This window comes from Paenimyroides baculatum (assembly GCF_008629655.1).
Taxonomy (GTDB): Bacteria; Bacteroidota; Bacteroidia; order Flavobacteriales; family Flavobacteriaceae; genus Flavobacterium; species Flavobacterium baculatum.
In genome coordinates, this window is the sequence record NZ_VWSG01000016.1 from 1 (window position 1) to 57,204 (window position 57,204).

Annotated in this window: 58 protein-coding genes; 36 read left to right on the forward strand and 22 right to left on the reverse strand. The window is 34.6% G+C overall.

The window, feature by feature from the left end:
* The 4 genes from F0460_RS14845 to F0460_RS14860 all read left to right on the forward strand — a co-directional run.
* On the forward strand, nt 1-297 hold a 297-nt coding region (locus tag F0460_RS14845; protein WP_150014628.1), incomplete at its 5' end, for a tetratricopeptide repeat protein.
* A gap of 1,495 nt (nt 298-1,792) precedes the next feature.
* On the forward strand, nt 1,793-2,350 hold the full coding sequence (locus F0460_RS14850) for an NADPH-dependent FMN reductase (protein ID WP_150014630.1): 558 nt from the start codon (nt 1,793-1,795) through the stop codon (nt 2,348-2,350).
* A 144-nt stretch (nt 2,351-2,494) separates the two neighbouring features.
* Nucleotides 2,495-3,022, forward strand: a complete 528-nt coding sequence (locus F0460_RS14855) for a DUF4269 domain-containing protein (protein WP_150014631.1) — start codon at nt 2,495-2,497, stop codon at nt 3,020-3,022.
* A 74-nt stretch (nt 3,023-3,096) separates the two neighbouring features.
* A complete protein-coding gene (locus F0460_RS14860) occupies nt 3,097-4,590 on the forward strand; it encodes an NAD(P)H-hydrate dehydratase (RefSeq protein ID WP_150014633.1) in 1,494 nt (497 codons plus the stop codon).
* Nucleotides 4,591-4,642: 52 nt separating this feature from the next.
* Here the strand turns inward: F0460_RS14860 and F0460_RS14865 are convergent, their stop codons facing one another.
* The 4 genes from F0460_RS14865 to F0460_RS14880 all read right to left on the reverse strand — a co-directional run bounded on the left by F0460_RS14865 (nt 4,643) and on the right by F0460_RS14880 (nt 9,001).
* On the reverse strand, nt 4,643-5,596 hold the full coding sequence (locus F0460_RS14865) for a YihY/virulence factor BrkB family protein (RefSeq protein WP_150014635.1): 954 nt from the start codon (nt 5,594-5,596) through the stop codon (nt 4,643-4,645).
* A gap of 797 nt (nt 5,597-6,393) precedes the next feature.
* Complete coding sequence (locus F0460_RS14870) at nt 6,394-7,158, reverse strand: methyltransferase domain-containing protein (RefSeq protein WP_150014637.1); 765 nt, start codon at nt 7,156-7,158, stop codon at nt 6,394-6,396.
* A gap of 11 nt (nt 7,159-7,169) precedes the next feature.
* Nucleotides 7,170-7,985 carry a helix-turn-helix domain-containing protein gene (locus F0460_RS14875; RefSeq protein WP_150014639.1) on the reverse strand — a complete coding sequence of 272 codons (816 nt, stop codon included), beginning with the start codon at nt 7,983-7,985 and terminating at the stop codon, nt 7,170-7,172.
* Nucleotides 7,986-8,005: 20 nt separating this feature from the next.
* Nucleotides 8,006-9,001 (reverse strand): SDR family NAD(P)-dependent oxidoreductase, encoded by a 996-nt coding sequence (locus F0460_RS14880; protein WP_150014641.1) that lies wholly within the window; start codon nt 8,999-9,001, stop codon nt 8,006-8,008.
* Between the two features lie 305 nt (nt 9,002-9,306).
* Between F0460_RS14880 and xseA the strand changes: the two genes are divergently transcribed.
* From xseA to F0460_RS14895, 3 genes are all read left to right on the forward strand, one after another.
* Nucleotides 9,307-10,782 carry an exodeoxyribonuclease VII large subunit gene (xseA, locus tag F0460_RS14885; protein WP_150014643.1) on the forward strand — a complete coding sequence of 492 codons (1,476 nt, stop codon included), beginning with the start codon at nt 9,307-9,309 and terminating at the stop codon, nt 10,780-10,782.
* Complete coding sequence (gene xseB, locus F0460_RS14890; protein WP_150014645.1) at nt 10,743-10,937, forward strand: exodeoxyribonuclease VII small subunit; 195 nt, start codon at nt 10,743-10,745, stop codon at nt 10,935-10,937. The genes xseA and xseB overlap by 40 nt, the downstream gene beginning before the upstream one ends.
* A 162-nt stretch (nt 10,938-11,099) precedes the next feature.
* Entirely contained in the window at nt 11,100-12,227 is a 1,128-nt protein-coding gene (locus F0460_RS14895; RefSeq protein ID WP_150014647.1) for a DUF6438 domain-containing protein, read from the forward strand.
* A 320-nt stretch (nt 12,228-12,547) separates the two neighbouring features.
* On the opposite strand, the gene F0460_RS14900 is transcribed toward F0460_RS14895, so the two are convergent.
* From F0460_RS14900 to dinB, 3 genes are all read right to left on the reverse strand, one after another.
* Nucleotides 12,548-13,087, reverse strand: coding sequence for an alpha-ketoglutarate-dependent dioxygenase AlkB family protein (locus F0460_RS14900; protein WP_317132156.1), 540 nt, complete (start codon nt 13,085-13,087; stop codon nt 12,548-12,550).
* Between the two features lie 88 nt (nt 13,088-13,175).
* The gene (locus F0460_RS14905) at nt 13,176-16,268 is read right to left on the reverse strand and encodes a DNA polymerase III subunit alpha (protein ID WP_150014651.1); all 3,093 of its coding nucleotides are present in this window, start codon (nt 16,266-16,268) and stop codon (nt 13,176-13,178) included.
* A 2-nt stretch (nt 16,269-16,270) separates the two neighbouring features.
* Nucleotides 16,271-17,431, reverse strand: coding sequence for a DNA polymerase IV (gene dinB, locus F0460_RS14910; protein ID WP_150014653.1), 1,161 nt, complete (start codon nt 17,429-17,431; stop codon nt 16,271-16,273).
* Between the two features lie 99 nt (nt 17,432-17,530).
* Here dinB and F0460_RS14915 point away from each other — a divergent pair, with 99 nt between their 5' ends.
* The gene (locus F0460_RS14915) at nt 17,531-18,274 is read left to right on the forward strand and encodes an XRE family transcriptional regulator (protein ID WP_397361898.1); all 744 of its coding nucleotides are present in this window, start codon (nt 17,531-17,533) and stop codon (nt 18,272-18,274) included.
* 249 nt (nt 18,275-18,523) lie between these two features.
* On the opposite strand, the gene F0460_RS14925 is transcribed toward F0460_RS14915, so the two are convergent.
* Nucleotides 18,524-19,123 carry a P-loop NTPase family protein gene (locus F0460_RS14925; RefSeq protein ID WP_150014659.1) on the reverse strand — a complete coding sequence of 200 codons (600 nt, stop codon included), beginning with the start codon at nt 19,121-19,123 and terminating at the stop codon, nt 18,524-18,526.
* 963 nt (nt 19,124-20,086) lie between these two features.
* On the opposite strand from F0460_RS14925, the gene F0460_RS14930 reads away from it, so the two are divergent.
* From F0460_RS14930 to F0460_RS14950, 5 genes are all read left to right on the forward strand, one after another.
* Complete coding sequence (locus F0460_RS14930; protein ID WP_150014661.1) at nt 20,087-20,842, forward strand: hypothetical protein; 756 nt, start codon at nt 20,087-20,089, stop codon at nt 20,840-20,842.
* Nucleotide 20,843: 1 nt separating this feature from the next.
* Complete coding sequence (locus F0460_RS14935; RefSeq protein ID WP_150014663.1) at nt 20,844-21,257, forward strand: DUF5675 family protein; 414 nt, start codon at nt 20,844-20,846, stop codon at nt 21,255-21,257.
* On the forward strand, nt 21,244-21,489 hold the full coding sequence (locus F0460_RS14940; protein WP_150014665.1) for a hypothetical protein: 246 nt from the start codon (nt 21,244-21,246) through the stop codon (nt 21,487-21,489). Before F0460_RS14935 ends, F0460_RS14940 begins: the two co-directional genes overlap by 14 nt.
* Nucleotides 21,482-21,661 (forward strand): hypothetical protein, encoded by a 180-nt coding sequence (locus F0460_RS14945; protein ID WP_150014667.1) that lies wholly within the window; start codon nt 21,482-21,484, stop codon nt 21,659-21,661. Before F0460_RS14940 ends, F0460_RS14945 begins: the two co-directional genes overlap by 8 nt.
* Before the next feature lie 307 nt (nt 21,662-21,968).
* The gene (locus F0460_RS14950; RefSeq protein ID WP_150014669.1) at nt 21,969-22,526 is read left to right on the forward strand and encodes an NADPH-dependent FMN reductase; all 558 of its coding nucleotides are present in this window, start codon (nt 21,969-21,971) and stop codon (nt 22,524-22,526) included.
* 246 nt (nt 22,527-22,772) lie between these two features.
* Here F0460_RS14950 and F0460_RS14955 read toward each other — a convergent pair whose 3' ends face one another.
* Nucleotides 22,773-23,120 (reverse strand): nuclear transport factor 2 family protein, encoded by a 348-nt coding sequence (locus tag F0460_RS14955; protein WP_150014671.1) that lies wholly within the window; start codon nt 23,118-23,120, stop codon nt 22,773-22,775.
* A 304-nt stretch (nt 23,121-23,424) separates the two neighbouring features.
* On the opposite strand from F0460_RS14955, the gene F0460_RS14960 reads away from it, so the two are divergent.
* The 3 genes from F0460_RS14960 (at nt 23,425) to F0460_RS14970 (ending at nt 26,181) form a co-directional block, all read left to right on the forward strand.
* Entirely contained in the window at nt 23,425-23,787 is a 363-nt protein-coding gene (locus F0460_RS14960) for a winged helix-turn-helix transcriptional regulator (protein WP_150014673.1), read from the forward strand.
* Between the two features lie 140 nt (nt 23,788-23,927).
* On the forward strand, nt 23,928-25,037 hold the full coding sequence (locus tag F0460_RS14965) for a hypothetical protein (protein ID WP_150014675.1): 1,110 nt from the start codon (nt 23,928-23,930) through the stop codon (nt 25,035-25,037).
* Between the two features lie 397 nt (nt 25,038-25,434).
* Nucleotides 25,435-26,181 (forward strand): hypothetical protein, encoded by a 747-nt coding sequence (locus tag F0460_RS14970; RefSeq protein WP_150014677.1) that lies wholly within the window; start codon nt 25,435-25,437, stop codon nt 26,179-26,181.
* Between the two features lie 566 nt (nt 26,182-26,747).
* Here the strand turns inward: F0460_RS14970 and F0460_RS14975 are convergent.
* Nucleotides 26,748-27,203: a hypothetical protein gene (locus F0460_RS14975; RefSeq protein WP_150014679.1), complete on the reverse strand. Its 456-nt coding sequence runs from the start codon at nt 27,201-27,203 to the stop codon at nt 26,748-26,750.
* Between the two features lie 286 nt (nt 27,204-27,489).
* On the opposite strand from F0460_RS14975, the gene F0460_RS14980 reads away from it, so the two are divergent.
* The 5 genes from F0460_RS14980 (at nt 27,490) to F0460_RS15000 (ending at nt 30,267) form a co-directional block, all read left to right on the forward strand.
* Nucleotides 27,490-27,891 (forward strand): hypothetical protein, encoded by a 402-nt coding sequence (locus tag F0460_RS14980; RefSeq protein ID WP_150014681.1) that lies wholly within the window; start codon nt 27,490-27,492, stop codon nt 27,889-27,891.
* 191 nt (nt 27,892-28,082) lie between these two features.
* A complete protein-coding gene (locus tag F0460_RS14985; protein WP_190304167.1) occupies nt 28,083-28,652 on the forward strand; it encodes a hypothetical protein in 570 nt (189 codons plus the stop codon).
* Nucleotides 28,653-28,808: 156 nt separating this feature from the next.
* Nucleotides 28,809-29,318 (forward strand): hypothetical protein, encoded by a 510-nt coding sequence (locus tag F0460_RS14990; RefSeq protein ID WP_150014685.1) that lies wholly within the window; start codon nt 28,809-28,811, stop codon nt 29,316-29,318.
* Nucleotides 29,319-29,338: 20 nt separating this feature from the next.
* Nucleotides 29,339-29,815, forward strand: coding sequence for a hypothetical protein (locus F0460_RS14995; RefSeq protein WP_150014687.1), 477 nt, complete (start codon nt 29,339-29,341; stop codon nt 29,813-29,815).
* A gap of 29 nt (nt 29,816-29,844) precedes the next feature.
* Nucleotides 29,845-30,267, forward strand: a complete 423-nt coding sequence (locus F0460_RS15000; protein WP_150014689.1) for a hypothetical protein — start codon at nt 29,845-29,847, stop codon at nt 30,265-30,267.
* Between the two features lie 307 nt (nt 30,268-30,574).
* Here F0460_RS15000 and F0460_RS15005 read toward each other — a convergent pair whose 3' ends face one another.
* Nucleotides 30,575-30,967, reverse strand: coding sequence for a hypothetical protein (locus tag F0460_RS15005; protein ID WP_190304168.1), 393 nt, complete (start codon nt 30,965-30,967; stop codon nt 30,575-30,577).
* Nucleotides 30,968-31,234: 267 nt separating this feature from the next.
* Here F0460_RS15005 and F0460_RS15010 point away from each other — a divergent pair, with 267 nt between their 5' ends.
* Complete coding sequence (locus F0460_RS15010) at nt 31,235-31,432, forward strand: T9SS type A sorting domain-containing protein (RefSeq protein WP_150014693.1); 198 nt, start codon at nt 31,235-31,237, stop codon at nt 31,430-31,432.
* A 665-nt stretch (nt 31,433-32,097) separates the two neighbouring features.
* On the opposite strand, the gene F0460_RS15015 is transcribed toward F0460_RS15010, so the two are convergent.
* Nucleotides 32,098-32,286, reverse strand: coding sequence for a hypothetical protein (locus F0460_RS15015; RefSeq protein ID WP_150014695.1), 189 nt, complete (start codon nt 32,284-32,286; stop codon nt 32,098-32,100).
* Between the two features lie 796 nt (nt 32,287-33,082).
* Between F0460_RS15015 and F0460_RS15025 the strand changes: the two genes are divergently transcribed.
* Nucleotides 33,083-33,697, forward strand: a complete 615-nt coding sequence (locus F0460_RS15025) for a hypothetical protein (protein ID WP_150014737.1) — start codon at nt 33,083-33,085, stop codon at nt 33,695-33,697.
* A gap of 124 nt (nt 33,698-33,821) precedes the next feature.
* Here the strand turns inward: F0460_RS15025 and F0460_RS15030 are convergent, their stop codons facing one another.
* Nucleotides 33,822-34,574: an SDR family NAD(P)-dependent oxidoreductase gene (locus tag F0460_RS15030; protein WP_150014697.1), complete on the reverse strand. Its 753-nt coding sequence runs from the start codon at nt 34,572-34,574 to the stop codon at nt 33,822-33,824.
* A 184-nt stretch (nt 34,575-34,758) separates the two neighbouring features.
* Here F0460_RS15030 and F0460_RS15035 point away from each other — a divergent pair, with 184 nt between their 5' ends.
* Both F0460_RS15035 and F0460_RS15040 read left to right on the forward strand, forming a co-directional pair.
* A complete protein-coding gene (locus tag F0460_RS15035) occupies nt 34,759-35,736 on the forward strand; it encodes a 2-hydroxyacid dehydrogenase (RefSeq protein ID WP_150014699.1) in 978 nt (325 codons plus the stop codon).
* Between the two features lie 52 nt (nt 35,737-35,788).
* A complete protein-coding gene (locus tag F0460_RS15040; RefSeq protein WP_150014701.1) occupies nt 35,789-36,310 on the forward strand; it encodes a hypothetical protein in 522 nt (173 codons plus the stop codon).
* 615 nt (nt 36,311-36,925) lie between these two features.
* On the opposite strand, the gene F0460_RS15045 is transcribed toward F0460_RS15040, so the two are convergent.
* Nucleotides 36,926-37,294, reverse strand: a complete 369-nt coding sequence (locus F0460_RS15045) for a MerR family transcriptional regulator (protein ID WP_150014703.1) — start codon at nt 37,292-37,294, stop codon at nt 36,926-36,928.
* 108 nt (nt 37,295-37,402) lie between these two features.
* Between F0460_RS15045 and F0460_RS15050 the strand changes: the two genes are divergently transcribed.
* The 5 genes from F0460_RS15050 (at nt 37,403) to F0460_RS15070 (ending at nt 41,833) form a co-directional block, all read left to right on the forward strand.
* Entirely contained in the window at nt 37,403-38,383 is a 981-nt protein-coding gene (locus F0460_RS15050) for an alpha/beta fold hydrolase (protein WP_223810830.1), read from the forward strand.
* Between the two features lie 439 nt (nt 38,384-38,822).
* Nucleotides 38,823-39,266, forward strand: a complete 444-nt coding sequence (locus tag F0460_RS15055) for a hypothetical protein (RefSeq protein ID WP_150014705.1) — start codon at nt 38,823-38,825, stop codon at nt 39,264-39,266.
* A gap of 101 nt (nt 39,267-39,367) precedes the next feature.
* On the forward strand, nt 39,368-39,928 hold the full coding sequence (locus F0460_RS15060; protein WP_150014707.1) for a hypothetical protein: 561 nt from the start codon (nt 39,368-39,370) through the stop codon (nt 39,926-39,928).
* 331 nt (nt 39,929-40,259) lie between these two features.
* Nucleotides 40,260-40,949, forward strand: coding sequence for a MarR family winged helix-turn-helix transcriptional regulator (locus tag F0460_RS15065; RefSeq protein ID WP_150014709.1), 690 nt, complete (start codon nt 40,260-40,262; stop codon nt 40,947-40,949).
* A 230-nt stretch (nt 40,950-41,179) separates the two neighbouring features.
* Entirely contained in the window at nt 41,180-41,833 is a 654-nt protein-coding gene (locus F0460_RS15070) for a hypothetical protein (protein ID WP_150014711.1), read from the forward strand.
* Nucleotides 41,834-41,912: 79 nt separating this feature from the next.
* On the opposite strand, the gene egtB is transcribed toward F0460_RS15070, so the two are convergent.
* Together egtB and F0460_RS15080 are read right to left on the reverse strand one after the other, a co-directional pair.
* Nucleotides 41,913-43,103: an ergothioneine biosynthesis protein EgtB gene (gene egtB / locus F0460_RS15075; protein ID WP_223810831.1), complete on the reverse strand. Its 1,191-nt coding sequence runs from the start codon at nt 43,101-43,103 to the stop codon at nt 41,913-41,915.
* An 11-nt stretch (nt 43,104-43,114) separates the two neighbouring features.
* A complete protein-coding gene (locus tag F0460_RS15080; protein ID WP_150014715.1) occupies nt 43,115-44,086 on the reverse strand; it encodes an L-histidine N(alpha)-methyltransferase in 972 nt (323 codons plus the stop codon).
* A gap of 605 nt (nt 44,087-44,691) precedes the next feature.
* Between F0460_RS15080 and F0460_RS15085 the strand changes: the two genes are divergently transcribed.
* The gene (locus F0460_RS15085) at nt 44,692-44,883 is read left to right on the forward strand and encodes a cold-shock protein (RefSeq protein ID WP_150014717.1); all 192 of its coding nucleotides are present in this window, start codon (nt 44,692-44,694) and stop codon (nt 44,881-44,883) included.
* Between the two features lie 170 nt (nt 44,884-45,053).
* Here F0460_RS15085 and F0460_RS15090 read toward each other — a convergent pair whose 3' ends face one another.
* Nucleotides 45,054-45,791: a nucleotide excision repair endonuclease gene (locus F0460_RS15090; RefSeq protein WP_262714211.1), complete on the reverse strand. Its 738-nt coding sequence runs from the start codon at nt 45,789-45,791 to the stop codon at nt 45,054-45,056.
* A 429-nt stretch (nt 45,792-46,220) separates the two neighbouring features.
* Here F0460_RS15090 and F0460_RS16235 point away from each other — a divergent pair, with 429 nt between their 5' ends.
* From F0460_RS16235 to F0460_RS15110, 5 genes are all read left to right on the forward strand, one after another.
* Complete coding sequence (locus F0460_RS16235; RefSeq protein WP_190304169.1) at nt 46,221-46,388, forward strand: hypothetical protein; 168 nt, start codon at nt 46,221-46,223, stop codon at nt 46,386-46,388.
* 112 nt (nt 46,389-46,500) lie between these two features.
* On the forward strand, nt 46,501-48,078 hold the full coding sequence (locus F0460_RS15095) for a Na+/H+ antiporter (RefSeq protein WP_150014721.1): 1,578 nt from the start codon (nt 46,501-46,503) through the stop codon (nt 48,076-48,078).
* 448 nt (nt 48,079-48,526) lie between these two features.
* Nucleotides 48,527-49,057, forward strand: a complete 531-nt coding sequence (locus F0460_RS16240; protein ID WP_190304170.1) for a hypothetical protein — start codon at nt 48,527-48,529, stop codon at nt 49,055-49,057.
* A 421-nt stretch (nt 49,058-49,478) separates the two neighbouring features.
* Nucleotides 49,479-50,534: a ligand-binding sensor domain-containing protein gene (locus F0460_RS15105; RefSeq protein WP_150014725.1), complete on the forward strand. Its 1,056-nt coding sequence runs from the start codon at nt 49,479-49,481 to the stop codon at nt 50,532-50,534.
* Nucleotides 50,534-51,610, forward strand: a complete 1,077-nt coding sequence (locus tag F0460_RS15110) for a ligand-binding sensor domain-containing protein (protein WP_150014727.1) — start codon at nt 50,534-50,536, stop codon at nt 51,608-51,610. Before F0460_RS15105 ends, F0460_RS15110 begins: the two co-directional genes overlap by 1 nt.
* Nucleotides 51,611-51,781: 171 nt before the next feature.
* Here F0460_RS15110 and F0460_RS15115 read toward each other — a convergent pair whose 3' ends face one another.
* The 5 genes from F0460_RS15115 to F0460_RS15135 all read right to left on the reverse strand — a co-directional run.
* A complete protein-coding gene (locus tag F0460_RS15115; RefSeq protein ID WP_150014729.1) occupies nt 51,782-52,918 on the reverse strand; it encodes a DUF4932 domain-containing protein in 1,137 nt (378 codons plus the stop codon).
* Nucleotides 52,919-53,165: 247 nt separating this feature from the next.
* On the reverse strand, nt 53,166-54,584 hold the full coding sequence (locus F0460_RS15120) for a serine hydrolase domain-containing protein (protein WP_150014731.1): 1,419 nt from the start codon (nt 54,582-54,584) through the stop codon (nt 53,166-53,168).
* A gap of 67 nt (nt 54,585-54,651) precedes the next feature.
* The gene (locus F0460_RS15125) at nt 54,652-55,977 is read right to left on the reverse strand and encodes a M56 family metallopeptidase (protein WP_150014733.1); all 1,326 of its coding nucleotides are present in this window, start codon (nt 55,975-55,977) and stop codon (nt 54,652-54,654) included.
* The gene (locus tag F0460_RS15130) at nt 55,977-56,342 is read right to left on the reverse strand and encodes a BlaI/MecI/CopY family transcriptional regulator (RefSeq protein WP_150014741.1); all 366 of its coding nucleotides are present in this window, start codon (nt 56,340-56,342) and stop codon (nt 55,977-55,979) included. Before F0460_RS15130 ends, F0460_RS15125 begins: the two co-directional genes overlap by 1 nt.
* 292 nt (nt 56,343-56,634) lie before the next feature.
* Nucleotides 56,635-57,204 (reverse strand): anti-sigma factor (locus F0460_RS15135; protein ID WP_150014735.1); only part of this gene is annotated, 570 nt, incomplete at its 5' end.

The window sequence follows — 57,204 nt, forward strand, 5'->3', positions numbered from 1 at the left end:
AATGACATTGTGAAATTATACGAAATGATGCAAAAAGTTTCGCAATCGCCTATTGTAAAAATGAACTATTGTTTTTGTTTGAGCAAGATTGGTAAAACGGAAAAAGCTTTGGAAATTCTTTCACAAATAGAAAAAGAACTACCGAACGAGCACATGTATTTATCTTTAGTAAGAGCTAGAATTCTCAAAGAAATCAATCCAAAAGAATCCGATGATTTATTCATTCTGGTTATGAATAAGATGAAACAAAAAATTAGAAAAAAGTACTTAATAGAAAACGAACTAATTCGATTATAAAATGAAAATAATATTGAAATTTTAAGTTATCACGTTTATTGCCTTTACTATCTAAATGTGAAATACCAAACAAAGTGAAAGCAGGGAAAGAAAGAATAAAAAATCAGAAAATTTTGATTGGTTTGAAGGTTTGACTTGAAAAGGTGATCTTTCATTGTTCTGTTTGCGGGATGTTTTGCTTAACAGCTGTTGTTTTGAAATATTAGAATAACAGATTAAGAACACCCTTTTATTGTTGGTGTGCGTTTAAAATACATTATGCCTTATTTGTTGGACATAGGAAATAAATAAAGCCAAAGACAATACTAAATATAATAAGCAATTACGTATGTAAACTTATTTTTAATTTCTAATCTACTTTTAATGTTGATAAATCATTTTTATTACTATTTTTGAAACACATAATTATCAACTTAATCTATTTATTAATGATATTATGTCTTTATAAGGAGCGAAGGGATTGTTAATGCAATCCTTTTTTTATTTTGAAAAAAATTATATATTTGAATGATGACAGAATTAATGTAATTGTTACTTAGTGAAATACCTGTGAGAAATTGCAGGTATTTTTTTAATTCCTTCCAATGTCATCAAAGTTTATTTTACGTTTAAAGAGGTGACTTTGTAACCTCTTTTTTATATATTATTTAATTAAGAAAAACAAAGGCTTGAACAGGTACTAAATTTATTTAGCTTATTCTTTTTATTTGTAAAAGATTCTATAAATTTAAAATTCATAAGTGTTTTTTTGGTTATGGAAAAGCATCTGTCTTTATTGGCAGGTGCTTTTCTTTTTTTGTTAAACACGTTAGTCTTCTATCCGGTATCAGAGAAATTTTTTATAAACTGCTTTTTTAGTGGGTCACATTTATTACTCACTACAACAGTTATACAACCGACCGGAACCTGCAATAAAAAATAAAACCGCCCTAATTAAGGAGGTTTATTTTTAGATTTAGGATATAGCCAAAAGAAGATTAATTTTTTTAACGATAGCAATCATTTCCAAAGATTCCTTGTTATGTTTTCTAAACTTATTTAAATTTTGATCCACTTTTTCGAGCAGGCATTGCCTAATAAGTATCATTTCTTCATATTTAAACATATTGGTGAGATATTTGATTTTACATTTTTGTAAAAGTATAATTTATTAATTTATCAACTTTGATACTATTACAAATTAAATTGATAAAAAAAGCAACTAATAAAATGAAAACCACAAAACACCTACAAAAACATGATGGTATTACACATGTTCCAAAAAAAAAATTGAACTACTTGATTTTTATACTAGCTAGCTAGTATATAAATAACGTGTATTTCACTTAATCATTTATTGATTTGGTACATATTCATTAGCATTTTATAGCAGAAAATTGAAAAAAATAAGATTAAAAATTGTATTTTTAGATAAGAATATGTTTTAGCACTGAATACATATTGGAGAAACAGCCAATTTACTAATTAAAATATTTGTTAACTTAAACCATAAATTATGCAGAAGAAATCGATAGGTATTATTGTAGGTTCCATTAGAAAAGATGCCTACACAAAGAAAATAGCAGATTTTTTAATATCGAAAACACCAGAAGGCCATACCCTTGAAACTATCAACATTGCAGATCTGCCATTATATAATCAAGATTATGATGAAACCGATGAACCTGAAAACTATTCAATTTTCAGAAAAAAAGTAAAAGCTAAAGACGGTATTATATTTATAACCCCGGAGCATAACAGATCTGTTCCAGCGGCATTGAAAAATGCACTGGACGTAGGTTCAAGACCTTATGGTAAAAATGTGTGGGATGGTAAACCTTGTTTTGTGATATCATCATCGGTTAGCGGTATAAGCGGTTTTGGAGCCAACCACCACTTGAGACAATCACTTACCTTTCTTAACATGCCTGCGCTGCAGCAACCAGAAATTTATCTGCCGAACGTTCAGGATTATTTTAACGACAAAGGAGAACTTATCAAAGAAGATACTGCTTCTTTTCTAACAGAGTCTTTAAAAACCTATCTGGATTTTGCTTCAAAGTTCATAAAATAACTCCCTAATAACTAGTAACAAGCCTTGTACTTACTGTTTAAAGCTGCAGAGACAATGTATGATTATTGTCTTTTTTAGTTTACTGTTAAAATTATTAATTTTAAAGAATTACAAAGCCAACTATATACAACATCAACTTTTATTATGGATTTTGAGAATATAGCCTATCTGAAATATGGTACCTACAGACAAAGGCAGGCATACACTACATTGAATGACTATAAGATATTATTAAAACTAAAAAAATTTGACCCAATACTGGTAGGTACAATACCACTTACAATTGATGTAGCCAATAGTGATTTGGATATTATATGCTTTTTTACCAGCAGTAAAGAATTTGTTGAAACAGTTGAAAACAATTTTGGCGGTGAACATAACTTTACAATAAGAGAAGTGATTATTAACGGTAATTTTTGTATTGTAGCCAACTTCTCAACGCAAGATTTTGAAATAGAACTATTCGGACAAAACATTCCAACAAAACAACAATTAGCATACAGGCACCTTGTGATTGAATATGACTTACTACAGCAATATGGAGAGAAATTGAGACAACGCATTATCAACTTGAAAAATCAGGGATTTAAAACGGAAGCTGCGTTTGCTTTGGAACTTAACCTTACAGGCGATCCTTATACATCGTTATTGGAACTTGAAAGGAATGAATAGAGACTGGGCATGGAGATGATAATAAGACTAAACTTCTAGCTCTACAATAAGGAGCTTTTAATTAACCTAATAATATGCTGAAGCTAATAACTGACAAAGAAATGCGTGAAGCTGATGTTTACACCTGCGCACATTCGGGAATTTCATCTACCGAGCTTATGGAACAGGCTGCCACAGCGTTTACTAAAATTTTTGTAACCGACATTAGCCCTATACGGCATATTACGGTAATTGCAGGAACGGGAAATAACGGCGGTGACGGCTTAGCAATTGCGCGTTTACTGCGTATAAAAGGCTACCCGAATATTCAGGTAATCTGTCTGGATGACTTTGCAAACGCGTCTGAAGATTTCACCATAAACAAAGAAAGACTTCATTCCCTAAAAATACCGTTTGAAACTGCCCGTACTCCGGAACAACTACCACAGCATTTTGATGTGGTGATTGATGCCGTTTTAGGATCAGGATTAAACAGAGAGTTGAGCTCGTTTTTAAAAAGCAGTTTTGCGCATATCAACAAAAACTCTCAATACACCGTATCTGTCGATATTCCGTCGGGCTGTTCTGCAGACAGGTTTACTTTTGAAAATTACGAAGGAATCAGGGCAGATCTGACCATTTGTTTTCAACGCCCGAAGCTTTTATTTACGCTTCCGGAATCATCTGTGGTGACTAAAGCATTTAAATTTACGGAAATAGGACTTGATGAAACCTATTTAACAACTATACCCACAGACTATTACTGGACAGATGAAACTGCGGTGCAAAAACTGCTACATAAGCGGAAAGCATTCACCCATAAAGGTACATACGGTCATGCGCTGGTTGTTTCGGGAAATACACAAACCAAAGGTGCCAGCCTGCTAACGGCTAAAGCAGCTTTATTTTCGGGTGCAGGACTGGTAACACTGCTTAGTGAAGCAGACTATTTTCCGTACATAAACATCTACCAACCCGAACTGATGACCGCCGATAAAGACGATTTGAAAATTTTAGATTACGCAAAGTACCAATGTATTGCCACAGGTCCGGGAATGGGTACCGATAACGACCAACGAAAGCAACTTTTGTTTTTACTGCAACAAAAGCAACCAATGGTTTTAGATGCAGATGCACTGAACCTGTTAACAACCGATCTGTTGAAACAGTATATTAAACAACCTGTGATACTGACACCTCACGTAAAGGAATTTGACCGTCTTTTTGGTAAACACACAAACTGGTACGACCGTATACAGACAGCCAAAGCCAAAGCGAAGGAGCTGCATTGCGTTATTGTTTTAAAAAACCAGTATACCTACATTTTTAACGAAGAAGGAAAGGTGTTTATAAACGCTACAGGGAATCCTGCAATGGCACAAGGAGGCATGGGCGACGTGCTGACGGGTTGCATTACCGGTTTTTTAGCAAGAGGATACTGCGCTTTTTACGCAGCTGTAGTTGGCTGTTTTGTTCACGGAAAAGCAGGAGACGAACTCGCTGAAAGCTATGAAGTGACTCCGGCATCTGTAGTTGCAGAACAGATACCATTAACAGTACGCAGGCTGTTATCCGGTGGTAAAGACTAACGTCTGCGTTATATTATTCTATAGCAATTATCTGTCATTGATGATATGTACACTACAGTTCTTTTTCCTGATCAACATCTTTCAAAACTGAAGCATTGTCACTTTCAACTTCCTTTTCTTCGACATACACGGCATGGTCTGAAGGTTTTATGTTTTCACCCTTTGCGGCAGCATATACTTTGGTGAACGAGGTACTTATATACAAGATTGCAGCAGAATAATATACCCATATCAGGATAATTATAAGGGAACCTGCTGCTCCGTAGGGCGAGCCTACATCTTCCTTATCAATATAAATACCGATGACGTACCTGCCCAGCATAAATAGTGCTGCAGTAAAGAGCGCACCTGCCCTAACATCTCGCCATTTAATTTTAGCATCGGGCAAGACCTTATAAATTACACCAAACAACAATGCCAGCACAAGAAAGTTTACCAATGCCGTAAGTGCCGTTAACAGAACTACCGAGAAATCGGGCAGCCAACCTTTCAGAATATAATCAAATGCAGACACAGCACCGTTTACTACCAGTGCAACAATGAGTAAAAATCCGAGTCCGATTATGATAGATCCAGACAGCAGACGGTCTTTAACCAATTTAAGCCAACCCTTCTCGGGTTTTGCCTTAACGCTCCATATTTTATTTACCGAATCCTGAATATCTCCAAAAACTGTAGTAGCACCAATGATCAAACTCACGGCACCAATGACTAAAGATAATGTAGTACTGCCCGAAAGCTCCATATTTTTAATAATCTGTTGTATCTGTGCTGCCGCTTCATTGCCTACGAGTCCGTTTAATTCCGCGAATACACTTCCTTCAATTGCTTCCCTTCCAAAAAAAGCACCTGCAAGGGAGATAACCAGCAACAACAAAGGTGCCATTGAAAACAAGGTGTAATACGCGAGGGACGCACTAAGCTTTAAACCTTTGTTATCCATAAAGGTGCTTACGGTTTCTTTTAGAATTCCAAATGCCGTTTTAAGAAAAGTCTTTTTTTCCATGTTTCTCTTTTTTGTTATACATTAAACAGCAAAAAATAATCCAAGCGTCAACATACCTCCTACTAATTCAATTATTCCGTGCAAAAATCTACAACGTCGTAAATACGAACTGCAAATCAGTTCTTTGAAAAGTAAAAATCACTTCATAATATGGTTTAATCCAAACAACGTATACCTCTAAAATGTGAAAAATTTCACAAAACGTAGAACAATTAAACAGTTTAAAAAAGTCGTAATCTTACTGGTCTTTACCTAAATATGTATTAATATGTATTATCAAACAATGCTACCGGTATCTCCATAAAAAAAATATGATTTACGATATATCGGCACGACTATTGGGGTTATATCATTAGTTTTGAAGAACAGAATTTTACACACTCATTGCTTTGGTAGGTTAATGAGTGTGTTTTTTATTCAGTTTATAAAATTACCTATTGAGTAAAAATAATCTGCAAGCAGTGTGACTGTAAAAATAAACACCCAGCTTATAGAAAAGCTGGGTGTTCAGTGAGATATTAGTTAAACCTGCACTTGCATGTACAAATTTATTTTTCCTACGATTTTTAAAATCTTTAAGTTTTCTTCGCTATGACTGCGAAATCTTTTAAAATCTTCATTCAATTTTTGTAGCAAACCCTACCTTATCAGCATTAAATCTGTTTCGGTAAACATTGTTTGTATAATTTTTTATAAATATACGCATTTTAATTTGAATTATTTTATATTTTTTTAACTAAATATATTGATTTTATTTAACAATTTTTGATATTTACATTGAAACTACAGTTGCTATCTTACATTTTACCATAAAGTAACAAGCGTTTGAAAGAATAAATCGCAGGAAATTTTGAGAATGTTTTTTCTATTCTTTTTTTGTATTCACCAATGAAAATTTCGGATTGTTCTTCTGATAGTCTATCCATGTACGGAATTAGTGCAGAACCAGAAATAAAATCAAATAATTTCTCGGCATCATCTGCAATGATCGGATATACTTTTTGAATAATCTGAATATCCTTTAGACCACCATCAAACATAATTTGCGCATACTCGTCAATACTTAACATCGTAGGTACTCTTTTCCAACCGTTGAGGAAATCACTGTATGGTTTTTCCTGAACGAGTTCAAGAAGTATTATATTGAGAACATTGTAGGCCTGCATGGGCATTTGAATTGCAAATTGTCCGTTTTCAGTAAGATGTGAAATTAACTTTGGAAACAACTCCTCATGATTGTCTGACCATTGAAGCGCCGCATTGCTAAAAATGAGATCAAATTTTTGATTGGCATAAAAGAATTCTTCTACAGACGCCAACTGGAAACTCAGCTTTTCAGTTTGAAATCCTTCGCTTTTAGCAAGCATTTCCGCAGAAGAATCAATCCCGATAAAATTTGTTTTATCAAACTTTTGTGAAAGAATATGGGTTTGTTCACCTGTTCCGCAGCCTATATCAATTGCAGTTTTAATATTTTGTGGAGAAATAAATTCCGTCAAATCAAAAAACGGCTGGTAGCGGATGTTTTTAAACTGGTTGTATGTTTCAGGGTTCCAAGGCATGGTATACGATTTTATTCTGTGTAATTATTTAACAATTTGGTTGGTGCACAGCCATACTGCTTTTTGAACGCAAATGAAAAATGCGAAAGGTTTTCGAAACCAATTTCATAGTAAAAATCAACAGGTTTTTTATTTTTTTCAACCAATTCATAATGCGCTAATTCCAAGCGTTTTTTTATCAACCATCGTTGCGGTGTTGAATGAAATGTTTTCTGAAAATCACGTTTGAAAGTAGTAAGACTGCGTCCTGTAAGGTATCCGAATTTTTCCAATGACATATTGAACATGAAATTTTTTTCCATAAAAGTTTTCAGATCGATTTTTCCCGGTTCTTCAAAATTATTCAAAACAACATCGATATTTCTGTCAATGGTTCGCAAAATAGTGATTGCCTCATTGATCTTTAGCGAGGCAATATTTTCAGGAAAACTATTTTGGATTTCGAAGTAAGGAATCAGTGAATTAAGGCAGCTTTCCAATAAAGGATGTTTGTGGAAACGGATGATCTTCTCTAGTTTAATTTCTGTTCTTACAGATCGATTGTCATAAAATTCTTTCAATCGTTTTGTTGAAAGATGCATTGCAACCGCTTTATGCGGCAATCCATTTTTTGGGTAATTGACGATTGTTGCCAATTGGTTTCTTGGAATCAAAAATATACTGCCCGCGACGAAAACAAAACTTTCATCGGCCTGAATGATTTTGGTTTCACCCGAAATCAGCCAGACTAACAAATGATCTTGAAATGCCGCTTCTGTTTTGAACAACTTTCCTTCGTAACAAGAAAGTTTAAGTTCGGGACTGATATAGTTGACCTGATAATCCATGTATTACAAATATACAAATATCAGCTCAATTCAAATTTAATGCCCGTCATTTCTTCACTCAGGTTCCACAAACGCTGCGCATTATGTTCATCTAAGGAATAAGATTTTACACCACCAATTAATTTATTATCAGGGCTTAAAAGTGCCACGTCTACATTTTCACAATACACGCCTCCCAGATCATTCAGTAAAGGACTTGTGGCACACCAAACCGTTGTTGCAGCACCTTGAGGGATGGTTTTTAAAGAAGCCTGCACTTCAGGCAATAAATTTCCTTCAGAATCTACATAACCTAATTTTTGAAACAGATCTAATGGTGCTTCTCTTGACAATTCGGTTTCTCCGACAGCTCCGGGACATAAAGCATAGCTTCTAACATTGTGTTGTTTTGCACGAGTATCAAACTCAAGCGAAAAAAGATTGACTGCAGTTTTTGATTGTCCATAGCCGAGCAATGTTTCATATTCGCGATGAACAAAATTCGGATCCTCAAAATTAAAATCCGAAAACTGGTGACCGCCGGAAGAAACATTTACAACCCTTGCGCCGTTTGCTTTTTTCAAAGCAGTCCACAATCTTGCAGTGAGCTGAAAATGTGCCAAATAGTTAACTGCCAATTGCGATTCAAATCCCCGATTGTCTCTACGAAGCGGAACCCACATAATGCCTGCGTTATTGATAAGCAAATGAAGCGGACTGCCTGAAGCCAGAAATTTTTCCGCAAAAGCATCTATTGAATCGGGATTTGCCAAATCCATTTCTTCGAATTGTACATTAGCGATTCTGGCAAGATTTCTTTTTGCTTTTTCAATGTCGCGAGCCGGAACGACGATCTTTGCGCCTGCATTGGACAGGGTCTTAACCGTTTCCAAACCAATTCCTGTATTCCCTCCGGTAACAATTACTATTTTTCCCGAAAGATCAATTCCCTTTATTACTTCTTCGGTTGTTGATTTTGAATTAAAACCCGATTTAATTGGATTTTGTAATTTACCTAGATAATTGTTTTGTTTCATTTTATTTAATTTTAATTGTTTGATAAAACAAAATTAACGGATCACAGAAAGAACAATTTTGTTGAAACGTCCGAACATGCTTTGTTGAAAAGTTCATACCGCTCTTGATTTGTGTAGATTTTTATATTCTGTTTTAATAGGGAATTGGTGGAATTGGGAAATTTTGTAACGAGGTAACGAGCTTGTACGTTTTATCAGCAACCACTTTTTTTTTATGTAATGCCCGATAAAAAACATTAACAGAAAAAAATTTTGATTTTATAACCTTCCTTTTTTTATCTTTATTGAACAATTAAAGACAAACTGTGATTTCAGAAAAAGCCTATTCCCTATCGGTTATCATGAACCGCATCAAGCAACTGTTTGACGAGTGTATGAACGAGGTATATTTTTGGATGAAGGCAGAACTGATGCATGTAAAAAGCGACCGCAAAGGGCACTACTATCTGGATTTGGTAGAAACAAAAGACGGAACCATTCTTGCCAAAAGTACCGCCCAGATATGGAACTATACTGTAACTTACCTGAAGGAAGAACTGGGAAGGGATTTTGAACACATCATTAAGCCGGGGAGCGAAATTATGTGCTACTGCAAAGCCGTTTTTCATACCGTTTACGGGTTATCGTTCGTTATTACGAAAGTGGACGTAACCTACAACCTTGGCGCATTGGAACGCAAAAAGAAGGCCGTACTGGAACAACTGCTGAAGGAAGGAATTTTAGAAAAAAACAAAGAACACAAACTGCCAAAAGTGATTCAGCGAATTGCACTTGTAGCATCGCCCAACACATCGGGTTACGAAGATTTTCTGAACCAGCTGAACAAAAATTCCTATGGATATGCTTACCAAATAGAAAATTTTCCTGCAAAGGTACAGGGAGATACCGCTGCAAAAGAAATAGCCGAGCAGCTTGGGAAAATACCCTACGGGAATTTTGATGCAGTAGTACTGCTGCGCGGAGGCGGATCGAAATTTGACCTGGAGGCATTTAACGATTACGAACTGGCAAAAGCAATAGGCAGCTGCCCTCTACCCGTTATTACCGGTATTGGTCATGAAACCGATACCAGCATTGCAGACCTTACAGCACATACCTCACTGAAAACACCCAGTGCCGCAGGTGCGTTTATAGTAGAACGTACTGTTGAATTTGAAAACAACATACAGCTTTTGTATATAGGCATAAGGCAAACCTACGAGCGAAAACTGCAGCAGCTGAATAAAGATATGAAACACCATATTACTGAATTTGCTTCATTGAGTATAGCCCTGACCCGAATGGAGCGAGGAAACCTACACACGCTTACCAACCGTATACTTACTATGGTAAACGAAGAACAGGTACAGGCACATTCACTGTTGGACAAAGCTTTACAACAGCTGAGCCTGCTGCCAAAAAAACAGACACAGCAAGCCTTACAGATAAGGAATGAACAAGCGGAACAACTACAGTTATACAGCAGCTATATAGTGCGCGAAGCCAGAACACCGTTAAAGCAAAAGACGGAGCAACTGCACTACCTTACAAAAATGAAACTTAGACAGGCAAATAGCAAACTTGACAATTGGGAACATTATTCGAACCTTTACCATCCTGAAGCACTATTAAAAAAAGGCTACGGACTTGTAAGGAAAGAAGAGGTAATTGTAAAACATACCACTATGCTTGAAAAAGGAGATTTTATAGAAATTGAACTTTACGACCGAATAGTTAACGCTAAAATAGAAGATACACCCACATGGAAGGACTTACATACGAAAAAGCAGAACAAGAATTAGAACAGATTCTTGATGATTTAAGAAACGACCGCATTGGTATAGACGCACTGGCTGAAAAGGTAGAACGTGCATCGAAACTGATCGTTTTCTGCAAAGAGAAACTTGCTTCTACGGAAAAGAAAGTGGAAGAAATAATAAAGACACTTGGGTTGTAACACAAAATTTGGAACTACAACTTACAGTGTGAGAAACTGCTTGAATATTCCTGGCCATTTATTTGTGCCAGACAAAAATCTTATAAATGTGATTCTGGTTTTTATTTGCTATTTTATATAAGTTTTTATTAAAAAACAGTATTTTTAAATTAAAACTACTTTATGAACAACCGTATTGTTTACTTACTTTTCTGCGTAATAATTTTATACTCGTGTACTTCCAACAAGTATGAAACGAAAGACATTACAGGACAATGGAAATTTATAAAACATGAAAGTAACCAGCCACAATTGGATGAAAGTGATCCTGAATATATTCCAGATTCTGGTTTTGAAGATTATTTTGTTCCCGGTTTTCACTTTATCAATGAAAAAGATGTTTCTTATAAAATAGGGTTTTACAGAACCAACGGAAAAGGTAGAAAAGACTATTTAGGTACCCGAACAACCTACAGAATTATTGGTGACAGCTTAAAGATGTACCACAAGGCAGATGGTAAATGGAATGCTTATAAAATACTTTCATTAACGAAAGACACTCTAAAACTTGTTGCAGGTAACGGCTACGACACATACGCTAAATTAACTTACCAGACGGATGCTATAGAGCATTACGATAAGATCATCATGTCCAGTTCGGGATGTTATGGAAGCTGCCCTATTCTTAGTATAAGTATTGACAATGCAGGCACAATGCTTTTTTCGGGCATTGAATATACCGATAAGACTGGTTTGTATAAAGCACAAGTAAGCTTACAAGAATTTAAAAACTTTGAAGAAAATTTTAAACAAAGCGCTATTAAAGATTTAAAAAATCATTATGCTGCATCATGGACGGATGACCAAACTATATCGGTAACCTTTGTGCGAAATGATACTATTGTAAAATCTGTTTCTGATTATGGCAGACATGCGCCTACTGAATTTATCTGGGCTTATAACGATTTAAGTTATTTATATCTGCGTAAGAAACTGGAAAAGATTAATGCAAGCATACCTTTTTATTTTTTTGGCGATATATATTTTGCAGATAAAAAACACTATTACCCTATGTATGAATCTGAGGTGTTTTTTCTGTTTCAGGAACTAATGATGAAAGCTACCGTTTCTGATCAGAAATTTAAACCTCTTTATTTTACTACTGATTATTTTTGGGAGGAAGGAGAAAAAATGTACACTGATGGTCGTTTTTACCAAATAAAACTAGAAAACGAAACCGTATTATATGATTTAGGGTATAATTTTATTACCAGAAATAATATTGAACAACGCAAGATATTGAAAGAATAAAGAAGCCTTTCAGCGCCAAAGGTTAAGAGCGTACTACAGACATTACTATTTTCATGAACATTTAGTTTATTTACATGATGAAATTTAGAACGATGCGAATGAGATTCTTCACTTCGTTCTGAATGACAGGATGATTAAGAATTTAGAACTATAGCTTAATGGAAGACAGATGTATTTTGAATTTAGGATGAGATTCTGAAACAAGTTCAGAATGACAAAATACTTTACAAATCTTTTGAAAATCATTGATTAATTAAACGAACATTTTGAGGAAAAGCCGAGTAATATGCATTGGTATGTTGTTGTAAAGAACTTGCTTTTTACCTGATGACCCTGCGAAAGGTAAGATTGATTCTGGGCAGTACCTCTTTAGCGGTTTTAGGAACTGCGTGTTCCCAGAAACTATTGGTTTTGCCCGCCATAGTAAGGAACGAACCGTGATACAGCGGTATTTCGAGTTGTGGAACATCTTTCCGAAATTTATGCCTTAAGCGGAACATGCGTGTTTCACCAAAAGTCACAGATGCAATAATTGGATTGATACCCGATTTATCGATCTTGTCGCTATGCCACGAAACACCGTCGTTGCCGTTGCGGTACAGGTTTAAAAGTACCGCATTGAACTTAAGACCGATTTGTGTTTCTACCCGTTGGCGTATTTTATTTAGGTCGGCAGTAAATTCGGGTGCATTTCCCGAGGGAATACCGTCCTTTTTATCCTGATGCCAGGAGATCATGCGGGGTGCGGTTACAATTTTATCGTACATGGGCATTTCATATTCACGCCATTGGGTTTCTGTCAGCAACTTATCGTAAAAATCGTCGGATTCTTCTTTACTGAAGAAATTATCAATGAGCATTATATCTGCATCGGGCAGATCGAACTCCCGGGTGCCACGGGTGCCGGTTGCAAACAGGTCGGTATCGTTAAAAAGCTTCATATATTGTTTATTCTTTGTTTTTCATTATATCTTTTATGTTGTACTGTTCGTTGATCTTACGTCTTGGCAGCCCTATTTCATGTTCCTGCGGGTACGGTTTGCGCTGCGTCATGGAAACGTCTTCCTTTATCTGTTGGTGAACATTGTATGCTTTATCGGTATCATGGGCATAGCGCGGATCGGGGATGAACGGCATTTTTGCCATTTTAAGTATTGTTATTGTAGGGAAATGATAATCGACCTCTACCCTGCCCAATAACAAATAACAACCGCCACCTTGAAAGGGATACTGCTGCAGACAATCAGGGAAATGGGCGGTATCGAAATAGTTTCCTTCCACATCGATCCAGGTACCAAAAAACATAGCTCCTTTCTTGGTGGGTACATGTTTGCGCGAAATAAGGTATGCAAGCATTTTTACTTCTTTTTTGTGGTGGTTTGTAAGCTCTTTAGCCATAACCTCACCCCTGTGTTTTGTCTGCAACAGATCGAAAGGTGTGCAGGATACCGTAAAACCTATCAATTCTATTTCATCAAAAGCATCTTCAAACCGAGATCGGGATAACTCAGGAAGTTTAAACTCTTTTACAGGTTCCTGCAACAGGGTAAGGTTACGGTTTTCGGATTTAAAGTTCACTAACAGCAAGCGTGCCTGTACCAACAGCTCGTTCTTATTTTTTCCGGTAAAACGAAAAGCGCCTATGTATATTAACAACTGCACCCCTTCTATACCAATAGGTATGCGGCGAATGAAATCTTCCAGAGAACTATAATCACCATTGCGCTTACGTTCTTCGGGTATGTGTTCGCCCAACTTACTTTCGAGTCCCTGCAGGTGCATAAAACCCAGATACACATCTGTTCCATAGAGCGTGGTTTGGTATTCGCTGTTATTGACACAGGGGTTTAAAATTGTGGCACCCGACATACGTGCTTCGTGCACGTAGACTTCGGTACGGTAAAAGCCCCCCATGTTGTTGATGACCGCCACCATGAATTCTACCGGATAATATACCTTGAGGTACAGGCTTTGGTAACTTTCTACGGCATAAGAAGCAGAATGCGCCTTACAGAACGAATAACCTGCAAAAGATTCGATCTGGCGGTAGACTTCGCGGCTTAACGATTCGCTATGACCTTTTGCTGTACATGAAGCAAAGAAATTATCTTTTACCTTTTGCAGTGCCGCCAGCGAACGCCCCTTACCGCTCATTGCCCGCCGGAGGATATCGCCGTCTGCTGCTTCAAGTCCGCCAAAATGCATGGCGATCTTGATGACGTCTTCCTGATACACCATGATGCCGTAGGTATCGCCCAGATGTTCTTCAAACACCTCATGGAAATACTCGAACTGATCGGGATAATTGTGCCGGAAGATGTATTCTTTCATCATCCCCGACTGCGCCACGCCCGGACGGATGATGGACGATGCCGCCACCAACGTTTTATAATTGTCGCACTTAAGCCTTCTAAGTAACCCCCGCATGGCAGGAGATTCGATGTAAAAACAGCCGATTGTTTGTCCGCGGCTCAGGAATTCATTACACTGTTGTTCGTTTTTAGAGATGGACGTATCCCGAATGTCTACACTTACACCCCTGTTTTGTTCGATCAGCTTTACGGCATCGTTGATGCTTCCGATGCCCCGCTGGCTCAGAATATCGAACTTTTCGAAGCCGATGTCTTCGGCAATGTGCATATCGAACTGGACGATTGGGAAGCCTTTGGGCGGCATTTCGAGTGCGGTATAGTTGGTAATTGGTTCTTCGGAAATAATGATGCCGCAGGAATGCATGCTGCGCTGGTTGGGATACTTCTCCAACATTTTTCCGTATTTGTGCACCAGTTTCACCACCGAATTATCATCGTGCCGTTCCATTGGATTTTTTGCCAGCGCATCGAGCTCGTCTTTCGGGAGTCCGAACACCTTGCCCAGTTCACGGAAAATAGAACGGTATTTGAATTCTACATTGGTGCCGCAAAAAGCTACATGGTCTTTGCCGTACCTTTTGAAAATATATTCTAAAATGGTATTGCGGTCCTGCCAGCTCCAATCGATATCGAAATCGGGCGGTGTTTTGCGATTCAGGTTCAGGAACCGTTCAAAATACAGATCCAGTTCTATAGGACAGATGTCTGTAATGCCCAGACAATAAGCAATGATGCTGTTGGCGCCGCTGCCCCTGCCGATGTGCATAAGACCCAAACTGCTGCTGTACCGGACAATGTCCCAGGTTATAAGGAAATATCCGCTGAACTCCAGTTCGTCTATTACTTTTAGTTCTTTCTGCACCCGTTGGAAAGCTACCTCATCATTTTCTGCATATCTTTTTTTGAGTCCGCTCATTGCCAGTTGCGTTAAAAGCTGAATATCACTTTCCCGACTGCCTGTAAAGTGTTTTTTGTTTTTTGGAGCCTTATAGTTATATTCAAAATGACAATCTTCTAATATTTTCTCCGTATTAGCTATAATTTCGGGATGATCTTTATACAGCCTTAACAGATCATCAACCGGCTGCATTGTTTCGTTCAGGGTACAAAAATCCTCTTCGGACAGCTTTGATAAAATGACATTCTGATCAATTGCCCGAAGGATGCGGTGCAGGTTGTGCTGTTTTTTTCCGGAGAAGGTTACCGGGCTCCAGATCACCATTTTTGTACGATCTTTCTGCCATTCTTGCTGAAAGAGAAAATTCAATTGTTCGGTTTTAACCCCAATAAACTCATTCTGACGGAGTGTTTGCGGACGGTTTGAAAAAGGATAAATAATGTATACGTTTTCAAATTCCGGTGCTTTTAAAGGCAATTCAGCCCCATCGCAGTTATGTGCGGTAAGCAGCCTGCACATTTCACCAATACCTGCACGGTTTTTTGCCAGCCCTATATAGAGCAAGCGATTGTGTGATCGGAATTCCATTCCAACAACAGGCTTTATAGATGCCTGTTTACATGCTTTGGCAAAATCGTAAATACCCGTTACCGTATTGATATCGGTAAGCGCAAGCACCTTTACATTACAGGTTTGTGCCTGTGAAACAAGATCGTTTACCGAAAGGGTACCATATCTGAGGCTGTGATAGGAATGACAGTTTATATACATGGTTACTTTTCTTGTTTAGCCGTAAAATTAAAACCGGCGGCACGCCCCACCTTATCGTACCCGAAACGGTTCTTGATACGGTCCATTGCCTGGTATAGGACAGTCATTTCCTGGGTATCTTCAAACAAATTGATCTGCAGGCTTCCGCGTACCAGCCCCGTAAAGCGAATACCGATGAGGCGTATGCGCATGCGGCGGCTGTAGAGCCTGTCAAACAATTCACGAACCGTTTTGGTAAGGATGTTGTCGGCAGAAGTATATGCGATCTTTGCCTGTTTTGTTTCGGTATCGAAATTGGCATAACGGATTTTTACCACCACGGTTGAAACCAGCCACTGTTCGCAGCGCAGCTGGTACGCCAGTTTTTCTACCATTCCGCTGATGAACGCGTGAAGCATGTACAGATCTATGGTATCCTGGTCAAATGTATGTTCTGTAGAGACCGACTTGCGTTCGGTATACGGTTCTACCTGCGAGAAATCGATACCGTTTGCCTTTTTCCACAGATCGATGCCGTTTTTACCGATCATCTGCTGTAGTACCTCCACAGGCATTTCAGCTAATGTATGAATTTGGCGCACGCCGATGCGAGAAAGCAGCTGGAAGGTGGCATCGCCCAGCATGGGTATTTTTTTTATGGACAGCGGATTGAGGAACGGACGTACGCCATTTGAAGCAATTTCAATTCTCCCCGCAGGTTTGGATTCGCCCGTACCTATTTTTGCCACCGTTTTGTTTACCGACAGGGCAAAAGAAACCGGCAGCCCCGTGTGGCGGGTGACCGACTGCATGAGTTCCTGCGTCCATTGATAAGCTCCGAAGAACTTATCGATTCCCGTAATGTCTAAATAATGTTCGTCGATACTTGCCTTTTCAACCACGGGTGCTTTTTCTTCAATGATTTCGGTAACGGTACGTGACAGCAGCGAATATTTTTCCATATCGCCTTTGATCACCTTTGCTTCGGGACACAGGCGCAGTGCCATTTTAAGCGGCATTGCAGAACGTACGCCAAAATACCGGGCTTCGTACGAACACGATGCCACAACGCCCCTGTCGCCCCCGCCGATAATGACCGGAATATTATGTAAACTACTGTTTCCCAATCGTTCACACGATACAAAAAACGTATCCATATCCATATGTACAATTGCCCGTTCCATTTTACGTGTATTTTATCCAAGCAAAATTAGTACGTTATGTATCATAATTAATTATATTTGTTGCTAAAAATTATAGCAATGTCTATTTTATCAGAAAATATGCGGTACCTGAGAAGTCAGACAGGGACCTCACAGCAAAAGACCGCAGACGCCCTTGTGATTACCCGCGGCAGGTATGCTAAGTATGAAGACGGGGCATCGGAACCACCCGTGGAACTGCTTATTAAGATATCGAGGTATTTTCATGTGAGTATTGATCTGATGGTTTCTGCCGACCTGCGTAAAATATCTTTAAAGGAACTGATGGAGCTGCCCGACAACCGGATACTGCTGCCTGTTAAGACTGATGAAACAGGTGAAAAAAGGATTGAGATTATTCCCCACAAAGCATCTATGGGGTACTTGGAAGGCTACAGCGATCCCGAATATATTGAAAACCTGCAGAATATTTCACTGCCGTTTTTGGGGTCGGGAACCTACCGTGCCTTTCCTGTTGAAGGAGATTCGATGCCGCCGCAAAAGGACGGATCGTTAATTATTGGAAAGTATCTTGAAAAAGCTACCGATCTGAAAAAGGGAAAAAGCTATGTGTTTGTAACGCGCAGTGAGGGAATTACTTATAAAAGACTTTTAAAAGCTGAAAAAGATACCGTTACCGTAGCAGCAGACAATTCTTTTTACGAACCTTACAGCATAGCGCTTGCAGATATTTTTGAGATATGGGAATATACCTGCAGCATTGCAACAGAAGAATTTACGAAAGAAGATTTTAATACAGATCAGCAACAGATTATAGAGCTGCTTAAGGAATTGAAAAAGGAGGTAAATGAGTTGAAGAAATAATTAATATGAATTTTAATTTATAGGATCAGATTACTAAATTCAATCTAGGAATGCTACAACTTCCTCATACGGTAGACCGCTATACATACAGAATTCGGTAACCGAGACGTAACTGTTTTCAGGTTTATCAAATAGTTGCCGTACCGCTTTTAGAATACGGATGCTTTGCCGATAGCTTTTACCGGTGATGCGCTGGATGTCTTTAGGATAAATACACAGTCTTACTTCCTGCTTTTTCATAGCTATTCATTATAAATTAAACGAGTTGTTAAACTCTATAGGGTTTAGCTTACGGTACAGCAATTCGGTGAAATTTTTGCCGTACTTTTCTACAAGCGCGGCTTTATTCAACCGGGTACTAATGTGGGTATTATCTGCTGCATGTAGCAATCGAAACTGCAACAATTTCTTTATCACTTCTGTATCCAACTTAAATTGTTCCAGTCCCAGGTCATCAAAACAATACGATATATCTTTAGAAACATACTGTTGTACGGTATGTGTGCCAAATCGTTCATAACAAAACGCTACTTCCCTACTACTGCGTATGATATACTGTCGGTTGGTTTGAAAGAATGGTTTTAACAAATGCAGCAGGCTGGTTTTGCCGCTGTTTCCGGGTCCGGTAACCAATAATCCTTTCTGAAGGTTGATTCCGTATAGTGCACATTCTTCTTTGTTTGCTGTTGCGTAAACTAACAACCTGTATAGCTGCTGACTTTGTGACGGGTGAATGCGGTAACTGCTGCCATACAGAATTCTGCCCTGCTGTTGCAGATACTGCATGCATTTGAAATAGTTGTATTGTCGGTTACCTTTTTTGAGTTCGAAGGTTTGATTGATGTTCATAATTGCTTATTTATTCTGCTAAATAAGTTGGTAACCGATTGGACTATTCCCACCTTGGGATAAAAAAATTTTACTATAACGTGGAATTAAATGAGGATTTTTGTTAGTATTTTCATTTTCAAGTGATATAAGTATTAAGGTTTTCGAAACCTTAAAAATTTATGCTTTTTAATCATTCTGGTTTTTACAATTACATTTTGTTTTTTGATTCTCTTCTTTTCGGATGAAAAGAAGCAAAAATCTTTTCTTTTTTTATCTTGCCGTATCACTAAAACGGTCGACTACGTTTTGTAAGCTAAATCATAAAAACGTCGCTTTGCTCCCTTATGATTTCGCACTCACTTCAACTTGTCAACACTCGATTTTATGATAATGGCGCTTTGATTCTTGTTATTACAATATTCAAATTTTAATCAAATCCTTATGTTGAACAATCACGAATTTAAAGGCGACATTATTTTTTAACGAGTGTCAACTCTTTGAAGAAAAGGAATAAATCAAATACGACCGTAGGGAGCGATTATTTGATTTCCTTTAAGAAAAGTTTGTTGACCGTTGAAAAAATAGAGTCTTGATCTTTTGTAACTTTTACATCAAGGTAAAAGTTAAAGAAAAGTTTTACTACTCCGAATTATTCTACTTCTCACTATTTTAATTAAACAATTTACCTTCATTTTTTTAGGTGGCATGTTTTAAATTTTACTTTAGACTTCGAATAATATACAGTAAAAGCTTAAATAGGGCTTAACCATATACACAAAAAGAACTTTGGGCTCATTACTTTATAACATCCTTACCTATAAAATACGCCCCTTTATAGTCATTTAATGCCATGTGATGCCATTTGGAACGGACTGAAAATATTCACATTGTTTTATGCACAACTTTGGCACAGGTAATCCTACAACTGTTGCAACAAAAAGGAACCACAAAATTTTTATTCATTCTAAAAAATTAGAAATTATGGCTTCACAAGATGGTATTTTTAAGATTAAGGGAACCCTGGGAGGTGTTACCTTTTACAAGACCAAAGACGGACATTTGGCACGTGAAAAAGGCGGGATAGACAAAAAGCGTATGGCGAAAGATCCTGCGTTTAAACGTACCCGTGAAAACGGAAGTGAATTTGGCAGAGCCGGTACTTACGGGAAGTATCTGCGCAGTGCTTTCAGACCCATGTTGAACAACACGTCGGACAAACGGGTGGTAAGCAGACTGGTTAAGGATCTGATGACGATTATTAAAACCGATACGGTTAATGCCCGTGGCGAACGCACACCGGTTGAAGGGAATTTTGAACTGTTACGCGGATTCGAGTTTAACAGTAACGGACTTTTAAGTAATACCCTTTACGTGCCTTACAACGCTTCGATTGACCGTGCATCGGGAGCAGCGAGTATTGAACTTCCGGAACTAGTTCCCGAACAGATGATCAGTGCGCCAGCAGGAACCACTCATTTTAAAATTGTTGCGGGTGCTTCGGAAGTGGATTTCCAAGCAGGAAATTCATTGACGGCTTATACCGGAACGGCAGAAATTCCGTGGGATAATACGTCACTGGCTCCGTTAACTCTTGATCTGGCACTTACGGCAGCAAGTTCACTGCCGCTGGTACTGCTTTTGGGTGTAGAATTCTACCAAGAAATCAACGGCGTATTTTATATGCTGAACAACGGTTCGTATAACGCGCTGGCTGTGGTTAACCTTAGCAAGCAGTAGTATGCTGGTGCTGAAACGTATTTATCTGGCAACAGCCGTGCGTGGTGAGCTTACCTTGAACGGAAAGCACATAGCCTATACCATTGAACTGCCTTGGCGCGAAAACAAAAAGCGTATTTCGTGCATACCCGAAGGAACCTATATTTTGAGAAAAAGGTATTCTGAAAAATTCAAATGGCACTTTGTATTGCTTGATGTTCCCAACCGCAGCGGCATACTGATACACCCAGCGAACGATGCGCAGAAGGAACTGCAGGGCTGTATTGCACCGGTAACCAAAATTACAGGCGAGGGAAAAGGCATACTGTCGAGAAAGGCACTACAGGTACTTACAGACGCCTTGGAACCGTACCGTACAAGCGGACAAATTAAAATATGTATAACCTCTAATACTTCAGAAAATGGAAAACAATAATGTAATGGAGCGTGCAATGGCACCGACTCCCAAATTCTTTAAGACCCTGCGTACCGTAGGACTGGTACTGGCAGCTGTGGCAGGAACTATTTTAACTGCGCCGATAGGATTGCCGGTAGCAGTGGTAAACATTGCGGGTTATCTGGCAGTTGCCGGAGGTGTGCTGTCGGCAGTATCGCAGATCACTGTTGACAATACAAAAACTGCGGTTAAAAAAGAAAGCAATGGCTGAAGGCAGAAACTGGTTTATGGGCGGAATGCTGCTTTCCTGCTCTTACAGCCTGCTGCAGGCAGATGTATTTAAGACGGTTGCGCTAGCAATTATAGGTACGCTGACGAGCTACCTGTTTGGCAGACTGCTGGCAGTGGCAGCCAAATGGTTCCACAAGAAAAAGGACTATTAATTTAAAAGGGATTGTCTCTGATGAGGCAGTCCCTTTTTTTAACTGATGATTTGTTGATGTCCCTACTACATAGTCAGTTAAGCTTACGCGGATAGCTGATTGTGATATTTTCAGTGTTTTTAATTTGTGGTTTCCTTTTTTACCATTTATCGATTTAGGAACATGTTTATAACGATTTTCCAGCAAGGAATTTGAAAAATTGCAATAAAAAACGTAATTTTAAGTAACCGGATTGTTTTAGTACTGAATACATGCTGGAGAACCGACCAACTTACTAATTTTTAGTTGTTAACTTAAATCATAAATTATGCAGAAGAAATCAATAGGTATTATTGTAGGTTCTATTAGAAAAGATGCCTACACTAAGAAAATAGCAGATTTTTTAATATCGAAAACACCAGAAGGCTATAGTCTTGAAACTATCGACATTGCAGATCTGCCATTATATAATCAAGATTACGATGAAGCGGACGAGCCTGAAAACTATTCAAGTTTTAGAAAAAAAGTAAAAGCTAAAGACGGTATTATATTTATAACACCAGAGCATAACAGGTCTGTACCTGCAGCATTGAAAAATGCACTGGACGTAGGTTCAAGACCTCATGGTAAAAATGTGTGGGATGGTAAACCTTGTTTTGTGATATCATCATCTGTGAGCGGTATAAGCGGTTTTGGAGCCAACCACCACTTGAGACAAACACTTACCTTTCTTAATATGCCTACGCTGCAGCAACCCGAAGTATATCTTCCGAATGTTCAGGATTATTTTAATGACAAAGGAGAACTTATTAAAGAAGATACCGCTTCTTTTCTAATAAAGTCTTTAAAAACTTATCTGGATTTTGCTTCAAAGTTTATAAAATAACTATTAAAAAAATAGCATCGAATTACGTTTTTAAACATAATCCGTTTTTATTAATTTTTAGAAGATAAATTAATCTCAAATAAATACTAAAGCTGTCTTAATGGACAGCTTTTAAATTATTGGTACTGTAATACTTGACAATTTATATTTATTATTTTTAATATAAGAAGCCCAATTATTAATAATTGAGCCTCTTGAAAATTTGACTATAAGGATGTGAAAATTTTCTGAACATAAAGGACTATTTTAACTTTTCTTTTCTATAACATACGCCTTAACGCCTGCCATTTTTCCATTTTCAAACTGCCATACATCGCAATAATCGTACTGATTATAATTACCCTCTTTATCCTTTAATGTTATCTGACCTGTTACGATTACGAAGTTTCCCTCTTCTACAGTTGTATCGACAGTAAATACAGGTGGTTCCCAATAAAATTCTTTCATATATTGTCGGACATCTTCCTTACCTGTTAAGATCTGTTCACCTACAAACACCCATCTGGTATCTTCTGTACAATAAGCTAAGAAATTTTCATACTTGCCTTTTTTTACAAACTCGTTGGCTTCGTGTAATATTGCTGCGTTGCTCATTTTTTTCTGTTTTTTTATTTGATTGTCTATTTGATTATTAATCTTTTGCGGATAAAAGGAGCAGGTCATCATGACCAGTGCTATACTTAAAATTTTTTTACACATAATAATATTATTTTTTTTCTGAAACAGTTGCAATTTCACCAGCTATCAAGAACATACTAAGCCCTGCTAAAGCTTTAAATATTTTTATTATTTTATTGTTAATAATTCACTTACTTTACTAACGAAGCAAATTTATTGTATTAATATGCAATAATGTATATTAGCAGCTAATTGTACGGTACTATAAAAAAGGTAAGTAATGGGAAGAATTAAAGAGACGTCGACAAATTTTGAAAACAAAAAAATTCTAGCGGATGAATGTTCTGAGGTATATGCTGCAAATATCATTGGCGGGCAATGGTCACTTGTGATTTGCTCATGGTTAACAAACGGTAAAATGAGATTTGGTGAACTGAAAAAAGCTATTCCAAATATTACAGAACGTATGCTGACAATGCAGTTGCGTAAACTTGAGGAGTATAATATTCTTACCAGAACTGTTTATGCAGAAGTTCCGCCAAAGGTTGTTTATGAACTGACTGAAATTGGCTACGAACTGAAACCTATCATCAGACAAATGGAAAAATGGGGAGAACGACACAAAAACCTAAAGATAGAATAGTATCTGTTTATTAATTGAAATGGTGCATAATTGTTGGGAAAATGCGGAATGAGGAAAAGTTATTATATTCGTTAATAATTAAGTTGTGCGACATTATGAATTACATCACGCTAAAAGAATTAATCAAAAAATAAGATAAAATGAATTCGTATTTTATAAAATTATTAATCACTATTTCAATTGCAAGTATATTAATGTCTTGTAAAACAAACAAAATATTAACTGATACCAGTAAAACTTTAAATGATGTTGATATATATGTTGTAGGATACGAATATAATGATAGTAAGTTTGAATCTTCAATAGAAGAAATTGCAGACGAAGTAGGCATGAAACACGTAGCAAAACTATGGAAAAATGGCAAAGACATTGACCTAGAAAGCAATGAACTATATTCAGATGCAAAATCTGTAGTTGTTAACAACAATGACGTTTATATTGTAGGATCTATTATACTTGATAATGAATACGTTGCAACTATTTGGAAAAATGGAAAAATACAAAAATTGACAAACGGTAAAACTGCTGCTCATACCAGTTCTTTGTTTGTAGACAAAAACAATATTTATATTCTTGGTGCCCAATATAATACAAAAAATTATGTTATTAAAGTATGGAAGAATGGTGTTTATACTGATGTAACAAATGGAGAAAACCCAACAGATGATGCTTCGATCTTTGTATATAAAGGAGATGAATATATATGTGGACACGAACAAAGTGGAAATAAAAGTAAACATTACAGAAATAACAGTGTAGCAAAAATCTGGAAAAACGGAAAACCACAAAATCTTAGTAACGGATTAAATGATGCTTATGCGCTCTCGCTATTTATTGAAAATGATACCATTTATGTTGTAGGATATGAAATAGAAAATGATAAATATATAGCCAAATTATGGAAAAACGGAAAATCTCAGAATTTGTCTGATGGCTTAAATGATTCCTTTGCAAGATCAATATATATTTGGAATAATAACACATATATTGTTGGTAGTGAAAATATTAATGGAATTGAAGTGGCGAGATTATGGGTTAACGGAAAAGTACAATCTATTACAGATGGAAAACACCACGCTGTTGCTAATTCTGTTTTTGTAAAAAACAATACTATTTACATTGTAGGATATGAAAAAAATGACAATGATAGAGATGTGGCTAAATTATGGATAAATGGAGTGGCTAAAAACCTGACTGATGGTACAAAAAACGCATATGCACATTCTATTTTTGTTGATATTAAAAAGTAAAAAACGATCGACCAGCATGAACTGTATACAAAACCGAAGATTTTAATCACTTTTACAATAAATTTATCTTGGTACATTGTACTGTTTTATACTACCCAAAATACAATTTTAAGCAGCTTGTTGCATATCGCAATTACGGCTGCTTTTTTTGTTCTTGCCCACTCTACTAATCTGTCAAAATATATTATACCTGCTGATTAATAATCGATTTAATCACTATTATCAAACTTTATTTATATTTGACCAAATAAAATCAAAGCGTGCAAACAACCACTGCGCTCCTACTCGTTTAAATGGGAAATGGGAAAATAGGGGAATGAGGAAAAGTTATTATATTCGTTGATGATTAAGTTAAAGTCATTGTACAGCGACACCGTAAACATTGAACAAATAGAAAATGATTGACAATTTACCGACATATATTTCACTGACTTTTGGACTGACGACACTTATCACGTTGCAACTTTTTATTTGGACAATCAGAAATTCAAATTCTGAACTGACACGAAAAAAAGCAACGCCAATTTTTATCGGTTTGACAATTTGGTTGACAATTCAAGCTGTTTTGGCATTCAAAAATATTTACAACTCTGACACAAATTCCTTTCCACCAAAAATAATGTTGATTGGAATTTTGCCGACAATTTTGACAATTATTTTATTATTCGCAACTTCAAAAGGAAGACAATTTATTGACAGTTTACCACTTAAAAACTTGACTTACCTAAACATTGTGAGATTACCAGTTGAAATAATTTTGCTTTGGCTTTTTATCAACAAATCAATTCCAGAATTGATGACTTTTGAAGGTCGAAACTTTGACATCATAGCAGGAATAACAGCACCAATTATTGCATATTTCGGAATGACAAAAAACAAACTGAATAGACAGACAATTTTAATTTGGAACTTTATTTGCCTTGGACTTTTAATAAATATTGTTGTGAATGCTTTATTTTCAGCACCTTCACCAATACAGAAATTTGCGTTTGACCAACCGAATATTGCAATTTTGAATTTTCCGTTTAGTTGGTTGCCGACATTTATAGTTCCAATTGTTTTATTTGGACATTTAACATCAATCAGACAATTATTGAAACATAAAACAAAAATTATAACGAACGAAAAAACAACGAACGGCTAACATGAACTGTGTAAAAACGCTAATTTATTAGGCTCTTTTTATAATAAAATTATCATAATAAATTGTAGTATTTTTTTTATCCAAAATACAATTTTAAGCAGCTTATTGCATACCGCAATTACGGCTGCTTTTTTTGTTCTTGCCCACTCTACTAATCTGTCAAAATATATTATACCTGCTGATTAATAATCGATTTAATAACTATTATCAAACTTTATCTATATTTGACCAATATAAAATCAACCCGTGCAAACAACCATGCTTCGACACTTCGGCGGGCTCAGTGACCTCAGGCTCACCGACCACCCGATCAGCTTGCGCTCTATTACGTCAAAGGCTTTATTTTACATCTTGGAAGCCGTGAACCTTACGGTTTCGTCTGTTCAACTATTCCCGATACTCGGTACAGGCTACCTAAAAGCTCATACCGCTATAGATCTGTGCGGATTGAAATATTGGGTTTATAATAAAAATGATAGTTCAACATTGAATTGTATAAATGAGGTAAGATATTTAGAAATATTATAACGCAAATATGCATCTAAAGTATTTGTGGTAATTATTATTTATCTGCCAAGCTGTATATCAATTATTTTTTTACTAACCTTTTCATTGTAAAGATCAGAAACAAGAGAACTACCATATTTATCGGATAAAGCTGATCGCTTTTTATAAATACCTTTTTGGAGCTGTTCGTATTTATGATGCAGCTCGTACATAATTTCATATTCACTTACGGCTTCTTCAACAGTTTTAAACTTACTTTGATCGATTCTTTTAACAATCCACGTTTTAAAGTCTTCTTTTGTTTTACCATAATCTTTAGGTAGTTTTGCAGCAAATTTAAAGCCACGATCCATGTAGGCATTGTATTCTGCCGAAGTATATAACTTTATAGCTTCTGTTTTCAACTCTTCAAATAATTCATCATTTAATACTTGTTCTTGATCATTTTGTGCAAATGAATTCTGAAAGAAAAGAGCACAATAAGAAAATACAATTATTTTAATTAACTTTTTCATAATTGATTTTTTGACGTTATGTATGTAAAACGAATATGAAGAGGAATTTATTACCTGAAAACTATTTTATGAAAGAATGATTTGCAAACCAATGTTCCAAAAACAATTTATATACCCGCAATTTTTTTAATGGATCTAAAGTTTACATACCGCCTTGGATTTTTGTGGATTGATTATTATGTTTTTTGATTTTAAGGGGGATGAACAAGGGAATAAAAAAAGTGATTATATTCGTTGATCATTAAGTTGTCCGTAATATTAGAACCACAATCCATACAAACAAAATATGAAGAAATTAATACCTTTTATACTAATCATAATGACATTAAATTCTTGTGTTTTAGGGATGACAGGTGCTCCTCACAAACATACTTATAAAGAAATTAATGGGAATAACGAGTTAAATTTAAGTGTTCATTGTATGTATATGAATAAAACATTTGAAATAAGAAATGCAAATCCAAAGGATTCACTTTATATTAAATCTGCAAGTTTCAAAGATCCGAGTGAAATGAAATCTTTAAATGGTAAAGTACGACCTGATTCAATAAGACATTACAATTGGCGAATTTTAGATGGGAAATATCATAAAAATTTAATGAAAGATACAATTGAGATTATAAATATCACAAACCAAAATGATCAAAAAAAATATATATTCACTGCTGATTCTAAGAAGAAGAATTAAAAATAAATAACTACAGCCAATTATTAGTTATCTCATCGTTTCGATTTTTTATCGTTTCGATGAAAGCCTAAAATTCAGGTTTTCTGCTTCTCTAAAATTTGTATTTTAGTTGAAAGTTTTAGATTATAGATGCCCGCCATCACCAAGCCCTGAAATGTTATACTCAATGCTAAAACCAAATAGAATAAAGAATGATAAAAAGAATAATAATCTTATCCTTAGTTTACACGATAGTAATTTTAGCTTTAACATTAAATATGGATAAACTTGGCAATTTATATGTGTTTCTATTACTTCTTTTCAATATAGTCTTAGCAACTTTCATAATCAGATTTATTTACAAAAAACATCTTAAAGGTTTTAAACCAAAAAATAGTGAAATACTATATTCAACTCCGCAAACTTCAGATAATCAGTTGAAAAAAATATCAACCAGACCTTTTTTATTTGGATTTGAAAAGAAATTTATAAGTGATGATGAATTATTCTTTGATGAGAAGCACTTTTACGCTATAAATAAGGAACAGAAAAAAGCGACTTTTAAACTTGCCGACATTACGGAAATTAGTAAGACTTCTTTGCAAATAAATAACCGAAGACTTTGGCAGGTAAAAATTAAACAAGACAATGGTAAAGAAATCGTCTTTAAGTTTGCACACAACTATACTCTTTGGAATAAAAATTTTCTTGATTTTTATGAAAAAATTAAATCTATTAACCCAACTGTAGTAAAAACTAAATGGAACTTATGGTCTATTTAGAAAAGCCGAATGAGCAGTAAGGATTGTCCCGACTTTTTAGCGCAATACGGTAACCGGTAAAGCATTTTATAACATACTGTTTATCTAAATTAAATTACCTAATAATTAAAAAGTAATTATATTCGTACATTAAACATTTACTACAACATAACACTTATGAAATACTTATTCTTAATCTGTTTTTCGATGATAACCAGTGCTTTTGTTCAGGCACAAACCACGTTAAACATTCCAAAAGAACTACCAACATCTTATGAAAACAGCTTTACTTTTCCGCTTGGATCAAAGATACTGATTGAACTTAAAGAGAATGGAAAAACAGGCTACGATTACAAAGTTTTAAGCATTGAAGCTTTAGAAAACTACTACTCTATAGATGAAAACAAAAACGTTTTTGATATTGACCCCAAAGAAAATACAGTGGAACTTTTTTTTATGGGGGCTTATTATAACGATGGTTCAAAAGACAGCGATTGGAAAACGGTACTGATTTTAAGAAACAATTTTAAAAAGCATATAAACTACAAAGCAGATATAAAATACTATTTTAAAGAAGAATTTGAAAACACCAGTATTGTTGGAGCTTATCCCGGAACAAATACAACCGAAATCTGGTCACACAAAATTGATTACATAACGCTTTACGACTTTATAAATTTTAGGTAAGCTAAAATAAACGAATACCTATGAATATAACCATTGATCATAGCGAAATAATTTCTTTAGAAACGTTTGAATTAGGATGGCGATTTGATAAAATTCATAATAGTGAAATTACCCCAGAAGAGAAAAAGCTTATTTTAGCATTATCGTCAACGGAATCGAAAAGAGTGAATAAAATTATTGACTATTACGAAAACCCTACGAACCGGGCAGAAAAATATACGGAAACAAACTGGTTTAGTGCGCATAGCGAAACGATGGAAAAAGAAGAACGTTTCCGAAAAAAAATCGAAAATTATCTCATGCCATATACTAACAATTTGATAGTTTCATGGAACCGAAAAACAGTGTTGCAAACTTCAAAGAGGATATTCCAGAAATATCTGACCGATTTTTTATATCCGGGTTCTGATGATGTAATAATTGTTTCTGTTGATTTAAACTGGATTCTGTTTTACCACCACACCGAAGTAGCCAATTTTTGGACAAAAAATCAATAAAAACCAACCTATTTATATTTAACAATAAAATGGAACAACCTGCTTTAAATTTTTCCGGTGACAATGACAGTTGGTTTGACCTGTGGCATATTCACACAGATTTTGAAGGTGAAGGGAACACGGACTTTGTTACAAGGCGTACCTCCCTTGATAAGCTGTTGCAAGAATATAAAAGATATAAATGCGAATTAGAAAAATATCCCCACCCCTATCAGATATTTATGATTATAGATGAAAATGACAGCAGTGAAGATGCTGTATACATTCATACAAAAAATCCGAACAGTGATAATTTTCCATTAAAGATTGAGGCGGGTAAAGATTGGACTTGTACAAACAAACAACTAGCGGAATTTATGAAGCAGACTAATTTTTATATTGTTGAGGCAACGCATTCAGAAAGTAAATTTTACTATTTATTCGAATGTGATACAGGAGTTTCGCTAATTTGATTTATTTTAGTAAACTATTGATTAAATGTTTATTTACAACAGTTATTGAAACAATTACTTAAGATACAATAAGTCGGATTATTTAAAAACTTTTCGACTACATTTGACGTTGACAATATCTATAATCAAATTATTTTAGTATATATTGAACCATTTATAAAGAAGTCATGATGAAGGGAAATACGGTCATTTTATTAAAAAGAGTAAGGAGAAACCAAAAAATTTAAACATAAATATACTGCTTAAAAGTTGTTTGCGTGAAAAATTATAAAAACCGCCAAAACAGCGGTTTTTTAGTTATTCAATATTAATCATTGTAAGTAATCTGCCATTGTATTGCCTTTAATTCTTCCAGAGTGTAACTGTAACGATCATATAGTTTATCATCTTTTATTTGCTGCCAGGAATAATTTTCCATTACAGATTTCTTGAAAAAATAGACATATACCTTAGCATTATCATTGAATAAATAGTCGTTCAATAATGATTTTTTTTCTTCACCAGAAGCTAATATTTGATAATCAAAACTTTCCTTTGATACATCATCTAAAGAAACTTCACCTTTAGAAAATTTCTCATAGTAATAAATAGGCTCATTAAAATCATTTTTTATGATTAATTCCCCTACATATTCTTCATTGTCACATGTCATACAACAAAATGTTAACATAATTGAAAATAGAAACAAAATTTTTTTCATATACTTACAGTTACGGTTAATAATGTCGTAAATGTATTTTTAAATTTGATACAATTATTATTTTTTATAAAAAATTAACATTAACTATTTAAATACTTTAAATCAATCTGCACAAGTATACTTCGATAGTTCTGCACTTCGATGGACTAAGTGACCACAGGCTAAGCAACCATGCTTCGATGAACTCAGCAACCACCGCCCTCCTACTCCTTTGCATCATTATATTAATTATTGTTGTGATTCGGCATCGATCAGCAAGGAAAAAATATGAGCATCCTGCCTATCCCTACCACCGATATCTTAAACATTGAATTGGAAAACAGTTTGGTCTACAACACAACCGGTCAATTGATAAAAGAATCAAAAGAAAAAATTTTTAACTTAAATGGTTTAGCAAAAGGAATTTACCATGTTCAAGTTATAACAGATAAAGGAAAAGCAACTCAGAAAGTAGTTGTAAAATAAAAATAAATTAAAAAGAGGATTCTGTTTTATTTTTTTATTTAAACATTCCAACCTGCTTCATATTCCATAATTCCTGAGACATATAGTTTTTAATCATAATTATATCAAAGAAGAAATTCATATAATTGAAAAAACCATCTTGGCAGATGGTTTTATTTTTAGACTGTGACTAAAAAGCCTAAAAGTCTAATGTGAGTGATATATCACCTAATTTGTGACAAAAATAAAAAAAATATTAAAAAACACAAACACCTCCATTAAGGAGGTGTAGGGGATACTGTGATTTGTACAAATCATTATATCTTGTGAAGCCCCTTTACAAAAGCTTCTCTCCTATCCATAAAAGAAAGGGGAATAATAAACTAAGAGCACCCCAGACTAAATAAGATAATTTCTGTTTCATAATTAAAATACTTAATTAGTTAATACTGATAACTTAATACGAAACAAATTTATTTATATAATTCAGAATAAAAAAAAATTATCAATAGCGCTAAATAAATATAAAAATTGTAATAAAATATTTTAAACAATTAATTTTTATTAAACCATATTGCAAATTATTACTTATTTTAAAATTCAAAAATTACAGCTTTTTATGATATAATATCAATAAAGAACAGTCTATAATTAATTTTGTAATATCACTTATCAATAAATTATGATTATCTATTTTTATTCAACCAAGCTGCATGAGCTAAATCTATTCTAGATAATTTACAGTTGTAGTCCATTTTTTTTGATTTAAGGATTCTCTGCAATTCTCGCATTTGTTTTGTATTCTCTTTCATTTCTTCAAGAAGAAGAGTGTCTTTTTTTGTTTGATCCAGATACTTTTCTGTATCCTTGCTCATTTTTGATATCATTGTTTTTTGCAATGATTTATGATAATCATCAACGGATTTATGTACGGTATCACCTTCATTAAGTTTAACAAGGGTAAAATTTTGAGTATTTAAATTAACATCGTAATATTGCGATATAAAAATATATGATATGGGACTTACAAAATCAGAAATATTTTCTGAAGAACAAAACAACCTAGCTTCGCTTTTTAAAGTATTGGGGCATCAAGAAGCTCACATTATAAACTTTTCCGTTTTCATATGATTTTTTAAATTACTATGAAAACTATCTTCTTTCTTGGTTATACAAGAAGTCGACAAAATTAGTAAGATTAATAAATTAAGTAATATCATGGTCTGTAATTAATTGTTCTGAATCCAAATTTTGTAAAATTATTAAAAAACATTCCTGTCCTCTTATTAAATCTCCATAACACCGATAGCATATCTTTCCCAGCGGAAAGAAATATCCTAACACAGTAATATACATTTATTTCGTAAATTTAAACAAACATAGCTAATTTCGTAACTTGTAAGTATTGAAGTTGATGGTTTTGTCTTTCATAAAGAAGGGAGTGTTCAAAACGAGAGGGATATGAAGGATACAATCCTTAACAAATACCACTTCCCTATTCTGCGGTTTGGGACTAATGAGAAAACAAAGCTGACTGTTAAGTTGAAGGAATTAATACAAGAGAGAAATAAAGTATTTATACAATAATACGATAATTCTAAGAAGTGATTATATTCGCTGATAATTAAGTTAGAAATCTCAACAAAAATGAAAATTGTTCAAAAGACAACAATGAATACAAAAATTAAAATATTATTATTAACCCTTTTAGTGATCTCTAATATTGCATTTGGCCAAGATGTAGTAAAAATGACTAATAACTATGGAAGTGAAAATTCCGAAATTCAAGATATTATTGACTTTGAAAATATTTATATTGAAAAATTGAATTTTGAAAGCAAAGAATTAATTGGAAAATTTATTACAGTAAGCATAGACGAATACAAAAAAGGGAAATTTAAAAAGACATCGATATTATTTGATGGCTCTGAAAGTGATTATTTTAAAATTGGTTCCAATAAAGAATCCTTAAAGTTCTTTTTTAAAATGACCGATGGAAAACTAAAGACATATATAAGAGGACAAAAATTCGGAAGTAAAAAATCATTCTTTAAATTAAACGAAGAATCAGAAAAATATGCTTTGAAAGATTTCTTCGGAAGTAAAACAGAATTAAACTTAGATGTCATCAGAAAGAATGCAATTTTTGCGATTATCACACCTACAATTCATAAAGATGGCTCGGGTTCATATTGTGAAGTTGCACAATCAAGTATCGAACCTGAGAAACTTGGGGAGCATTTTAATATTCCGCATTATTTTATAATCAACATAGAGTTTAAATAAAGAGACCTCTACTGTTTATGGAAAGCCATTACTGTTTTCACAGTCCTAACTTTTTAATTAGATACTTAAAATAATAAAAGCTTGTTTTTAAAAACAAGCTTTTTTTTATAAAATAAGATTTTGATTAAACAGCGGTATATCCGCCATCTGCGATAAGATAAGAACCTGTTACAAAAGAAGCTTTATCTGAACTTAGGAAAAGAACCAGTTCTGCAATTTCCGACGGAGTGCCCAAACGGTTCATTGGTGATTTGGCAGCAATTGCGTCACGCATTTCGTTATTCAAATTATCTTCCAATAAAGGTGTTAATATATATCCCGGACCTACCGCATTACAGCGAATGTTCTGTGTAGCATATTCTACGGCGATATTTTTAGACAACCCAACTACGGCATGTTTTGTTGCGGTATAAGCCGAACTCATAGGCGCTGCAACAGTACCGTGGACTGACGCGATGTTGACAATACTGCCCCCGCCGTTTTTAACCATTTGCTGCAGCTGATAACGGCAGCCATAAAACACACCGTTCAGGTTTACGTTTATTACCTTGTTCCATTGTTCTAAATCATACTCGCCCGTTAACTGTGCCGGTCCGCCAATACCTGCATTATTACATGAAATATCCAAACGACCGTATTTTTCAACCGTAGCCCTAACCAGGTTTTCGTTATCTTGGGCACTTGAAGTATCGGCTTTTACAAAAAAGGCTTCTCCGCCGTCGTTTTTAATTGCTTCAACTACTTTATTCCCATTTTCTTCATTAATATCAGATACTACAACTTTAGCTCCTTCGCGGGCATATAACATAGCAATAGCCTTACCTATGCCGGAACCGGCACCAGTTACAATAGCAACTTTATCTTTTAACTGTGACATAACTTGAATTTTTATTGATGATTCTAAATTTACGATTTATACCAGCCTTGTACAAAAGGTGCACTCTTAAAAAAATGATAAAATATTAGGATCTGCCACGCTGCCCGATAAAGAATTTCCATAAAATGATTAACTTGTAAGTACAGTTAAGGGAAAAAGAAACAACTATTTAAAAAAATTAAAAGTGAAGGTATTTTTAAATAAAACGATTCCGCAAGCCGGTATGAGATTACTGCAAGGCAGCACTAAAGTGGAACTGATACAACCAACAAGCGAAAATCTATCTAAAGAAGAGTGGTTAGATTATTGCAGGCAGGCAGCAATTATTGCCAATGTAGGCAAGAATACTTTTGACAAGGATTTTTTTGACCAATGTCCCAACGTTAAGGCAATAGCTTTATTTTCTGTAGGATATGACCATGTGGCAATTGAAGAAGCTTCAAAAAGAAAAATAGCCGTGACCAACACACCAAACGTTCTCAGCAAAGCGACTTCTGATGTGGCTTTTCTTTTAATGCAGGCCGTTGCAAGAAAAGCATCGTATAATTTTGATAAAGTGAGAACAGGCAAATGGGACGCGGATTTAGATCCGACAGAAGATTTAGGGCAGCAATTATACGGTAAAACCTTAGGTGTTTTTGGATTGGGCAGAATAGGTTATGAAATGGCAAAGAAGAGCAAGTATGCTTTTGATATGGACATTATCTATCATAACAGAAACAGAAATCACCAGATTGAAAAAGAACTTGATGCACAATACGTTTCGTTTAACGAATTAGTACAGCTTGCCGATGTTTTGAGTATTCATGCCAATTACAGCTACGAACAGGAAAACCTGTTTAACAGAGCTGTTTTTGAACAGATGAAAAGCAATGCTATTTTAATAAATACTGCCCGTGGGGGTTTTATAAATGAAGATGATGTTTATGAAGCTTTAACTTCCGGTAAGATATGGGGTGCAGGTTTGGATGTAACGAATCCGGAACCAATGAAAACCACCTCTGCCCTTTTATCATTAAGTAACGTATGTATTTTACCCCATATTGGATCGGCAACTGAGGAGGCACGAAACGGCATGGCAGAATTAATGGCACAAAACGTACTTGCTTTTGCAGAAAACAGAGAAATGCCTACCATTGTAAATCCGGAAATTTATCTTTAACTACAACAAGTATTTTTTACGTAACGTAATTTAATTTTTAAAAAAAGTGAATATGAAAAGAAACCTTTTATTATTTGGAGCTGCCTGTATAAGTGTACTCCAGCTTGGCGCCTGCAGCAATGATGACAATGTAACAGGATCTGTAGCTGCCGATTCTTTGGAAGTTACGATAAACGGTACCAAAAAAGTTTTTTCCAATGTACAGGCACGCTGGGTGGATGGGGGCAACTATCTGGAACTGACAGCTACCAATAACGGCAGTGAGTGGGTTTCTGTAACGGTGCTTTCCGAGACCACCAGAGTTCCGGTTGGAACTTATACGTTAGACGACGGCAGTTCTTTTTCAATTCTTTCTGTCTACAATTTAAACTCCGAAGGTTCACAACATAATTACAGCGCCACTAAAGGAACTGCAGCACCGGAAGATGCTTTTATACTTGATATAGAAAAGATATCCAATTCCGCAGCCTCCGGAACATTTTCCGGAACCTTGGTAAGTGTTGAAGGACTAAATACAACCGGAATGGTGACCTTTACCGATGGAAAATTCAATGTTTCCGTAAAACCAAATTAACCGGTTTAAAGTAAACAAGTTAAATATTAAAATCATTTAAAAAATAGTACAACAACAACAACAACAAAATTTTACAACTTTGTACTTCATAAGTGTTTTTTTTGGTTATTAAGAGGTTGTAAGTTTTTTACTTCAACCTCTTCTTTGCTTTATTGTACTAAGCAATTTTTACAAAAAGATAGTATAAAGAAGTTTTTTTTTAAACTAAATTTAAAAAATATAAAAAAACCAAAATTTTAATAATACTTTTTTAATTAAATACTGCTATCAATAAATAATATCTAAAATTATTAACAACATCCTTTACAAGGTATTAAGTTATAAGTATTAACTAATTAAGTATTTTAATTATGAATCAGAAATTATCTTATTTAGTCTGGGGTGCTCTTAGTTTATTATTCCCCTTTCTATTATGGTTAGGAGAGAAATTTATGTAACAGTAAATTTTACACGTATACTTTTACTGAAAAGCAAAAGTTCCTCTACACCCTTCGGGGTGTTTTTTTTACGTTTGAATTTAAAAACAGATTGCAGAGCAATGTTTTCTGAAACATTTGATATAAAAGAAAAAGTTGAAAAAGATTATTTGACGGAGAAACTACTATTTATTTATCCTTACACAGTATGTTCGTTTTGAATATTTTCTTTACACAGCTTAATCTGTTTCTGCATTTGTTTTAGTTCGTCTATTTTTTTTGCTATTTCAAGCAATCTTTTATCAAGTACTTCTATTTTAGCCTTTTTGCTAATTAGCTTTTGATACCATGCATCTACAACCTCTTTAATTTCTGACAATGTAAATCCGACCGCTTTCGCCATCTGAATAAACCTTATTTTATCTATTACATCTTCGCCATAATACACATAATTATTTGTAGTAACTTCCTTCTTCTTTTCGCCGCTGATTAATCCTGATTTTTCGTAAAAACGAATCGTTCCTACGGGTATCCCTGTTTCTTTAGATAGTTGACTAATTAACATCATATGTTAAATTTTTTATAAATATGAAAGTATGCAGTATACTACATACTTGTTGGTAGCAAATTTACTATTTAGCTTTGTTCTGACAATTAAGAATTTAATAAATTTGATATGGACAGACGCGAAATACTAAAAAAGGGAAATTTAATGCTGGCATCATTAGCTATACCAAATACCTTAACAGCATCAGTAAATTTAAATAACATGAGAACAACACAGAATTTTGATACAGGCAAACTAATTGAATCGGTGCCAAATTTTTTAAGCAGTTATACTAACGTTAACGGCACAAAACTACATTATTTGACAGGTGGAAAAGGCGAAACATTAATTTTAATTCCAGGATATCCGGAAACATGGTGGGCTTACCACAAAATAATGCCTGCACTGGCTGAAAACTATCAAGTAATTGTTGTTGAAATGAGAGGTATGGGACAATCTGACAAGCCTATGGACGGATATGATAAAAAGAATATGGCTAAAGACGTATACGAACTTGTAACAAATTTAGGCTTGCGAAAAGTACATATTGCCGGACATGATATAGGAGCTCATGTGGCATATAGCTTCGCGGTTAATTATCCGGATAAAACTTCAAAACTTATCATGCTTGACACACCCCATCCTGATGCTGGTATGTACAACCTGCCTATGCTGCCGATTTTAGGAGCAGATTATGTTTATCCGTGGTGGCTTGCCTTTAATCAGGTTAAAGAACTACCTGAACAACTTTTAGAAGGTAAGATGAACGTAGTAATAGACTGGCTTTTTGACAATTTGTTAAAAAACCCTAACAGCATGACAACGTTTGACAGAGCGGTTTATACATCTGCCTATAACGACAAAAATGCAATCCGGGCGTCTAATGCGTGGTATCAAACAATACCTCAAGATATTGAAGACAGCAAAACATACAGTAAGCTCAATTTACCTGTGCTTGGTATTGGTGGCAGTGGATTTGAGATGCTGAAGATGTGGCTACCAAATGTAGCAACAGACTTTAAAGTGGAGAAAATAGCAGATTGCGGGCATTTTATTCTTTCAGAAAAACCAAATGAAACCGCTGAGCTAATTATAGATTTTTTGAGGTAAAGAGTATAATGTATAATGTAAAGCACAAAAACAGCATCATATCTAGGATAAAAAATGTTACAGCAAGGATTTATTTAGTTTATTTATATCTTTAAAAAGCTGTAATAAAAATATTAATACACAATTATATTATTGCGAATATGGACATTTTGTAGAAATTTTAACCAATTACTCTTTTATGATAACAAAAGTGCATAAAAGTTAAAATTCAGTGCTACAATAAATTGTATTAATTGTTAAGAAATACGAAAAAAGGCATCTGAATTGTACTTAATAGGATGTTGAAAGTATTTTATTTTTTGTTTTTGATTAGAACGTCCGGTATAAGTATCGGACGTTTAACACTCTTAAATAATGAGCTAAAGTTTGAATGAACTTTTAATAGCACTTTTTACAAGCGTTTGAGACACAATTTAACCATAAGTTAAAATAGTTAGGTATGCAGTTTATAAAAAACTTTATTGAGAAGAGCGCAACAAAAGACCTGGTAGAAAATCCACCAACGCTGCAAAAGGTACAAGAATTTTTTAATCACTGTTCCAATAGAAACATCAGATCGGCTGCTGATTATTCTCATCAATTTAAATACGGTATCGGATCCTTAATCAGCTGGTATATTAGTGAACCGCAGGCAGCACTTTCATCAAGCATTTCAAACTGCAATAAACCTTCGTACATAAAGTGGTCTAGCCACCCTGAATATGCTTTCCTATCTGTTATTAATAATGAAGTAAGTTATTATTACAGCAGTACATGTGAAAGCGAAATAGAGCAATGCAGCTTAACTACAGATCCGCACCACATAAAAATAATTAACGAGCTTTTTGACTATTACTACAGAAAATTTATTCTTGAAGAGAAAGCGGCGACAACCGACATATAAGCCAACTAATATATATTTGTTTATTGATTAATTAATATAATTGTTATATACTATTTATTTGTTGGTAAGAATTTTGCGTAAGATTCACCACAGGGTAAACTATGAAGAAATTTTTTGTTGTTTTTGCTTTAGTATTTATGATTTCTTGTAACAGCAAGCAAGAGGACGCATCTGAAGAATATTTTGACGCTGTTAAAAGAGAAGTGAATGACAAGTTTGGAATTATGAGTTATTTTGCAGGTTTAACAGTTACCGAAACTGCACAAGGAACTGTTGTGAGTGTGCTTCATTCTAATAACGCGTTACATTTAGAAGCCAATTGTTTTGTTTATGCAAACGGTATATGGAAAGAAATGTATAAACAACCTTTAAAGGCGTTATTAAATAATAAACCTGAAGATTTTTTGTTTAAGTTAGATGAAAAAATTGATACCTATACCCTATCTAAAATAGTCAAAGATGCGAAGAAAGATATCAGAGACAAGATTGATGTAAGCGATTTAAAACTATATCAGCTGGCGGTACGTCCGCCACAATCAAGCAATTTTACAAACATACATTATGAGGTAATAATTAAATCTGATTCGTTACAGCGCCACTTTAATTACCAGTATAATATTGACGGAACATTGTATGATGCAGAGCTAAACAATACCGAATAACAGCACCTTTAAATTATAACTGCTTATTATATCTACTTTTATAGTATTTTATTTGTATAAATAAAAATAAACCTGCACAATAAGTATTTAACTACAAACAAAGCTATACAAATACACTATAATTTAATTTTTTTATAAATTTGTAACCTAAAAACAAATGATTCGTAAAACGAATTTAATGTATGTTTTTAGCAAAATAAATGACTGTAGTTACCGTTTTCCATATAGAAAGCATTTTTGTGTTCATTAATTTTCCTTTAGATTTTAAACAAAATTTTAAGGCACTGATTAACAATTATAATATATTTGTGAACTTTTTGTAACTAATCTTATGAAGTACGGACTGGTAAAAAAGACACTAGATTTAGTGGAACAGTTTGAATTTGCAAACATAAACAACGATTATCCCGATACTGTTGCCGGGTTTAAAAGATGGATAGCTGATAATCAAGCAAAATCAGCTAACATAGATATTCCAGAATGGGAAGGCAAAGACAAGGGAAGAAGCCCTGAAAGCGTAATAAGCACCTTGCTGGTTCACATGAGCAGGTTTGCAAAGAGCTATTCACGTGCAGCCATTGCGGGATCTGCATTCTCTACCCAAGAAGATTTCATCTACCTTATAAATCTTAAAGCGTTTGGAGAAATGACCAAGATGGATCTCATCAAAAAAAATGTACATGAGAAATCTGCCGGTATTTTAATAATAAGCCGCCTGATAAATAACGGATGGGTTGTTCAGCAAGATTCGAGCAGCGATAAACGTACCAAGATCATAAAAATTACCAATCACGGAATTGAAGTATTAGAACAGCAAATGGACAAAATTCGTGAAGCTACTAAAATAGTATGTGGCGATTTAAGCGAAACAGAAAAAATGCAGCTGATTAATCTGCTTAACAAACTTAACGAATTCCATATTCCCATATACAATAAAAGTAATAGCGTAGAAAAATTGTTAGACGAAGCTATAAGCTTTAAAGCACAGCACGAATACAGTTTAACAGAAGAAGAAAAGTAGCGTACACTGCCTGTTACATTTTTACAACTATTTTAAACATTAACTATTTAAATAATTACATAAATTTAAAGTTATCCAGCTTGCAAGAACAAAATTATACAATGCAAAGATCAACTATACTCTACATAAATTTTACCTCGCTCGTTGCCACTATATTTGTAAATTATTTTTTTAACACAGGAATAATTAACGGCAATACGGTTAAAACTGTTTCTGACCGATATGAAAATATGTTTACACCTGCTGACTATGCTTTTGGTATATGGGGAATTATTTATTTTTTACTTACGATACACTTTATTTACTGCTTTTACCTGTTAAAGAATAATGACAGTAACGCAACAATTATTAAGAAAGTAGGTTTGTTGTTTGCAGTTACCAGTTTAATAAATTGCTTCTGGATTTATTTTTGGCTTCACGATTTAATTGGCATATGCCTAATTTTAATGATTGTTTTACTTTATGTTTTAACAACCATGCTTACAAGAATTACACCTAAAAAAGAACCTACCACATTAACACAATTAATTACTACCACACCATTTACCCTTTATGGCGGATGGGTGTGCGTTGCCATGATTGCAAATGCAGCAGCATTTCTGGTAAAGTTAGGTTGGAAACACACCCTAGAAGATGAATTATGGACAATTTTACTAATTATTATTGCCGGTTTTATTAACATACTGCTTAGCTGGAAGTACAGAGCAGTTGCTTTTGGACTAGCAGGCGCATGGGGATTAAGTGCTGTTGCGATAAATAACCTTGATACCAACTACACGGTTTCTGTGGTTGGAATACTTACTGCCACGGCAATTTTAAGCACATGTTTTTACATAGGTACAAGAAAGCTAACAACTAATCAATCTAGTTTACAAACAAGTTAGCCAAACAAATGTATCTTGATGTACATTTAGAAAAAAAAATATGCAGCATTACTTATCTTTCTGGTAAATTAATGCTGTTTTATTTTGCAAGGCGAATACCGGTATACTGCCATTTAAGATGTGTTTGAAAAAAGTTTCGATATGTGTTTCGGCTGTGACCAATGGGTGTAACTTCAGACGCACCCCTTAAGACCATCTGATTTACCATAAATTTACCGTTATATTCTCCAACTGCACCGGCTTCTTTTTTATATCCCGGGTATGGCAGGTAAGCCGAATTAGTCCATTCCCATCGACTACCCCAGTTAAAAAGATGAGATGCAGTTTCCCACTCTGCTTCGGTAGGCAGCCGCATTCCTTTCCAAGCTGCAAAGGCAGAAGCTTCAAAGAAATTTACGTGACATAGGTCGTCGTTCCAATTTATATCGTTAAGTCCCGCCAAATCATAATGCATCCATTTGCCGTCAATAAAATACCAGTACATAGGTGCTTTTACCTGCTGCTGCTTTACCCATTCCCAGCCTTCGGAATGCCAATATCTAAAATCGCTGTATGCGCCATCTTCCATAAACTTTAAGTATTCGCCATTTGTAACCAGACGGTGTGCTATCTCAAATTCATTTAGATACACTTTATGCCTTCCCAGCTCATTATCAAAAGAGAAACCGTTGCCTTGATATCCTATTTCATATACACCTTCTTTAACAGAAATCATTTTAAACTCTTGATTATCAGATTTTTTTGGCATTACATTTTCCTTATAAGAGGGAAACAGCGGATTGTGTCCCAATATATACTTTATATCTGTAAGTAATAATTCCTGATGCTGCTGTTCGTGATTCAGTCCCAATTGCAGCAAAGGTTCTACATCTTCAGTGTACGAACTTCCGGCAAGATACCGACACATATTTTCATCAACATACTTTCTGTACTTATATACTTCGGAAACAGATGGTCTGCTTAAGTTTCCGCGGTCTGTACGAATAACCCTTGCGCCCACCGTTTCGTAATAACTGTTGAAAACAAAATTAAACTGCGGGTTGAACAGTTTATATCCCGGAAAATGAGGCAACAGTATGAATGTTTCGAAAAACCATGTAGTATGTCCCAAATGCCATTTCGGAGGGCTGACATCTGCAACAGGCTGCACTACATAATCTTCGGTTGAAAGCGGTTTGCAAATTTCTTCTGAATGCCTGCGGATTTGTGCATACTTTTCTGCCAGATGCTGACGTGCAGTATTATTGCTATAATCTATACTATTTTTCATCTTAAAATGTTTTAAAGTGCCTGCCATACAGAATCGACAAACCAATTCTTTGAATCTTGAATCTGACCTACAATCTGAAAGCCAGAGTTTGATGCGAGTTTATCAATATCTTGTAGTTCGTACTTTTGAGAAATTTCCATATCAATAAGCTCATTTTCCATAAATGAAAATTTATGCCCAGCAATATGTATAATTTGCTCTGTTAAACTTACCAAATAACTTTTACAAGCACCTGAGACAGGATCGTATGTTTGATAGTGTTGAAATTTAGAAATATCAAAATCGGCACCTAACTCCCGATTGATGCGCGCCAGCAGATTAAGGTTAAAGGAAGCCGTTATACCATGAGGATCGTTATACGCGTTTAATATGGTATGTGGATTTTTCTTCAGGTCGAAACCTGTTATCAGAAGATCGCCTTTGTTAACTTTATTGCGGAGTTCTTTACAAAAACTAAATGCTTCGGCTACGTCCATATTTCCAATGTTACCACCCAGAAATAGTAAAACCTTTTTTTTGTTAGGAGCGTGCATTGCTTGTTCCAACATCTTAAAATAGTCGCCTTGTAACAATTTAATATCCAAATCTGGAATCTCTTTTTTAAGGTTTTGTTCTAAAACAGCTAAAATATTTCCGGATATATCGATAGGCATGTAGGTAAAATTTATGTCTGCGGCTGTTAGATATTTTAAAAGGTACGTAGACTTGAGCGCATCACCTGCACCTAACTCTATAAGGTCAAAAGGAGTCTGGTTAATTGCAAGATCATTTACCAATTCGGCAGTTTTATTTTTGAAAATATCAAGCTCACAAGCGGTAAGGTAATATTCCGGCATTTCCATGATTTTCTGAAAAAGCCTGTCGCCCTTTTCATCATAAAAATATTTGGAGTGTAATTTTTTCTGGAGTTGACTTAAACCTGTAACCACATCGTTTAAAAACACGATCTGATCTTTAGGTTTTTGAACAGTATTTTTTTGCATACAAGAATTCATATTTTTTTGTGTTTAAACAACAACTATCCTGCCAGCTGTTTTACAAAATATTCTAAATCGATTGTGGCACATAAAATTATATTATATAATAAAAAAGTATGAATAGATTTAAATTTTAACGGGATTTCTTGGGATCTAATTAGTATTGCAAAAGGTAAAATAGTTAAGTTTCAACGTATATAAATTCCTCGATACGGGGAAGATGTCATCTGTAAGAAATGATACTTTTAGGAATATTCACTTGCACCAAAATGTAGTACATAACCAAATTTGATGCATAAAATTTTAGTATATTTATAATCAACTACTTGCGTTAAACGTTTAATAAAAAGCATATTTATATCTTTAATTTCGTTTAAAATAATATATGATTGGCATAAATTATGCATAACAAACACAGAAATTAACAATAGTATTAATTAACAGTATTTAGATTTATGAGTAAGAGAATAAACATACAGTACTTAGCCATTTTACTTTTAGTTACAGGGACATTATCACTGGTTATTTATGCTACTACATAGTTTATGCATAAAAAACAGAAGAAATTATTAAAATACATCTATATAAAAATAACATTAAAATTAAAAAAAATGAAAGAAGGAAAAGTGAAATTTTTTAATGAATCGAAAGGATTCGGATTTATCGTAAACAATAACAATAGTGAGGATGTATTTGTACATGCAACAGGATTAATTGATCAGGTGGCACAAAATGATGATGTTATTTTTGACATTGAGCGTGGTAAAAAGGGCTTTGTTGCTGTTAATGTTAAAAGACGATAATATATTTTGATAACAGTATAAAATAGTACTTACCTATATGTAAGTACTACTTTGTTAGAAATTTCTGTTATAAGCTTATAAAAATAAATCCCAAGATATATTGGGATTTATTTACGTAAAATATCAGGTCATCCCTAATTATCAAAATAAGTTATTTTTTAAAGTTTATATTAAAACTCTTGATTGATCTTAAATGGGATATTCACTTTATCCGGGAATTTATCTGCAAAAGCCGAAATAAGCTGCATGATATACGAACTACTTTTGTAGCGGGTTAGAAAATCTTTCAATTGTTCCGGATCTGTTATTGGCTCTTCATAGGGAATATAACCCATACCGTAAAAGTGGCTTTCATTTACCCAGATACAGCTGCGTTCATTATTATTTCTTCCCTTATCCAGAATATAGTAGCTTGGCTTGATTTCTGTTACAAATTCTATCGCTTCGTGTACCAATTCGTTGTGTAGAGCTATCAAAGGTAAATCAGACTGATCCTTTATAGGAATACCTTCACTTTCTGTAGTTACAGCATACTTACAAAATCGGTAATCAAACGCGAATTTGTCTTTCAGGTTGCGCAGAAAATTCACTCCTTCGTTTACAGAACCAAAAACCTCTATACATGGCTGCAGCCTGCTTACCTCACCCACTGCAAGATACCTGTAACCCTTGCGCGCGGTATATTCATAGAGTCCGTATTTTGGTTCGAACCTCTTGTGAGCTGTGTTGTAAATCGGCCACAGTTTTTTGATTTCGGTGTATTCCAGAAGCAGCGCCATGAGTTCGGTAGCACATACCTCAAAAGAAATACTATGAATATCGCGTAAAAAATGCTGCCTTTGCGGCGTGATCTTGTGCCCTGTAAAATGAGAAGCCACCCTTTTTTTTAAATTTACCGCCTTGCCCACGTATACTACTTTTTTCTGGGAATTGTAAAAATAATACACACCCGGTTTTTCCGGCAGGGATTCGAAATCTGCAGGAGGCAGGTTTGGCGGCAAGCGCTGATCGGGTGCTGTTTTTTTAATCATCCGCGATATTTCCCCGTTGTAGTCATTCTGTATAAGCATTGACAAAAGTACTGCGGTGGCATCTGCATCTCCGCCTGCACGATGTCGGTTTTCAAGCGAAATATCCAGTGAACGGCAAGGTTTCCAATACTGTAAGATGGCATTTATGACAGTAAAGCAAGGCTGATAATAGAAGGAAAATATTCAAAAGAATATCTATACGATGGTGTGCTCTACGAACAGGGAAACTTTTACAATTCAGTAAGATATTATTACAAAAAGAACGGTAAACTTGAGGCGGCGCACTATCATGAAGACGGGAGAAACTTGAAAACTGAAATTTTTGACAGTGAAAAAAGTCTGAAAGAAGTGATTTATCTTGACAAGAAATCATCGGATAAAACAAAGATCGAGATTTATGATAAAGGGCAGCTTGACGAGACCCGTATATATGCTAGTTTTAATAATTATTACACTGTGAAAGCAGTTGATTAAAAAAGCAGTCACGCATGGTTTCTATATTTCCATGACAATATTTGTCTTTTAAATTTGAATACTCTAAATATTCTGAAGATTTAATATATATTTTTGTAAATAAAACCTATTTATGTTAGAGAATTTCGAATTTTATCTTTTTTTAGCTCTGATTATCACTATGCTGATCATGTTGGCAAAAAAGATTCAGGTTGCCTACCCTATTCTGCTTGTATTGGCGGGACTTTTAATTAGTTTTATTCCGGGAGTTCCCAGGATAAAAATAGAACCCGAACTAATATTCATTATCTTTTTACCGCCATTACTTTATGAAGCTGCCTGGTCTACTTCGTGGAAAGAACTTTGGCGATGGCGCAGAATTATTTTCAGCTTTGCATTTGTAGTCGTATTTTTCACCGCATTATCTGTTGCTGTTTTCGCGAATTATTTTATTCCCGGTTTTTCTTTAGCATTAGGTTTTTTATTGGGAGGAATTGTTTCTCCACCTGATGCAGTAAGCGCCGGAGCGATTTTGAAATTTGTAAAAGTGCCGAAAAGACTTGCTTCCATTCTCGAAGGTGAAAGTTTGCTTAACGACGCTTCTTCTTTAATTATTTTTCGGTTTGCGATGATAGCTGCTGCAACCGGACAATTTGTTTGGCTGGAGGCTGCCGGAAGTTTTTTATGGATGTGTGTTGGAGGAGTCGGGATCGGGCTAGTAATTGCTTACATTTTTTTTAAAATGCACAAAATTTTACCTACTGATCCTAATATTGATATCCTGCTTACATTCATTGCGCCATTTTCGATGTATCTGGCCGCAGAAGAGCTTCATGCTTCCGGAATTTTGGCAGTTGTAAGTGGCGGACTATTCCTGTCTTATCGCAGTCATGATTTTTTGAGCAGTGCTTCCAGAATACGTGCTGTAACGGTTTGGGAAAGTTTTTGTTTTTTACTTAATGGAATTGTTTTTATGCTCATTGGGTTAGATTTGCCCGAAATTGTTTCCGGTTTAGGTGATACCAATATTTATACCGCGATAGGTTATGGAGTATCAGTTACTGCAGTTTTAATTATTGTAAGAATTTTTGCAGGTTACGCCGCAGTGATCACTACTTTAATTATGAAGAATTTTATAACGGTTGCAGATGCACAGTCACCAGGTTGGAAAACGCCTATGATTATTGGTTGGACGGGAATGAGAGGCGTAGTTTCTTTAGCTGCGGCACTTTCCATTCCTTTGACCTTAGATGATGGAACTGCTTTTCCGCAGAGAAATTTGATTCTATTCATCACATTTCTGGTGATACTTTTAACGTTGCTTTTTCAGGGACTTACGCTTCCATTTCTTTTAAAGAAATTCCCGCCGACAGATCGTGATTTTGTAAGAAGCGTAAAAGAAATAGATTATGAAATACAGAACAATCTTGCTCAATTAGCTGTTGATAAAATTCGTGCAGATTATTCGCATAAAATAGATAGTTTCCCGGCACTGAAAGACCAGTTACAAAAATATGAAAACCAATTGAACAGTTCAGAAATTATAATTAATTATAACGAATACCGAAATATTTATATTGATATTATTGAGACGCAAAGAATATGGCTTATCAACAAAAATCGAGAAGAACTTTTATTAGATGAAGAGATTATCAGAAAGCATCTTCGATTACTTGACCTTCAGGAAGAAAGACTGAATATGAAAAGTTAGGTGATTAGAAATTATATCTATTTTATATTCACTATTACTTAAATGAAGATTTTTTTGAGGAGGAGAAACCATAATCAGAGAAATTCAATTTTTTAAAAATAAAAAAGATTTTAATGTATGACAAACTGTACGTCTTCAAACTAATTTGGACATATTTCTGAAAGTAATCAATTAAGAACTGAAAAAACTTATTGAACTAAACAGTTTTGTTTTATATGATCACAATTCCGATATCAGACTAAAATTTAAACTTTTAGAATACAACTATGGATATTCATACAGTCTTACAGTAATTATTGGTTTATTTCAAATAATAGGAAGTATTCTTTTATTATTTAGACGCACTACTTTGTTGGGAGTAATTACCCTTTTACCAGTTCAAATCAATATTTTATTGATTAATATATTTTATGGAATTGGTCCTCTTACTACTTTCATATCAATAATTATGGTATTCGGTTTATCGTATTTAACCTTGGAAAGAAAAGAAGATATAATTGCTTTTTTTAGCCGTTATAGAAATACCATACCTTCTGTTGGAACTAGGCGTAATTCAGTACGTTTTTTATGCATATTAATTCCGTTTTTGTTTGTATTGTACTATAGTTATGATATACGTAAGTCTGAAAAATATTTTGGTAAATGGAGAGTTGAGAGAATGACACGCAATGGAGAAATAGTTTCCGAAAAAGCGTTGGAAAAAGATCCGTTAGCATGGAAAATAATATATTTTGAAGAACGTGGAAAGATGTTATACTGTTCGAATCCAAATATGTATGTTGACAGTACGTCTATATTTATGAAGTATAATTATGACGATAATGAAAACAGTTTAAAGGTTATTTCGTATGAAATAAATCCTGAAAAACCAGACACAATTCCTGTTCAGATTTCCAAATTTGAAGATAAATCAATGCAATGGAAAATGATTTTCAATAAAGACAATATTCAAATGGAATTGAAGAAAGAAAATCCTTAAGGAAAGCGAACAGCTAACAGCTGCAGATACCGTTGGAATAATAGGCAACGAAACCCAGAATACGTTTCTAAAAAGTTGTGAAGCAATAAATACCATTCGAAAATAATTTGTGCTTTCGGACTTTTAAAATGGTGCGTTATCTAAAAACGGAACCAAAAATGCACAAAATGTTATCTTCCCGTTTGGGTTTAATTTAAGCAGTGCGAAAGCTAAGCTAGTTGGTATGTTGGTGGAGTTATACAATAGAGAAAATAAAGAGTTAATACGCTGTAATTTCTACACAGAAAATAATGTCTTTGGAAAATAATCCGACCATCAAAATTTCTTGTAACATTTATTCTTAACTTGCCGTTATAGGGCAAAGCGTGCAACGTTACCAACTATTGTAAGGCGGCTATCATCAAAAAATAAACAGACAGAAATGAAACCAACTACACTCCTATTCTTTAGTATGCTGTCCATATTGACTTCGTGCAATGGGCAGAATTTCAATTCGAAGAACCATTCTGTCCCTTTAGAAGAAATCATTGTAAAGGGTGACACTGTAAAAGAACTTGGAAGCAATATCATGGTGATTTATCAAGACAAGAAAAATAACTATTGGTTTGGCAGCTGGAAAACAGGAGTGTACAGATATGACGGTATAAATTTGATCAATTATACTACAAAACACGGTTTGTTTACAGACAGAGTCGATGATATTAAAGAAGATCAATCGGGCAACATCTATTTCTCAGGGATGAACCCAAATGCTACAATCACAAAGTTTGACGGAAAATCATTTACCAATATTAGGGCAATCCCAAGTAATGAATGGAAACTGGAAGCGAATGATCTGTGGTTACTAAATCCTCATCGAACCATACAAAAAGTTTACCGCTTTGATGGAAACACCCTTTATGAATTGACACTTCCAAACCCGCCTAAACTTAACAATCCATTTGATGTCTATAGCATTTATAAAGACAGAAAAGGTAACATTTGGTTTGGTACCAATCCGGTTGGTGTGTGTCGTTTCGATGGAAAATCATTCGAATGGATTACAGAAGAAGATGTGACGGAATTTCGCGAGGGAGGCTCCAATGGAGTGCGTTCGATTACGGAGGACAAAGATGGCGACTTTTGGTTCAATACTGAAAACCGTTATAGCATTTACGACAGCAACACTTTAAAAAGCAATCAATTTTATACAAGACACGAAAGCATAGGCATTTTGGATGGGAAAAACACAAGTGGTTTAAACGAGTATCTTTCAACGGTAAGAGACAATGAGAATAATTTGTGGTTTGTAACCTATCTAGATGGCGTCTGGAAATATGATGGAACGAAAATCACACACTATCAAGTTCAAGAACAATCAACAAATATTAAATTATTTAGTATTTACAAAGACAACAAGGGCGAGCTTTGGCTTGGAACACACGAAAATGGTGTCTATAAATTTAATGGAAATACATTTGAAAAGTTTAAACCCTAATGAACAAAAGAATAAAATTGATTTATCTAATATTCCTATTGACACTGAACTTTTCTTGTGTCGAAAAGAAATCAACAGAAAAAGAAGCTTACAAGCCTGAATTAGTAACGACTTCAAAAACCGACACCTTAAAGTTTACTTCGGGAATACGAGCAATCTTTCAAGACAGCAAAGGCAATTATTGGTTGGGAAGTCATAATGAAGGTGTAAGCGTTTATAATGGGAAATCATTTGAATACTTAACAACCAATGAAGGTTTATCAGCCAATCAAATCCTTTCTATTCAGGAAGATAATAAGGGTAAAATTTGGATTGAAACTTCTGGAGGAGCAAGTGTGTATGACAAAGGAACATTAACAAATTATTTTACAAATACCAACGAACCAAAATATGAATGGAATAAAACCACCGGGGATTTATGGTTTTATGCAACCGTAGAAGATGGAATAAACCGTTTTGATGGTCAGCATATGAATTATCTAGTTTTTCCAAAACCCAAAAATATAAGTCCTGCTAATACTTATGGCGTAACCGGTATTTCAAAAGATACAAACGGTAAAGTCTGGATGGCTACTTATTCGGCACTATTCAGCTATGATGGTAAAGTGGTAAACATCTTTGATGATGAAAAATTAAACCTAAAAAAAAATGAGCTTTTGCATATAAGAAGTGTATTGGCAGATTCAAAAGGACGAATTTGGATAGGAAATAACGGCATTGGCGTAATACTGATAAATGGAGATGCTATAATTCACTTCTCGAAAGAACAAGGAAAATTAATCCCAATGAATGAGTTTGAAGCGAACACTAAAACCCAACAATTTGCTAAAAACACAGGGTTACAATCCGTTTTTGCCATTGAAGAAGATACAGAAGGAAATATTTGGTTTGGAGATCGAGATACAGGAGCTTGGAAATATGACAGTAAAACATTGACAAACTACAAAATTGACTCAAAACTAAAGTCTCAAATGATTTGGAGCATTTATGAAGACCAAAACAAAAACTTACTATTTGGAATGGCAGAAGGTGGTGTTTATAAATTCAACGGTAAGACATTTGATAAACAATTTTAATTGAGAAAAAATTGCTTAAAAACATCTATAAGAAAGCATCATTTTTATATAAAAAAAACGAAACTTACAAGAAAAAGCCAATTGATACAACGTTTAATTGGCTTTTGATTTATTAGGTAATAATATTAAGAAACAGTACTATTTTTAATAAACTACTTTTTTACTAAACTCTTATTGATTTTTACACCACTCTATCAATTCCGGGTAAAGTTCTTCAATTTTTTTATCCTTTTTATTCTTCCTAAGTTCTATCAATTGATCATTAAACTCTTTTATTTTAGGAAATCCGCGCTCAGTCATTACATCATTAATATCCTTGTAAATGTAATTAAATGCATGTTGATTCCCTTGAAAATTATCCAGTACGTACAGGCTGTACAGTGACCAAGTCATATACTCATCGAAAACCTTACTTGGAGTTGGATAATATTTTGTACCTTCTTGTTTTGTATTTACCCAAAGTTCCCTGTTTTTTAATGCCTCATTTAATTCATCTTGAAATTTACTGGTTGGACAAGTGATGTAATTATGGTCTATTTCAGTAAAAATATTCCTTGTATTAGATATCGTATTTTCGAGTTCAGTGAGCAGCGTTGAATTTGAAATAGGGGGAACTACCAATAATATCTGAGTGAAATCGTTATCTTTATAACTGGTAGTATAATTTAATCCCCCAATTAAAGGAGAAGCCATGATAACATAACTATTAACCTTAGCTTCAAAATTATTCTCAAGCCATTTCCATTGCCGGCTTATATTAGCTTGCTTATCGTAATCGGAAATAATTTTATCATAGTATTTTTTAGAATTTTTATAAAACTTTCTAAAGTCAGATTTATTAGAAAAATCCTCAATATCCTTTTTATAAACTGAAATTAAATTCTGTTTAATAACTGTATGGGATGATACACTTTGGGCAGGAAATATATAGTTTTTATCTTTCACTAACTCTTTTTCTTTGAAATTATAAGAGATTGTATTTCCAGTTAAAAAAATATAGTTCAACGGATTTGACTTCATTAGTGAATCGAATTTAAGAATGACTGGTTCATTTTTAAAAGGCTCAAAATATTTAATTACATCTTTGTAATATTCGCCTTCCTGATTAACCATATCATCGTTATCAAGCCCTGATTCTGTTATTGCAATCATGATATGTAAAAGTTCTTTTACTTCATGAATTGTCACTTTTGATTTGCCTTGATTTTCTTTTTTAAATTTATCGTCAAAATTCACTTTTTTTAAATCTTGAGATTTTGCATTAAAACCCATAAATAGAATTAAAAGTAAATAGATTTTATTGTTCATTATTATAATTTATTTTATGTTTTTGTTTACGGTACTATTAAAAATTGGAGAAGGTTTTAGCAGTTTTACAGACCGCTATGAAATGTAGTTGGGATTATTGAAGACTGCTACAAGCAAAACCATTTTTTACGGCTAAATTATAATTCTCTAATAAAAGAGAAAAATCATTTTTGCAGTAAGAAGGTAAGAACTTTTGTTTTTTTGAAAGTTACCAAGATCTTGCTTACAACTGCCTTTTGATACCAAGCTATTTTCTGATTCCCTTTCCTACAGTTTGTCCGTACTGTACCATTTCCAATTTTACTGTACCATCATTTTGTCCTGTAAACTTCAATACACCATCAGCTCCACCCTGCCTGATTGCCTGAAAAGTATTGGCCGATGTTGGAAAGAACCTCATGTCCCATTCTACCCTATCTGTATTGTAGATCAAATGTTTGTTTAAATAAGTTACCAAGTGTTTGGAAGAAGGATCATCGGGGTCAATATAAACTCCGGCAAATTTTGCAATTTCGATCTCAGATAAATCTATTTTTTTTGGAATTCTGTTTAAGGAAGAGGTTCCATCTAGAATTGAGACAATATCTTCGTACGGAGCTACACCCTTATCAAAGTTGTTAAGAACAATTATGGTTCTGTCTTTTTCAACATTGTGATAAGTTAGGGTGATATAACCGTCCCAGCTGCCCGTATGCCCGTAACTGTAAAGCTTGCCATCTTTTAAACTCACATCAAAACCAAAGCCGTAATTGATCTTTTTACCTGAAACGGTTTGGCTTACTTGCAATACCTCGTTGAATTCATTCTGAGTCAGCAATTTGTTTTTTTTAAGTGCATTGTACCACTTATAAAGATCTTCTACCGTAGAGTTTATTTTGGCACCTCCCACAATGCCATCCATGTAATATACATCCATTCTTCCTACTCTGGGATCATCTTCGGCAGCTTTTTCAAAAGAATTCTTAATCCATACATAACCATGGGCATAGTTTTTAATAGTTTTTGGTTCCAGACGTCTGTTATAAACAAATGTATTATGCATGTTTAAAGGTTTAAATATTTTTTCGCTTAGGTATTTATTCAAACTTTTGCCGGATACCCTTTCGATTATCGTAGCCAAAAAAGCATAATTTGTATTGCAGTAGCGGTGCCTTGTTTGTGGCTGGAACTTTAGTGTGTCTTTACGATTGGAGTAATAACTTATTAAATCATTATTTGTAGCAATCTGTTTGTTTTTCCAATCTTCCCTAAACGATTCGAGGTATTCAGGTACACCGCTGGTGTGGTGCAGCAAATTATAGATACTTACACCTTTGAAGTTTACCAATTCTGGAATATATTTTGTAATATCATCCATGTAATTAATCTTTCCCTCTTTATGAAGTAATGCAACCCCTACCCCTACAAATTGTTTGCTGCAGGACGCGAGTTCAAAAACAGTTTGGGGATTATTAAGTTCTTGCGAGGTTTCGTTGCTGTAGCCTTTACCAGCTTTATAGAGTACCTTTCCTTTTTCTGCGATAAGTACGCTGCCATTAAACTGGTTTTGTGCAGCAAGTGCATTGAACAACGAATCGAGCCTTTTTTCTACTGGCTGCTTCTGTGCAAAACTTTTACCTGAAATTATAAGGCAAAAGATGCACTTGATGAGATTTTTAAAATTCATCTGATATGGTATTTAGTTAAAAAAATTGATTGCGGAAAACCTACGTTGTCTCAGTGAGGAGCTTACGTTATATTTGTTGCTGCAGGTTAGCTTTAACCTGTTCTGCTTCTTTTTGGATACTAGCCGCCTGTTTGCGGATGATTTCTGCCTGCTTTCGCACAGCTGCTGCTTCTATTCGTGTTGCCTCTGCATCACGCTGCGTTTTTAAGGCATCTTGTCTGATCCGCTGTAATTTCTCTGTACTTAAGATCGTATGATCAAGTTTTATATTTTCAGTATCATTAAATTCATCATCATATGTAAGAGTACTTTTCTGAGCATTAGCTGCAATAACAGGCGGTTTCGTGGAATGTTCTGTTGTATTGTATACAGGATCTTTTAAAACAGTGGTTACTTTTTCTACTTGTTTATTAGTATTGTGTGACTTTAGATCTTTAGCAGTATACACTTCTTTTACTTTTTCCTTTTGCTGTACAGCAGCAATTTCCATGGTTATCTGTTCTAATGGAATAGCCAGTGCATCAAATGACCTTATGACACTTTCTTTTGAATGTAACATACACAAAAAGAATGAACTTAATACTACAGGTACTGTAAGAACCTTACGCAAATAAGTGTATTTAGTTTTAGTGGTTTTAAACATATTGATCCTTTTTTTTATATTGCTGCTAAACAACGGACTTACAGCAGGAAAATTATGAACGGAAAAATGATTTACCAACAGCATCTTCGTAAATGCGGCCGTATCAGATTCATCAACGGATTCTCTGTCAGCCAGGTATTCATGTATGAGATGGATTTCCTTTTTGATTAAATAAAAGAATGGATTAAACCAGAAAATACATTTTATGAGTTCTGTAAATATTTTATCATAGGTATGTTTTTGTCTTATATGCACCATTTCATGATGAAAAATCTGCTTTCCTACAGTAGAATCGATAGCGATGGAATCTTTCCAAAATAGGTTTCTGAAATATGAAAAAGGAGCGTTTAATAAATTTGTCCGGTAAAGACGGATACCTTCAAATAATTCTGCAGTGAACCTTTTTTTAAGTTGAACGATCTTGAAAATGCCAATGATAAAACGACTTAAAAAAAATACAGCAACCAAACCCATGGTTATATAAACAAAAACAGGATTTTTTATACTGTCATTTGTTTGTTTTACCGTTCGATCTAGTTGAGTTACCAAAGAAAGAACATCTGTATTAATCTGAACTACAAAATAGTCTGTCTTGATAAAAGGTATTGTTATTGAAAGCAGCATTGCGGTCAAAAGGAAGAATCTGTTGAACTGATGAGAAAGAGTATCTTTAAGTAATAGCAGATAGTAAAGTAAGAATACACCTGAAATGAGAATAACCTTACCGAAATAGAATACCATACCTTCCATCAGTCTTTATTTTTAAGTTCGTTCAAAAGTGCTTCAAGGTCTTCAACAGTTAGCTCATCATTCTCTACAAGAAATGAAACAGCATTAGTGTAGGAACCTAAAAAGTAATTTTTTACCAGGCTGCTAATAGATTTTTTACTGTACTGCTCTTTAGAGATCAAAGGAAAATATTCATGTTGTCTGCCTGAAATATTATACTCGACAAATTTCTTTTCTTTTAACAGCTTTAAGATTGTAGATACGGTATTGGTATGAGGTTTAGGCTCTGGGAATTCATCAAGAATATCTTTCAAGAAACCTTTGCCAATTTTCCATAGATACTGCATCACCTGCTCTTCTGCTTTTGTAAGTAACTGAATTTTCATCTCAATACATTCTAGGTCAGTAACAGAAAAATTCATCTATCACTAATTTTATAGTGATACAAATATAAATGATTATTTTAATTATACAACTATTTTTTTAGTGATAAAAACAATTAGCTATTTATATATACTATTTTGCCAATCGGAACGTAAATAGTCATCGGGAATATAATGCTATTATCAGAATTGCACTATAGTGTGACCATGGCGATAAGCTGCTTATTAAATAAAACCAAAACCACACCGTTCAGAAGATAATAGTTAACTTTAACAATATTGCAGACGAGCAGTGCTATACTCCGCCAATAACAAACATATTTTCCATTGTAGGCTGTTCGCTACCGCCGGTTTTTTCTAAAGTTATGGCAAAGTTTTGTGCGTTAGCTATAACTGCTAAAGGTATTTCACTGTCTTTTTCTTGTGTATATAAACCAGCGCTTATTGGTTTTCCGTCGGCAATTGCCCAAAGCTGATACTGCATACCTACTGGCGCTGTTGGTAAATTACCAGCGTGCAGATATACCTGTTTGGTTTTTTTATCCCAAAACACAACCGCTTTTACATATGGATATTTTTCCACACCGTTTAAAGCAACTGTCTGCATATTCGGGTTGGCAATCATCTTCCATTTTTGGTCTGCTTTCTGTAATGCCAAAGTTTGCACATTCACTTCGGTCTGCAATCTGTCAATTTCAGTAGTTGATTTATTCTGACTGGTAATCCAAAACAGATTACTTGCAATACTTACCAGCAAAAGCACCGACGCAGCAACTGCAATATTTTTCCATTTTTTAAACGGCGTAATTTCGTTAACGGGTTTATCTTTCTGTACTTCAGCCTTTATCTTCAATTCCTTATCTGG

What these genes read in the sequence shown, in the direction of transcription:
- F0460_RS14850 (WP_150014630.1), top strand. Translation starts at nt 1,793, where the DNA reads ATGCAGAAGAAATCGATAGGTATTATTGTAGGTTCCATTAGAAAAGAT.
- F0460_RS14855 (WP_150014631.1), top strand. Translation starts at nt 2,495, where the DNA reads ATGGATTTTGAGAATATAGCCTATCTGAAATATGGTACCTACAGACAA.
- F0460_RS14860 (WP_150014633.1), top strand. Translation starts at nt 3,097, where the DNA reads ATGCTGAAGCTAATAACTGACAAAGAAATGCGTGAAGCTGATGTTTAC.
- F0460_RS14865 (WP_150014635.1), bottom strand. Translation starts at nt 5,596, where the DNA reads ATGGAAAAAAAGACTTTTCTTAAAACGGCATTTGGAATTCTAAAAGAA.
- F0460_RS14870 (WP_150014637.1), bottom strand. Translation starts at nt 7,158, where the DNA reads ATGCCTTGGAACCCTGAAACATACAACCAGTTTAAAAACATCCGCTAC.
- F0460_RS14875 (WP_150014639.1), bottom strand. Translation starts at nt 7,985, where the DNA reads ATGGATTATCAGGTCAACTATATCAGTCCCGAACTTAAACTTTCTTGT.
- F0460_RS14880 (WP_150014641.1), bottom strand. Translation starts at nt 9,001, where the DNA reads ATGAAACAAAACAATTATCTAGGTAAATTACAAAATCCAATTAAATCG.
- xseB (WP_150014645.1), top strand. Translation starts at nt 10,743, where the DNA reads ATGGAAGGACTTACATACGAAAAAGCAGAACAAGAATTAGAACAGATT.
- F0460_RS14895 (WP_150014647.1), top strand. Translation starts at nt 11,100, where the DNA reads ATGAACAACCGTATTGTTTACTTACTTTTCTGCGTAATAATTTTATAC.
- F0460_RS14900 (WP_317132156.1), bottom strand. Translation starts at nt 13,087, where the DNA reads ATGCTCATTGATAATTTCTTCAGTAAAGAAGAATCCGACGATTTTTAC.
- F0460_RS14905 (WP_150014651.1), bottom strand. Translation starts at nt 16,268, where the DNA reads ATGTATATAAACTGTCATTCCTATCACAGCCTCAGATATGGTACCCTT.
- dinB (WP_150014653.1), bottom strand. Translation starts at nt 17,431, where the DNA reads ATGGAACGGGCAATTGTACATATGGATATGGATACGTTTTTTGTATCG.
- F0460_RS14915 (WP_397361898.1), top strand. Translation starts at nt 17,531, where the DNA reads ATGCGGTACCTGAGAAGTCAGACAGGGACCTCACAGCAAAAGACCGCA.
- F0460_RS14925 (WP_150014659.1), bottom strand. Translation starts at nt 19,123, where the DNA reads ATGAACATCAATCAAACCTTCGAACTCAAAAAAGGTAACCGACAATAC.
- F0460_RS14930 (WP_150014661.1), top strand. Translation starts at nt 20,087, where the DNA reads ATGGCTTCACAAGATGGTATTTTTAAGATTAAGGGAACCCTGGGAGGT.
- F0460_RS14935 (WP_150014663.1), top strand. Translation starts at nt 20,844, where the DNA reads ATGCTGGTGCTGAAACGTATTTATCTGGCAACAGCCGTGCGTGGTGAG.
- F0460_RS14940 (WP_150014665.1), top strand. Translation starts at nt 21,244, where the DNA reads ATGGAAAACAATAATGTAATGGAGCGTGCAATGGCACCGACTCCCAAA.
- F0460_RS14945 (WP_150014667.1), top strand. Translation starts at nt 21,482, where the DNA reads ATGGCTGAAGGCAGAAACTGGTTTATGGGCGGAATGCTGCTTTCCTGC.
- F0460_RS14950 (WP_150014669.1), top strand. Translation starts at nt 21,969, where the DNA reads ATGCAGAAGAAATCAATAGGTATTATTGTAGGTTCTATTAGAAAAGAT.
- F0460_RS14955 (WP_150014671.1), bottom strand. Translation starts at nt 23,120, where the DNA reads ATGAGCAACGCAGCAATATTACACGAAGCCAACGAGTTTGTAAAAAAA.
- F0460_RS14960 (WP_150014673.1), top strand. Translation starts at nt 23,425, where the DNA reads ATGGGAAGAATTAAAGAGACGTCGACAAATTTTGAAAACAAAAAAATT.
- F0460_RS14965 (WP_150014675.1), top strand. Translation starts at nt 23,928, where the DNA reads ATGAATTCGTATTTTATAAAATTATTAATCACTATTTCAATTGCAAGT.
- F0460_RS14970 (WP_150014677.1), top strand. Translation starts at nt 25,435, where the DNA reads ATGATTGACAATTTACCGACATATATTTCACTGACTTTTGGACTGACG.
- F0460_RS14975 (WP_150014679.1), bottom strand. Translation starts at nt 27,203, where the DNA reads ATGAAAAAGTTAATTAAAATAATTGTATTTTCTTATTGTGCTCTTTTC.
- F0460_RS14980 (WP_150014681.1), top strand. Translation starts at nt 27,490, where the DNA reads ATGAAGAAATTAATACCTTTTATACTAATCATAATGACATTAAATTCT.
- F0460_RS14985 (WP_190304167.1), top strand. Translation starts at nt 28,083, where the DNA reads ATGATAAAAAGAATAATAATCTTATCCTTAGTTTACACGATAGTAATT.
- F0460_RS14990 (WP_150014685.1), top strand. Translation starts at nt 28,809, where the DNA reads ATGAAATACTTATTCTTAATCTGTTTTTCGATGATAACCAGTGCTTTT.
- F0460_RS14995 (WP_150014687.1), top strand. Translation starts at nt 29,339, where the DNA reads ATGAATATAACCATTGATCATAGCGAAATAATTTCTTTAGAAACGTTT.
- F0460_RS15000 (WP_150014689.1), top strand. Translation starts at nt 29,845, where the DNA reads ATGGAACAACCTGCTTTAAATTTTTCCGGTGACAATGACAGTTGGTTT.
- F0460_RS15005 (WP_190304168.1), bottom strand. Translation starts at nt 30,967, where the DNA reads ATGAAAAAAATTTTGTTTCTATTTTCAATTATGTTAACATTTTGTTGT.
- F0460_RS15010 (WP_150014693.1), top strand. Translation starts at nt 31,235, where the DNA reads ATGAGCATCCTGCCTATCCCTACCACCGATATCTTAAACATTGAATTG.
- F0460_RS15015 (WP_150014695.1), bottom strand. Translation starts at nt 32,286, where the DNA reads ATGAGCAAGGATACAGAAAAGTATCTGGATCAAACAAAAAAAGACACT.
- F0460_RS15025 (WP_150014737.1), top strand. Translation starts at nt 33,083, where the DNA reads ATGAATACAAAAATTAAAATATTATTATTAACCCTTTTAGTGATCTCT.
- F0460_RS15030 (WP_150014697.1), bottom strand. Translation starts at nt 34,574, where the DNA reads ATGTCACAGTTAAAAGATAAAGTTGCTATTGTAACTGGTGCCGGTTCC.
- F0460_RS15040 (WP_150014701.1), top strand. Translation starts at nt 35,789, where the DNA reads ATGAAAAGAAACCTTTTATTATTTGGAGCTGCCTGTATAAGTGTACTC.
- F0460_RS15045 (WP_150014703.1), bottom strand. Translation starts at nt 37,294, where the DNA reads ATGATGTTAATTAGTCAACTATCTAAAGAAACAGGGATACCCGTAGGA.
- F0460_RS15050 (WP_223810830.1), top strand. Translation starts at nt 37,403, where the DNA reads ATGGACAGACGCGAAATACTAAAAAAGGGAAATTTAATGCTGGCATCA.
- F0460_RS15055 (WP_150014705.1), top strand. Translation starts at nt 38,823, where the DNA reads ATGCAGTTTATAAAAAACTTTATTGAGAAGAGCGCAACAAAAGACCTG.
- F0460_RS15060 (WP_150014707.1), top strand. Translation starts at nt 39,368, where the DNA reads ATGAAGAAATTTTTTGTTGTTTTTGCTTTAGTATTTATGATTTCTTGT.
- F0460_RS15065 (WP_150014709.1), top strand. Translation starts at nt 40,260, where the DNA reads ATGAAGTACGGACTGGTAAAAAAGACACTAGATTTAGTGGAACAGTTT.
- F0460_RS15070 (WP_150014711.1), top strand. Translation starts at nt 41,180, where the DNA reads ATGTTTACACCTGCTGACTATGCTTTTGGTATATGGGGAATTATTTAT.
- egtB (WP_223810831.1), bottom strand. Translation starts at nt 43,103, where the DNA reads ATGAAAAATAGTATAGATTATAGCAATAATACTGCACGTCAGCATCTG.
- F0460_RS15080 (WP_150014715.1), bottom strand. Translation starts at nt 44,086, where the DNA reads ATGCAAAAAAATACTGTTCAAAAACCTAAAGATCAGATCGTGTTTTTA.
- F0460_RS15085 (WP_150014717.1), top strand. Translation starts at nt 44,692, where the DNA reads ATGAAAGAAGGAAAAGTGAAATTTTTTAATGAATCGAAAGGATTCGGA.
- F0460_RS15095 (WP_150014721.1), top strand. Translation starts at nt 46,501, where the DNA reads ATGTTAGAGAATTTCGAATTTTATCTTTTTTTAGCTCTGATTATCACT.
- F0460_RS16240 (WP_190304170.1), top strand. Translation starts at nt 48,527, where the DNA reads ATGGTATTCGGTTTATCGTATTTAACCTTGGAAAGAAAAGAAGATATA.
- F0460_RS15105 (WP_150014725.1), top strand. Translation starts at nt 49,479, where the DNA reads ATGAAACCAACTACACTCCTATTCTTTAGTATGCTGTCCATATTGACT.
- F0460_RS15110 (WP_150014727.1), top strand. Translation starts at nt 50,534, where the DNA reads ATGAACAAAAGAATAAAATTGATTTATCTAATATTCCTATTGACACTG.
- F0460_RS15115 (WP_150014729.1), bottom strand. Translation starts at nt 52,918, where the DNA reads ATGAACAATAAAATCTATTTACTTTTAATTCTATTTATGGGTTTTAAT.
- F0460_RS15120 (WP_150014731.1), bottom strand. Translation starts at nt 54,584, where the DNA reads ATGAATTTTAAAAATCTCATCAAGTGCATCTTTTGCCTTATAATTTCA.
- F0460_RS15125 (WP_150014733.1), bottom strand. Translation starts at nt 55,977, where the DNA reads ATGGAAGGTATGGTATTCTATTTCGGTAAGGTTATTCTCATTTCAGGT.
- F0460_RS15130 (WP_150014741.1), bottom strand. Translation starts at nt 56,342, where the DNA reads ATGAAAATTCAGTTACTTACAAAAGCAGAAGAGCAGGTGATGCAGTAT.